This is a genomic window from Streptomyces asoensis (assembly GCF_016860545.1).
Taxonomy (GTDB): Bacteria; Actinomycetota; Actinomycetes; order Streptomycetales; family Streptomycetaceae; genus Streptomyces; species Streptomyces asoensis.
In genome coordinates this window covers 1,996,126-2,051,170 of sequence record NZ_BNEB01000003.1, presented here as the reverse complement: position 1 = coordinate 2,051,170, position 55,045 = coordinate 1,996,126, and the positions used below count along the sequence as shown (strand labels likewise).

General features: G+C 70.5%; 58 protein-coding genes, 4 tRNA genes and 1 pseudogene (2 of these 63 running past the window's edge). 29 read left to right on the top strand and 34 right to left on the bottom strand.

The annotated features are described in order from the left end of the window. From rplJ to Saso_RS21855, 8 genes are all read right to left on the bottom strand, one after another. Positions 1 to 471, bottom strand: the 5' portion of a protein-coding gene (gene rplJ, locus Saso_RS21890; protein WP_189925256.1) for a 50S ribosomal protein L10. The gene continues 60 nt to the left of window position 1, outside the view; the window shows 471 of its 531 coding nt (coding positions 1-471); the start codon lies at positions 469 to 471; the stop codon falls past the left edge of the window. Positions 472 to 805: 334 nt separating this feature from the next. Further along, the gene (locus Saso_RS21885; protein ID WP_189925258.1) at positions 806 to 1,618 is read right to left on the bottom strand and encodes an SCO4651 family lipoprotein; all 813 of its coding nucleotides are present in this window, start codon (positions 1,616 to 1,618) and stop codon (positions 806 to 808) included. Between the two features lie 94 nt (positions 1,619 to 1,712). Continuing rightward, positions 1,713 to 2,636: an SCO4651 family lipoprotein gene (locus Saso_RS21880; protein WP_189925260.1), complete on the bottom strand. Its 924-nt coding sequence runs from the start codon at positions 2,634 to 2,636 to the stop codon at positions 1,713 to 1,715. Positions 2,637 to 2,782: 146 nt separating this feature from the next. After that, positions 2,783 to 3,508 carry a 50S ribosomal protein L1 gene (rplA, locus tag Saso_RS21875; RefSeq protein WP_189925263.1) on the bottom strand — a complete coding sequence of 242 codons (726 nt, stop codon included), beginning with the start codon at positions 3,506 to 3,508 and terminating at the stop codon, positions 2,783 to 2,785. 85 nt (positions 3,509 to 3,593) lie between these two features. Then, positions 3,594 to 4,028, bottom strand: a complete 435-nt coding sequence (rplK, locus tag Saso_RS21870) for a 50S ribosomal protein L11 (RefSeq protein ID WP_020132675.1) — start codon at positions 4,026 to 4,028, stop codon at positions 3,594 to 3,596. A 192-nt stretch (positions 4,029 to 4,220) separates the two neighbouring features. Continuing rightward, positions 4,221 to 5,066 carry a transcription termination/antitermination protein NusG gene (gene nusG, locus Saso_RS21865; RefSeq protein ID WP_189925265.1) on the bottom strand — a complete coding sequence of 282 codons (846 nt, stop codon included), beginning with the start codon at positions 5,064 to 5,066 and terminating at the stop codon, positions 4,221 to 4,223. Between the two features lie 80 nt (positions 5,067 to 5,146). Continuing rightward, complete coding sequence (secE, locus tag Saso_RS21860) at positions 5,147 to 5,434, bottom strand: preprotein translocase subunit SecE (RefSeq protein WP_189925267.1); 288 nt, start codon at positions 5,432 to 5,434, stop codon at positions 5,147 to 5,149. Positions 5,435 to 5,547: 113 nt separating this feature from the next. Then, positions 5,548 to 5,620, bottom strand: a tRNA-Trp gene (locus Saso_RS21855). 215 nt (positions 5,621 to 5,835) lie between these two features. On the opposite strand from Saso_RS21855, the gene Saso_RS21850 reads away from it, so the two are divergent. The 3 genes and pseudogenes from Saso_RS21850 to Saso_RS21840 form a co-directional block, all read left to right on the top strand. After that, complete coding sequence (locus Saso_RS21850) at positions 5,836 to 7,062, top strand: pyridoxal phosphate-dependent aminotransferase (protein WP_189925269.1); 1,227 nt, start codon at positions 5,836 to 5,838, stop codon at positions 7,060 to 7,062. Positions 7,063 to 7,232: 170 nt separating this feature from the next. Beyond that, complete coding sequence (locus tag Saso_RS21845; protein ID WP_189925271.1) at positions 7,233 to 8,264, top strand: adenosine deaminase; 1,032 nt, start codon at positions 7,233 to 7,235, stop codon at positions 8,262 to 8,264. Positions 8,265 to 8,277: 13 nt separating this feature from the next. Beyond that, positions 8,278 to 8,623, top strand: a pseudogene (locus Saso_RS21840) (NAD(P)-dependent oxidoreductase); the annotation flags it as partial. A gap of 32 nt (positions 8,624 to 8,655) precedes the next feature. Here the strand turns inward: Saso_RS21840 and Saso_RS21835 are convergent. The 8 genes from Saso_RS21835 to Saso_RS21800 all read right to left on the bottom strand — a co-directional run bounded on the left by Saso_RS21835 (position 8,656) and on the right by Saso_RS21800 (position 13,741). Beyond that, entirely contained in the window at positions 8,656 to 9,711 is a 1,056-nt protein-coding gene (locus Saso_RS21835) for a UDP-N-acetylmuramate dehydrogenase (RefSeq protein WP_189925273.1), read from the bottom strand. 175 nt (positions 9,712 to 9,886) lie between these two features. Then, positions 9,887 to 11,368: a DHA2 family efflux MFS transporter permease subunit gene (locus Saso_RS21830; protein ID WP_189925275.1), complete on the bottom strand. Its 1,482-nt coding sequence runs from the start codon at positions 11,366 to 11,368 to the stop codon at positions 9,887 to 9,889. A gap of 104 nt (positions 11,369 to 11,472) precedes the next feature. Next, positions 11,473 to 12,042 carry a TetR/AcrR family transcriptional regulator gene (locus Saso_RS21825; protein ID WP_189925277.1) on the bottom strand — a complete coding sequence of 190 codons (570 nt, stop codon included), beginning with the start codon at positions 12,040 to 12,042 and terminating at the stop codon, positions 11,473 to 11,475. 114 nt (positions 12,043 to 12,156) lie between these two features. After that, a complete protein-coding gene (locus Saso_RS21820; protein WP_189925278.1) occupies positions 12,157 to 12,585 on the bottom strand; it encodes a MaoC family dehydratase in 429 nt (142 codons plus the stop codon). Between the two features lie 7 nt (positions 12,586 to 12,592). Further along, positions 12,593 to 13,075, bottom strand: a complete 483-nt coding sequence (locus Saso_RS21815) for a MaoC family dehydratase N-terminal domain-containing protein (RefSeq protein ID WP_189925280.1) — start codon at positions 13,073 to 13,075, stop codon at positions 12,593 to 12,595. A 221-nt stretch (positions 13,076 to 13,296) separates the two neighbouring features. After that, the gene (rpmG, locus tag Saso_RS21810) at positions 13,297 to 13,461 is read right to left on the bottom strand and encodes a 50S ribosomal protein L33 (RefSeq protein WP_003948671.1); all 165 of its coding nucleotides are present in this window, start codon (positions 13,459 to 13,461) and stop codon (positions 13,297 to 13,299) included. A gap of 88 nt (positions 13,462 to 13,549) precedes the next feature. Next, a tRNA-Met gene (locus Saso_RS21805) sits at positions 13,550 to 13,622 on the bottom strand. A 46-nt stretch (positions 13,623 to 13,668) separates the two neighbouring features. Beyond that, positions 13,669 to 13,741 (bottom strand) — tRNA-Thr (locus Saso_RS21800). Between the two features lie 308 nt (positions 13,742 to 14,049). Between Saso_RS21800 and Saso_RS21795 the strand changes: the two genes are divergently transcribed. Further along, positions 14,050 to 15,321 carry an amidohydrolase family protein gene (locus Saso_RS21795; protein ID WP_189925282.1) on the top strand — a complete coding sequence of 424 codons (1,272 nt, stop codon included), beginning with the start codon at positions 14,050 to 14,052 and terminating at the stop codon, positions 15,319 to 15,321. A gap of 174 nt (positions 15,322 to 15,495) precedes the next feature. Then, complete coding sequence (locus Saso_RS21790; RefSeq protein WP_189925284.1) at positions 15,496 to 16,152, top strand: SDR family oxidoreductase; 657 nt, start codon at positions 15,496 to 15,498, stop codon at positions 16,150 to 16,152. A gap of 17 nt (positions 16,153 to 16,169) precedes the next feature. On the opposite strand, the gene Saso_RS21785 is transcribed toward Saso_RS21790, so the two are convergent. Continuing rightward, complete coding sequence (locus tag Saso_RS21785; RefSeq protein WP_189925286.1) at positions 16,170 to 16,391, bottom strand: hypothetical protein; 222 nt, start codon at positions 16,389 to 16,391, stop codon at positions 16,170 to 16,172. A 98-nt stretch (positions 16,392 to 16,489) separates the two neighbouring features. Between Saso_RS21785 and Saso_RS21780 the strand changes: the two genes are divergently transcribed. Continuing rightward, positions 16,490 to 16,804: a hypothetical protein gene (locus Saso_RS21780; RefSeq protein WP_189925288.1), complete on the top strand. Its 315-nt coding sequence runs from the start codon at positions 16,490 to 16,492 to the stop codon at positions 16,802 to 16,804. 1,384 nt (positions 16,805 to 18,188) lie between these two features. Here Saso_RS21780 and Saso_RS21775 read toward each other — a convergent pair. Then, positions 18,189 to 18,857: a P-loop nucleotide/nucleoside kinase family protein gene (locus tag Saso_RS21775; RefSeq protein WP_372442462.1), complete on the bottom strand. Its 669-nt coding sequence runs from the start codon at positions 18,855 to 18,857 to the stop codon at positions 18,189 to 18,191. A gap of 5 nt (positions 18,858 to 18,862) precedes the next feature. After that, a complete protein-coding gene (locus Saso_RS21770) occupies positions 18,863 to 19,621 on the bottom strand; it encodes a GntR family transcriptional regulator (protein ID WP_189925292.1) in 759 nt (252 codons plus the stop codon). A 357-nt stretch (positions 19,622 to 19,978) separates the two neighbouring features. On the opposite strand from Saso_RS21770, the gene Saso_RS21765 reads away from it, so the two are divergent. The 14 genes from Saso_RS21765 to Saso_RS21700 all read left to right on the top strand — a co-directional run bounded on the left by Saso_RS21765 (position 19,979) and on the right by Saso_RS21700 (position 30,420). Next, positions 19,979 to 20,161, top strand: a complete 183-nt coding sequence (locus Saso_RS21765; RefSeq protein WP_189925294.1) for a hypothetical protein — start codon at positions 19,979 to 19,981, stop codon at positions 20,159 to 20,161. Between the two features lie 90 nt (positions 20,162 to 20,251). Next, positions 20,252 to 20,632, top strand: a complete 381-nt coding sequence (locus Saso_RS21760) for a RapZ C-terminal domain-containing protein (protein WP_189925296.1) — start codon at positions 20,252 to 20,254, stop codon at positions 20,630 to 20,632. 200 nt (positions 20,633 to 20,832) lie between these two features. After that, positions 20,833 to 21,096 carry a DUF6284 family protein gene (locus tag Saso_RS21755; RefSeq protein ID WP_189925298.1) on the top strand — a complete coding sequence of 88 codons (264 nt, stop codon included), beginning with the start codon at positions 20,833 to 20,835 and terminating at the stop codon, positions 21,094 to 21,096. Further along, positions 21,093 to 21,983, top strand: coding sequence for a DUF2637 domain-containing protein (locus Saso_RS21750; RefSeq protein ID WP_189925300.1), 891 nt, complete (start codon positions 21,093 to 21,095; stop codon positions 21,981 to 21,983). Before Saso_RS21755 ends, Saso_RS21750 begins: the two co-directional genes overlap by 4 nt. Beyond that, entirely contained in the window at positions 21,983 to 22,354 is a 372-nt protein-coding gene (locus Saso_RS21745) for an RRQRL motif-containing zinc-binding protein (RefSeq protein ID WP_189925302.1), read from the top strand. The genes Saso_RS21750 and Saso_RS21745 overlap by 1 nt, the downstream gene beginning before the upstream one ends. Next, entirely contained in the window at positions 22,324 to 22,689 is a 366-nt protein-coding gene (locus tag Saso_RS21740) for a DUF6251 family protein (protein WP_189925303.1), read from the top strand. Before Saso_RS21745 ends, Saso_RS21740 begins: the two co-directional genes overlap by 31 nt. Positions 22,690 to 22,954: 265 nt before the next feature. Then, positions 22,955 to 24,742 carry a MarR family transcriptional regulator gene (locus Saso_RS21735; RefSeq protein ID WP_229901426.1) on the top strand — a complete coding sequence of 596 codons (1,788 nt, stop codon included), beginning with the start codon at positions 22,955 to 22,957 and terminating at the stop codon, positions 24,740 to 24,742. Between the two features lie 95 nt (positions 24,743 to 24,837). Then, positions 24,838 to 25,533: a class I SAM-dependent methyltransferase gene (locus Saso_RS21730; protein WP_189925305.1), complete on the top strand. Its 696-nt coding sequence runs from the start codon at positions 24,838 to 24,840 to the stop codon at positions 25,531 to 25,533. Then, a complete protein-coding gene (locus tag Saso_RS21725) occupies positions 25,530 to 26,180 on the top strand; it encodes a DNA cytosine methyltransferase (protein WP_189925307.1) in 651 nt (216 codons plus the stop codon). Before Saso_RS21730 ends, Saso_RS21725 begins: the two co-directional genes overlap by 4 nt. Then, complete coding sequence (locus Saso_RS21720; protein ID WP_189925309.1) at positions 26,177 to 27,073, top strand: bifunctional DNA primase/polymerase; 897 nt, start codon at positions 26,177 to 26,179, stop codon at positions 27,071 to 27,073. Before Saso_RS21725 ends, Saso_RS21720 begins: the two co-directional genes overlap by 4 nt. Then, positions 27,070 to 27,462 (top strand): hypothetical protein, encoded by a 393-nt coding sequence (locus tag Saso_RS21715; protein WP_229901427.1) that lies wholly within the window; start codon positions 27,070 to 27,072, stop codon positions 27,460 to 27,462. Before Saso_RS21720 ends, Saso_RS21715 begins: the two co-directional genes overlap by 4 nt. Beyond that, complete coding sequence (locus Saso_RS21710) at positions 27,459 to 28,607, top strand: DUF3631 domain-containing protein (RefSeq protein WP_189925311.1); 1,149 nt, start codon at positions 27,459 to 27,461, stop codon at positions 28,605 to 28,607. The genes Saso_RS21715 and Saso_RS21710 overlap by 4 nt, the downstream gene beginning before the upstream one ends. A 183-nt stretch (positions 28,608 to 28,790) precedes the next feature. Continuing rightward, positions 28,791 to 28,979 carry a helix-turn-helix transcriptional regulator gene (locus Saso_RS21705; protein WP_189925313.1) on the top strand — a complete coding sequence of 63 codons (189 nt, stop codon included), beginning with the start codon at positions 28,791 to 28,793 and terminating at the stop codon, positions 28,977 to 28,979. Between the two features lie 61 nt (positions 28,980 to 29,040). Further along, positions 29,041 to 30,420, top strand: a complete 1,380-nt coding sequence (locus Saso_RS21700; protein ID WP_189925315.1) for a tyrosine-type recombinase/integrase — start codon at positions 29,041 to 29,043, stop codon at positions 30,418 to 30,420. A 174-nt stretch (positions 30,421 to 30,594) separates the two neighbouring features. Here Saso_RS21700 and Saso_RS21695 read toward each other — a convergent pair. After that, a tRNA-Tyr gene (locus tag Saso_RS21695) sits at positions 30,595 to 30,676 on the bottom strand. A 225-nt stretch (positions 30,677 to 30,901) separates the two neighbouring features. Between Saso_RS21695 and Saso_RS21690 the strand changes: the two genes are divergently transcribed. Continuing rightward, a complete protein-coding gene (locus Saso_RS21690) occupies positions 30,902 to 31,390 on the top strand; it encodes a YajQ family cyclic di-GMP-binding protein (protein ID WP_189925317.1) in 489 nt (162 codons plus the stop codon). 142 nt (positions 31,391 to 31,532) lie between these two features. Here Saso_RS21690 and Saso_RS21685 read toward each other — a convergent pair whose 3' ends face one another. Then, entirely contained in the window at positions 31,533 to 31,799 is a 267-nt protein-coding gene (locus Saso_RS21685) for a GlsB/YeaQ/YmgE family stress response membrane protein (RefSeq protein WP_189925319.1), read from the bottom strand. Between the two features lie 186 nt (positions 31,800 to 31,985). On the opposite strand from Saso_RS21685, the gene Saso_RS21680 reads away from it, so the two are divergent. Continuing rightward, the gene (locus Saso_RS21680) at positions 31,986 to 33,236 is read left to right on the top strand and encodes an APC family permease (RefSeq protein ID WP_189925320.1); all 1,251 of its coding nucleotides are present in this window, start codon (positions 31,986 to 31,988) and stop codon (positions 33,234 to 33,236) included. 261 nt (positions 33,237 to 33,497) lie between these two features. Here Saso_RS21680 and Saso_RS21675 read toward each other — a convergent pair whose 3' ends face one another. From Saso_RS21675 to Saso_RS21620, 12 genes are all read right to left on the bottom strand, one after another. Beyond that, positions 33,498 to 33,890: a YccF domain-containing protein gene (locus Saso_RS21675; protein WP_189925322.1), complete on the bottom strand. Its 393-nt coding sequence runs from the start codon at positions 33,888 to 33,890 to the stop codon at positions 33,498 to 33,500. Further along, positions 33,887 to 34,750, bottom strand: coding sequence for a zinc metalloprotease HtpX (gene htpX / locus Saso_RS21670; RefSeq protein ID WP_189925324.1), 864 nt, complete (start codon positions 34,748 to 34,750; stop codon positions 33,887 to 33,889). The genes Saso_RS21675 and htpX overlap by 4 nt, the downstream gene beginning before the upstream one ends. Before the next feature lie 207 nt (positions 34,751 to 34,957). Beyond that, positions 34,958 to 36,493 carry an NADH-quinone oxidoreductase subunit N gene (locus Saso_RS21665; RefSeq protein ID WP_189925326.1) on the bottom strand — a complete coding sequence of 512 codons (1,536 nt, stop codon included), beginning with the start codon at positions 36,491 to 36,493 and terminating at the stop codon, positions 34,958 to 34,960. Continuing rightward, positions 36,490 to 38,088, bottom strand: a complete 1,599-nt coding sequence (locus tag Saso_RS21660; protein WP_189925328.1) for a complex I subunit 4 family protein — start codon at positions 38,086 to 38,088, stop codon at positions 36,490 to 36,492. Before Saso_RS21660 ends, Saso_RS21665 begins: the two co-directional genes overlap by 4 nt. A 6-nt stretch (positions 38,089 to 38,094) precedes the next feature. Then, positions 38,095 to 40,089, bottom strand: coding sequence for an NADH-quinone oxidoreductase subunit 5 family protein (locus tag Saso_RS21655; protein ID WP_189925330.1), 1,995 nt, complete (start codon positions 40,087 to 40,089; stop codon positions 38,095 to 38,097). Next, positions 40,086 to 40,484: an NADH-quinone oxidoreductase subunit NuoK gene (nuoK, locus tag Saso_RS21650; RefSeq protein ID WP_189925332.1), complete on the bottom strand. Its 399-nt coding sequence runs from the start codon at positions 40,482 to 40,484 to the stop codon at positions 40,086 to 40,088. Before nuoK ends, Saso_RS21655 begins: the two co-directional genes overlap by 4 nt. After that, entirely contained in the window at positions 40,484 to 41,146 is a 663-nt protein-coding gene (locus Saso_RS21645) for an NADH-quinone oxidoreductase subunit J family protein (RefSeq protein ID WP_189925334.1), read from the bottom strand. Before Saso_RS21645 ends, nuoK begins: the two co-directional genes overlap by 1 nt. Beyond that, on the bottom strand, positions 41,143 to 41,646 hold the full coding sequence (locus Saso_RS21640) for a 4Fe-4S binding protein (protein ID WP_189925561.1): 504 nt from the start codon (positions 41,644 to 41,646) through the stop codon (positions 41,143 to 41,145). Before Saso_RS21640 ends, Saso_RS21645 begins: the two co-directional genes overlap by 4 nt. Positions 41,647 to 41,759: 113 nt before the next feature. After that, positions 41,760 to 42,728: a complex I subunit 1/NuoH family protein gene (locus tag Saso_RS21635; protein WP_189925335.1), complete on the bottom strand. Its 969-nt coding sequence runs from the start codon at positions 42,726 to 42,728 to the stop codon at positions 41,760 to 41,762. Beyond that, a complete protein-coding gene (locus Saso_RS21630) occupies positions 42,725 to 44,128 on the bottom strand; it encodes an NADH-quinone oxidoreductase subunit C (protein WP_189925337.1) in 1,404 nt (467 codons plus the stop codon). Before Saso_RS21630 ends, Saso_RS21635 begins: the two co-directional genes overlap by 4 nt. Further along, positions 44,125 to 44,787 (bottom strand): NADH-quinone oxidoreductase subunit B, encoded by a 663-nt coding sequence (locus tag Saso_RS21625; protein ID WP_189925339.1) that lies wholly within the window; start codon positions 44,785 to 44,787, stop codon positions 44,125 to 44,127. The genes Saso_RS21630 and Saso_RS21625 overlap by 4 nt, the downstream gene beginning before the upstream one ends. Continuing rightward, positions 44,778 to 45,185, bottom strand: coding sequence for an NADH-quinone oxidoreductase subunit A (locus tag Saso_RS21620; protein ID WP_189925341.1), 408 nt, complete (start codon positions 45,183 to 45,185; stop codon positions 44,778 to 44,780). The genes Saso_RS21625 and Saso_RS21620 overlap by 10 nt, the downstream gene beginning before the upstream one ends. Positions 45,186 to 45,494: 309 nt before the next feature. Here Saso_RS21620 and Saso_RS21615 point away from each other — a divergent pair, with 309 nt between their 5' ends. The 5 genes from Saso_RS21615 to Saso_RS21595 all read left to right on the top strand — a co-directional run bounded on the left by Saso_RS21615 (position 45,495) and on the right by Saso_RS21595 (position 52,556). Beyond that, on the top strand, positions 45,495 to 46,685 hold the full coding sequence (locus tag Saso_RS21615) for a sensor histidine kinase (RefSeq protein WP_189925353.1): 1,191 nt from the start codon (positions 45,495 to 45,497) through the stop codon (positions 46,683 to 46,685). A gap of 159 nt (positions 46,686 to 46,844) precedes the next feature. Continuing rightward, entirely contained in the window at positions 46,845 to 48,257 is a 1,413-nt protein-coding gene (locus Saso_RS21610; protein WP_189925355.1) for a sensor histidine kinase, read from the top strand. Between the two features lie 340 nt (positions 48,258 to 48,597). Then, positions 48,598 to 49,269, top strand: a complete 672-nt coding sequence (locus Saso_RS21605; protein ID WP_189925357.1) for a response regulator transcription factor — start codon at positions 48,598 to 48,600, stop codon at positions 49,267 to 49,269. Positions 49,270 to 49,537: 268 nt separating this feature from the next. Further along, positions 49,538 to 51,484 (top strand): 2-oxoacid:acceptor oxidoreductase subunit alpha, encoded by a 1,947-nt coding sequence (locus Saso_RS21600; protein WP_189925359.1) that lies wholly within the window; start codon positions 49,538 to 49,540, stop codon positions 51,482 to 51,484. Then, positions 51,477 to 52,556, top strand: a complete 1,080-nt coding sequence (locus Saso_RS21595) for a 2-oxoacid:ferredoxin oxidoreductase subunit beta (RefSeq protein ID WP_189925361.1) — start codon at positions 51,477 to 51,479, stop codon at positions 52,554 to 52,556. The genes Saso_RS21600 and Saso_RS21595 overlap by 8 nt, the downstream gene beginning before the upstream one ends. Positions 52,557 to 52,740: 184 nt before the next feature. Here the strand turns inward: Saso_RS21595 and Saso_RS21590 are convergent, their stop codons facing one another. Beyond that, complete coding sequence (locus tag Saso_RS21590) at positions 52,741 to 53,175, bottom strand: winged helix-turn-helix transcriptional regulator (protein ID WP_189925363.1); 435 nt, start codon at positions 53,173 to 53,175, stop codon at positions 52,741 to 52,743. A 97-nt stretch (positions 53,176 to 53,272) separates the two neighbouring features. Here Saso_RS21590 and Saso_RS21585 point away from each other — a divergent pair, with 97 nt between their 5' ends. Both Saso_RS21585 and rarD read left to right on the top strand, forming a co-directional pair. Then, a complete protein-coding gene (locus Saso_RS21585; protein WP_189925365.1) occupies positions 53,273 to 54,127 on the top strand; it encodes an SDR family oxidoreductase in 855 nt (284 codons plus the stop codon). Positions 54,128 to 54,303: 176 nt separating this feature from the next. Next, positions 54,304 to 55,045, top strand: partial view of an EamA family transporter RarD gene (gene rarD, locus Saso_RS21580; protein WP_189925367.1) — the 5' portion only. It continues 350 nt past the right edge of the window; only the first 742 of its 1,092 coding nucleotides appear in the window; it begins with the start codon at positions 54,304 to 54,306; its stop codon lies beyond the right edge, outside the window.

The following is a 55,045-nucleotide window of genomic DNA, read 5'->3' as shown; positions in this document are numbered from 1 at the left end:
CTTCGAGGGAAGCGCCTGGAAGAGCTGCGCAGCCTGGGACTGCTTGCCCTTGAAGGCACCCGCCAGCTTGGAGAGCAGAACCTCGCGGGACTCGAGGTCCGCGAGCTTCTTGATCTCGTCGGCGGACAGTGCCTTGCCGTCAAGGACACCGCCCTTGATGACGAGGTTCGGGTTGTCCTTGGCGAAGTCACGAAGACCCTTCGCCGACTCCACCGGGTCACCGGTGATGAAGGCGACCGCCGTCGGACCGTTGAAAAGGTCGTCGAGCGTGTTGATCCCGGCCTCGTTGGCCGCAATCTTGGTCAGCGTGTTCTTCACCACGGCGTACTGGGCGTTCTCACCGAGCGAACGACGCAGCGTCTTGAGCTGCGCCACGGTGAGACCCCGGTACTCGGTCAGCACGGCGGCGTTCGAGCTGCGGAACGCGTCCGTCAGCTCGGCCACCGCGGCAGCCTTGTCGGGCCTTGCCATAGAGCGTCGGCCTCCTTCCGGGTGATGAGGACCGCTCAGAAGGGGCTGGGACAACGAAACGCCCCGGCGCAGGCGCACGGGGCGTTGCTCGACCGAACGGACTCCGTGGGAGGAGACCGGTCCGGGAGCGTATCCACTGACACCTGCGCGGGTCGTCCGCATTGCAGCGGATCCTTCGGCCACCGCCCCCTCGAACGAGAGCACGGCAACGACCAGCGGTCTTTGGCTTCTCGAGGAGAGTACGTGAACGGGTCACCGTCAAGCAAATCCGCCCGTACGGGGCCCCGCGCCCGGCCCGCTCCCGCCGGCCCGGGCCCCACGGGTGCCCCCCTCGTCACCGGTTCTTCTTCAGCTCCCCGGCCAGGTCGAGGGTGTCCGAGGCGGGCGGCGCCTGGACGGTCACGGGCTTGCCGAAGTCGAGGAAGGTGATGGTGAGGTCGAGCTCGCCGTGGCGCCCGGTGCCCCGCGTGCGCAGCTGGCGCGTGCGGTCCCCGGCGTCGGTCCACAGGTCCATCGTGAGTTCGTCCACACCCAGCTTCTCGTACTGGGCGAGGCTCTTCTCCGTCCGCTGCCGGACGGCCGTGCCGTCGTCCTCGTAGGAGGCGCGGATGGCGTCGAGGGTCGCGGTGCCCGTGTAGTGGGTGGTGCGGACCCCGCCGACCGTTTCGGTCCCGGCCTGCTTCAGGTCGTCGGCCGCGCCGAGGAAGCCGCTCTCGTGCGAGGGGTTGGCCCGGACCTTGTCGGCCGCCGTGCCGGTGTCGACCTTGAGGCCCTTCGGCGAGGAGCCCGGTGCGCCGAACCTGACCCAGTGCTTGCCGCCCTCACCCGCCTCGTCGCTGCCCACGTACAGCACACCGCCGACCAGCCGGTACTCTCCCGTGCCCCGGTCGGGCCCGCCGAGCACCGTGGACTTGAGGCTCATGGCCGGCGGCTCGGTGCCGATCGCCGCCTCGGCGGTGACCCGGCCCTCCTCCGGCGTCCTGCCGGTCATGCGGTAGCGCAGGGACACGGCCTGCTCCGCCTTCGCGGCGGCCCGGGCGACGGCCGCCGCGGCGCCCTTGTCACCGCCGCCCTGCGTGCCGTCCGTCGCCGCACATCCGGCGACGAGCAGCACGGACAGCCCCAGGGCACCCACAGCAGACCTCATCCGACTTCCCCCCACAACCCCGTACAGAGAACACACGGTCGATACACAGCAAGACCGTGAAGCTATCCCGGAGGGCCGGGGCGGTTCCTCTGAATTACGAGCCGGCACCCGTTCCCTGCTGTTCGAGCAGCGCCGAGAAGTCCGCGGTGTCGCTCGCGGGAGGCACCTCGGCGGACACCTTCGTGCCGTAGTCGCTGTAGTACGCGGTCTGGGTGTAGGCGCCGGCCGTGGTCTCGCCCTTCTCCACCTTCTTGACCAGCAGGTCCCGGTCGTCGACCCAGATGTCGACCGTCTCCGTGGTGACTCCGGCCTGTTCCAGCGTCTTCCTCAGGTCGTCGAGCCGGCCGCGGTCGAGGCCCGAGTTCTTCTCCGCGAGGTCGGCCACGTCGACCGTGCCCGAGTAGTGCGTCGTCCGCTGCCCCCGCACCCGCTCGGTGCCGACCTTGCGCACGTCCCCCGAGGCCAGCAGGAGCTTCACCGACTGGTTGGGGGTGGTGTTCTGCATCTGGTCCTTCAGATACGCGCCGGAGCTGCCGCCGAGGCTCTCCAGATCGTCGTACGCGTACTTGATCCAGTGCTTGCCGCCGGCCTGCCGCGCGAAGGTGTCGCCCATCCTGGCGTAGTAGGCGTCGGGCAGGTAGCGGGCCTCCATGGACGTGGTGCCCATCCGGCGCATGGTGTCGGCCATGGTGCCGCCCGTGTACGTGATGGTCAGGGTGCCGGTGAGACCGTCGCCCCAGCCGAGCGCGCCGTCCGCCGTCATCGACATCATCGAGCCCATGGTCGTGGAGGACTCCACCTTCGCGGAGTCGGCGCCCTCGGTGGACCTCTCGGCGGTGCGCAGCGCCGCGAGGGGGCTGAGCCGGGGGTCGCCGTCCCCGCCCTTGCCGAAGGCGCCGGAGCCGCCGCTGCCGGAGCCGCCCTCGGAGCCGCCGGACGGCGAGCAGGCCGTCATCGACGTCAGCAGGGTCACCGCGGCGATCGAGAGGCCCGCACGGCACAGGGTCGCGTGCTTCATTCGTCCCACCCCCATGGATTCCTGTCACTGAACGTTAACGCACGGCACTGACAGTCGTACGGAAAAAAGACGTACGGCAAAAGGGACGAGCCCCGCACCTCGAAAGGTTGCGGGGCTCGTCACCGACTGAGGGTGAGCTGTGGGGCTCAGACCGCGGCCGGGTCCTCCTCGACGAGGAGGTTGCGGGTGCGGTTCGGGTCGACCTGGATGCCGGGGCCGATCGTGGTGCTGATCGCGGCCTTCTTGATGTAGCGACCCTTGGCGGCGGACGGCTTCAGACGGAGGATCTCCTCCAGGGCCGCGCCGTAGTTCTCCACCAGCTTCTCGTCGTCGAAGGACGACTTGCCGATGATGAAGTGCAGGTTCGAGTGCTTGTCGACGCGGAACTCGATCTTGCCGCCCTTGATCTCCGTGACGGCCTTGGCCACGTCGGGGGTGACGGTGCCGGTCTTCGGGTTCGGCATCAGACCACGCGGACCGAGCACGCGGCCGAGACGGCCGACCTTGCCCATGAGGTCCGGGGTGGCGACGACGGCGTCGAAGTCCAGACGGCCCTTCGCGACCTCGTCGATCAGTTCGTCGGAGCCGACGATGTCGGCGCCCGCGGCCTCCGCGGCCGCAGCACGGTCACCGGTCGCGAAGACCAGGACCCGGGCGGTCTTGCCGGTGCCGTGCGGCAGGTTCACGGTGCCACGGACCATCTGGTCGGCCTTGCGCGGGTCGACGCCCAGGCGGAAGGCGACCTCGACGGTGCCGTCGAACTTGCTCGTGGAGGTCTCCTTGGCGAGACGGACGGCCTCGAGCGGGGCGTAGAGCTTCTCCCGGTCGATCTTGGCGTCCGCAGCGCGGAGGGACTTGCTGCGCTTGCTCACTACTGCTCCTGTGTGTCTTGAGGAGTCGTGGTTGGGGCCGAGCAGGCCCTGCCACGGTGCTACGAAGGTGCTACGGGGCTGGGGATCAGCCTTCGACCGTGATGCCCATGGAGCGGGCGGTGCCAGCGATGATCTTGGACGCGGCGTCCAGGTCGTTGGCGTTCAGGTCGGGAAGCTTGGTCGTGGCGATCTCACGGACCTGCGCCTCGGTGATCTTGGCGACCTTGGTCTTGTGCGGCTCGCCCGAGCCCTTCTCGACACCAGCGGCCTTGAGGATCATCTTCGCGGCCGGCGGCGTCTTGGTGATGAAGGTGAAGGAACGGTCCTCGTAGACCGTGATCTCCACCGGGATCACCCAGCCACGCTGCGACTCGGTCGCGGCGTTGTAGGCCTTGCAGAACTCCATGATGTTGACGCCGTGCTGGCCGAGCGCGGGGCCGACCGGCGGCGCGGGGTTGGCCGCACCGGCGTTGATCTGGAGCTTGATGAGCCCCGTGACCTTCTTCTTCTTGGGAGGCATTGCTCTCTCCGGGTCCTAGTGAGAGTTTTCAGCCGTCCGGTCCGGATGATCCGGATGGAGGCATACCGCACAACGATAACGGGTATCCATGCGCGGTCAAAAACCGAGCAGGTCAGACAGTCCCTCGCCGGGCGGGAGGTACCCGCGGCGACAGCCCGTCTGACCTGTTCGGAAGGCGTACGTCCAGAAGGTCTAGTTCTTCTGGATCTGGTCGAAGGACAGCTCGACCGGGGTCTCGCGGCCGAAGATCTCGACGAGGCCCTTGACCTTCTTCGAGTCGGCGTTGATCTCGTTGATCGTGGCCTGGAGCGTGGCGAACGGGCCGTCGGTGACGGTGACCGAGTCGCCCACCTCGAAGTCCAGCACCTGGACCTCGACCTTGCGGGCCGGAGCCGGCTTGCCCTCGGCCTCGGCGGCCTCACGGGCGGCCTTCTCCTCGGCCTCCGGGGCGAGCATCTTGACGATCTCGTCCAGCGTCAGCGGGTACGGGTCGTACGCGTTGCCCACGAAGCCGGTGACACCGGGGGTGTTGCGCACGACGCCCCAGGACTCGTTCGTCAGGTCCATGCGCACCAGCACGTAGCCGGGGAGCTTGTTCTGACGGATGGTCTTGCGGTCGCCGTTCTTGATCTGGACGACCTCTTCCTGCGGCACCTCGGCCTGGAAGATGTAGTCCTCGACGTTCAGCGAGACGGCGCGCTGCTCCAGGTTGGTCTTCACGCGGTTCTCGTAGCCGGCGTACGTGTGGATGACGTACCACTCGCCGGGGAGGGTGCGCAGCTCCTCGCGCAGGGCGACGACGGGGTCGACGGGCTCGGCCGGCTCTTCTTCCTCGGCCTCTTCGACGACGTCCTCGGTCTCGACGTCCTCGTCGGCTTCCTCGTCCTCGACGTGGAGTGCGGCTTCCTCCGCGGGTTCACCCGCTTCGGTCTCGGCAGCCTCGAACTCGTCCACCTCGTCCGCGCCCTCGACGATGTCGAGCTCGTCGTCCACGGACTCGTCCGGCTCGATGGCGTCGTTCAGGTTCTGGTCAGACACGGTGGCTGCTTCTTCCTGGATACATAGGGGTGGAACATGCGAAAGGGGCGCCGGATACCTCGGCGCCCTTCGCTCTAGGCTCAGCCAAAGACGTACTTGGCGGCGTGGCTGAGTCCATAGTCAATCACGGTCACCAGGCCGATCATGATGACGACGAAGACGATCACCACGGTCGTGTACGTCGTCAGCTGGCTGCGCGTCGGCCAGACGACCTTGCGGAGCTCCGCGACGATCTGGCGGTAGAAGAGCGCGAGACGCTTCAGCGGGCCCTTCTTGGCGCGCTTGCCGCCCTTGCGGGTCTTCTTCTGCGCCTCAGGCAACTCGTCCTGGGCATCAGGCGTGTCGATGGAGCCCACGGCATCCGCCATTCGTCCTCACCTGTTCCCGGGTCGTGGCCGTGCCGCGCCCGGTCTGAGCCGCACGGCGGTGCATTGCTGTACGTACATGCGCTGCGCACACATCCTGGTGACGGAGTGTGTAGCAGGGCCGGAGGGACTTGAACCCCCAACCGCTGGTTTTGGAGACCAGTGCTCTACCAATTGAGCTACGACCCTTTGTGTGTCCCCAACGTACCGCATCCGACCGGGTGCTCGGTGTGCACCTGATGTGGCACGGCTGTTGGAGGCCAACGACGTGTGAGTGTACGTGGTCTTCAGCGCCTCGTCGAACGGAAAGCGGCCTTGATCGGAATCACTCTGGTGTTCAGTCGGCTGACCAGTCCGTGAAACCCGTGTGCCGGGGCGGTTTCCGGTCTGAAACCATGGGACCCATGAGCGCTGCAACCCCTCCCACCGAGCGCCGGGTCTCCGCCCGCGTCGGCGCGATCTCCGAGTCCGCCACCCTCGCCGTGGACGCCAAGGCCAAGGCCCTGAAGGCCGCCGGACGTCCGGTGATCGGCTTCGGCGCGGGCGAGCCCGACTTCCCGACCCCGGACTACGTCGTCGAGGCGGCCGTCGAGGCCTGCAAGAACCCGAAGTACCACCGGTACACGCCGGCCGGTGGTCTTCCCGAGCTGAAGGCCGCGATCGCCGCGAAGACGCTGCGTGACTCGGGGTACGAGGTGGACGCCTCGCAGATCCTGATCACCAACGGCGGCAAGCAGGCGATCTACAACGCCTTCGCCGCGATCCTCGACCCGGGCGACGAGGTCATCGTCCCGGCGCCGTACTGGACGACGTACCCGGAGTCGATCCGGCTGGCCGGCGGTGTGCCGGTGGAGGTCGTGGCCGACGAGACGACCGGGTACCGCGTCTCGGTCGAGCAGCTGGAGGCGGCCCGCACGGAGAACACGAAGGTCGTGCTCTTCGTCTCCCCGTCGAACCCGACCGGCGCGGTCTACAGCGCCGCGGAGGCCGAGGCGATCGGCCGCTGGGCCGTCGAGCACGGCCTGTGGGTCATGACGGACGAGATCTACGAGCACCTCGTCTACGGCGACGCCGAGTTCACCTCCCTGCCGGGGATCCTGCCCGAGCTGCGCGACAAGTGCGTGGTCGTCAACGGCGTCGCCAAGACGTACGCGATGACCGGCTGGCGGGTGGGCTGGATCATCGGCCCGAAGGACGTCGTCAAGGCCGCGACGAACCTCCAGTCGCACGCCACCTCGAACGTGTCCAACGTGGCGCAGGTCGCGGCGCTGGCCGCCGTCTCCGGCGACCTGGCGGCCGTCGAGAAGATGCGCGAGGCGTTCGACCGGCGCCGCAGGACGATCGTGCGGATGCTCAACGAGATCGACGGCGTCCTGTGCCCGGAGCCCGAGGGTGCGTTCTACGCCTACCCGTCCGTCAAGGGACTGCTCGGCAAGGAGATCCGGGGCAAGCGCCCGCAGGACTCGGTCGAGCTGGCCGCGCTCATCCTGGAGGAGGCCGAGGTCGCGGTCGTCCCGGGTGAGGCCTTCGGCACCCCCGGCTACCTGCGGCTGTCGTACGCGCTGGGCGACGAGGACCTCGTCGAGGGCGTGAGCCGCATCCAGAAGCTGCTGGCGGAGGCCAGGGACTGACGTCCGCCTCCTCACGCGCGCGTGCGGGCCGTCTCCCCCGGGGAGGCGGCCCGCTTCCTTCTTCTCCGCCCGCCTGCGGTGTCCGCTCCCCGTTCGTGCCTGAGTGCGAGCAAGACCACGATCGGGGAAAGCGGTACCGGGACGGCGCGAACGTGCGGCAGGATCTGGGAATGGAGCGTGTACGTGATGTCTCTGAGCTGCCGAAAGCCCATCTGCACCTGCACTTCACCGGGTCGATGCGGGCCACCACCGTGCTGGAACTGGCCGACAAGTACGGCGTGCGCCTGCCGGACACCCTGGTCGAGGCGCTGACCAGCGGGGAGCCACCGAGGCTGCGGGCCACGGACGAACGGGGCTGGTTCCGCTTCCAGCGCCTGTACGACGCGGCACGGTCGTGCGTACGGGAGGCGGAGGACATCCAGCGGCTGGTGCGGGAGGCCGCCGAGGAGGATCTGCGGGACGGTTCGGGCTGGCTGGAGATCCAGGTCGACCCCACGTCGTACGCACCCCGGCTGGGCGGGCTGATCCCGGCGCTGGAGATCATCCTCGACGCGGTCGAGACGGCCTCGCGCGACACCGGGCTCGGCATCCGGGTCCTGGTCGCGGCGAACCGGATGAAACACCCGCTGGACGCCCGCACCCTGGCCCGGCTGGCCGTGCGGTACGCGGACCGCGGGGTCGTCGGTTTCGGGTTGTCGAACGACGAACGCCGGGGCATGGCACGGGACTTCGACCGGGCCTTCGCGATCGCGCGGGAGGGCGGCCTGCTCTCCGCCCCGCACGGCGGCGAACTGACCGGCCCCTCGTCCGTGCGCGACTGCCTGGACGACCTGGACGCGACCCGGCTGGGCCACGGCGTACGGGCGGCCGAGGACCCGCGGCTCCTGAAGAGGCTCGCCGACCGGGGCGTGACCTGCGAGGTCTGCCCGGCGTCCAACGTGGCCCTCGGGGTGTACGAGAAGCCGGAGGACGTGCCGCTGCGCACGCTCTTCGAGGCGGGCGTGCCGATGGCGCTGGGCGCCGACGACCCGCTGCTGTTCGGCGCGCGTCTGGCGGCCCAGTACGACATCGCCCGCCGCCACCACGCCTTCACCGACGACGAGTTGGCGGAGCTGGCCCGTCAGTCGATTCGCGGGTCGGCGGCCCCCGAGGACGTCAGGGTGAAACTGCTGGCGGGTGTGGACGACTGGCTGGCGTCCTGAGCTCCTCACCGGCGACCCCGGCCAGGAGCGTGCGCGCGAGGCGCGCGGCGAAGACGTCCGCCCGCGGCCGCTCCCCCGCCGCGTCGTAGGCGAACGCCCGCTGGACGCGGTCCTGTCCGGGCTCGGCGCGCCGCCGCAAGCACGCCGGGGTCGCCGCCCGGCTCACGCGCACGGTCCTGTCGGCCCTGGAGGCCGCCGACCTGCGCGCGATGGAGGCGGAGCTGGCGCGCAGCGCCACCGACTGGACGGTGGTGCGGCCGCCGCGGCTCCAGGACAAGCCGGTGACGGGCTCGGCCCACGCGATGCTGGCGATGGTGGCGGACACGGCGACGGTGAAGCAGGGCGTGGGCGTGGCCTACCAGGGCTACAGAGCTACAGAGCTACAGAGCTACTACAGCTCTACGCCCACCATCACCGGTTCGTTGACCAGAGTGACCCCGAAGGCCTCGCGCACCCCGGCCACGACCTCGCGGGCCAGGGCCAGCAGGTCCTCCGTGGTGGCCGCGCCGCGGTTGGTGAGGGCGAGGGTGTGCTTGGTGGAGATCCGGGCGGGCCCGTCGCCGTACCCCTTGGTGAAGCCCGCCTTGTCGATCAGCCAGGCCGCGGAGGTCTTGGTGTGCCCTTCGCCGGCCGGGTAGGCGGGCGGCTCCACGTCCTGCCCCAGCCGTTCCGCCACGCGCGCGTGGAACACCGCGAAGTCGGCGTCGGTGAGGATCGGGTTGGTGAAGAAGGAACCGGCCGACCAGGTGTCGTGGTCCTCGGGGTCGAGCACCATGCCCTTGCCGGAACGCAGCTTCAGCACGGTGGCGCGGGCCTCGGCGAGCGGCACCCGGTCGCCGGGGCCGACGCCCAGCGCGCGGGCCGTCTCGGCGTACTTCAGGGGCGCCGACAGTCCGCCCGCGTCCTCCAGTGCGAACCGGACGCGCAGGACGACGTACCGCTCGGGATCGGCCTTGAAGCGGCTGTGGCGGTAGGAGAAGGCGCACTCCTCGTTGGTGAGCGCGACGGCCTCACCGGCCCGGCGGTCGTAGGCGATCACCTCGGTGATCGTGGAGGAGACCTCCTGGCCGTACGCTCCGACGTTCTGGATCGGGGTCGCGCCCGCCGAGCCGGGGATTCCGGCCAGGCACTCGATCCCGGCGAGTCCCGCCTCCACGGTGCGGGTCACGGCGTCGCTCCAGACCTCGCCCGCGGCCAGCTCCAGGCCCGTCCCGGCGAGTTCGCAGCCGCGTGTGGCGATACGCAGGGCGGTGCCCTCGAAGCCCTTGTCGCCGATGACGAGGTTCGAGCCCCCGCCGACGACGAGGAGCGGCGTACCGGCGGCGTCGGCCTCGCGCACGGCGGCGATCACCTCGGCATCGGTCGTGGCGGTCACCAGCCTGGTGGCGGGACCGCCCAGCCGGAAGGTGGTCAGCGGGGCGAGCGGGGCGTCCTGGAGTTCCTGCACGCGCCAAGCCTACGAGACACCTCCGGCAGCCCCGCTCCCCCGGGCCGGGCCCGCGGCACACATCCGGCCGCACACGAACACGCGAGCGTACGGCCCCGCCCGGATGGCGGAGCCGTACGCGCGCGTGCCAGGTGCCTCGAAGAGCCGGCGACCGGCGCCTCGGCGCCCGGTGGGCTCAGTGGGCGACGTCCTCCAGGGCCGGCTCCGGCCGGGACTGCGTCCCTGTCTTCGCGCTCGCCGCCGCGGCGGTCTCGTCGGTCTCGGCCCCGGTCCGCGCCGCTCGCCGTGCGGCCGGTATGACCAGCGCGGCGACTCCGGCGAGGGCCACCACGGCCGAGCCGGTGACCAGCGCGGGCCGCAGTCCGTCGACGAAGGACTGACCGGACTCGTAACCGCCCTGCGCGGAGAAGATCGACGCCATGATCGCGATGCCGAGGGCGCCGCCGACCTCCCGCAGGGCGTTGTTGGCGCCGGAGGCGATGCCCTGCTCCTGCGGCCGGACGCTGGACATCACGAGGCTGGAGGCCGGGGCGAAGAACAGCGCCATGCCGATGCCGCTGACGATCAGACCGGGCAGCTGGACGGCGTAGGAGGCGTCGACGGTCACCACGGAGGCCATCCAGCCGAGACCGACGGCCTGGAAGAAGAGCCCGGCGGCGACGACCGGCCGACCGCCGATCCGGTCGGAGAGGATGCCGGCGATCGGCGCGACGAGCATCGGCATACCGGTCCACGGCAGCATCCTGAGGCCGGCCTCGGTGGGCGAGTAGCCGAGGACGCCCTGCATGTACTGGCTGAGCAGGAAGATCGAGCCGAACATCCCGAGGAACATCAGCAGGCTCGCCGCGTTGATCCCGGCGAAGGCGCGGGAGCGGAAGAGACGCATCGGCAGCATGGGGTTCTCGGCCCGCAGACCGTGCAGGACGAACCCGACGAGCAGCGCGCCGCCCGCGACCAGGCCGGTCAGCACCAGCGAGCTGGTCCAGCCGTCGGCCGGCCCGCGCACCAGGCCGTAGACCACGCCGAAGAGGCCGCCGCTGGCGAGCAGGGTGCCGGGGATGTCGAGCGGGGCACCGGTGCCGTACGACTCGGCGAGGCGCAGCCGGGCGAGCGGGAGCAGGGCGACGCCCAGCGGAACGTTCAGCCAGAAGATCCAGTGCCAGGACACGTGTTCGGTGAGACTGCCGCCGATGAGCGGCCCGGAGGCGACGGCGAGTCCGTTGACGGCGCCCCAGATGCCGTACGCCATCCCGCGCTTGGCGGCGGGCACGGCGGCCGTGAGCAGGGTCAGCGTCAGCGGCATCATGACGGCCGCGCCGACGCCCTGGACCGCGCGGGCGGCGATGAGGGAGTCGATGCCGGGCGCCATCGCCGCGGCGGCGGAGGCGACGGTGAAGACGGTCAGTCCGGCGAGGAACATCCGGCGGCGGCCGAACCGGTCGCCGAGCGCGGCGCCGAACATGAGCAGTACGGCGAAGGTGAGCGTGTAGGCGCTCACGGTCCATTCGAGGTCGCCCAGCCCGCCGCCGAGGTCCTCCCTGATGGAGGGCAGGGCGGTGGTGACGACGAGGTTGTCGAGCGCCGCCATGAACCCGGCGACGCTGGTGATGACGAGGGCCCACACGGTTCCCCCGCGCTGTGCGGTCTGCTGTGACATCGCTCCCCCAGCGGGTGATCGAATTCCGGTTAGTAATTGATGACTAACTTTTGCGCGCACACAGACGCGCCCCTCGGAGACGGCGGCGGACCGCCGCTCCCGCGCTACTTCTCCAGTCGCCCCTTGGTCCGGGCGGACGGGTAGAGCCCTTCCCACACCCGGTGCCCAGGCGGAAAGCCCATGGCCACCAGGCAGTTGATGAGCATGCCGTACGCCATGAACGTCGTCGTCTCGTTCACGTCGGCGCCCAGGGGCAGGTGGACGGTGTCCCACAGCCGCATCCAGCCGGCCCGGACGGCCTCACCGAACTCCCGGTCGCCCTCCGCCTCGGCGGCGGCAGCCGCGACGTACATCTGCATCTGCAACAGCAGCCGCTCGGGCCGCTCCGTGATGACCTTGGTGTAGGCGTTGGCCATGGCGTGCAGGGCCTCTTCGCCCTCCAGCCCCTCGGACGCCTCCGCGAAGGTGCGGATGGTGTCCTCCATGCAGCGCTCGGACGCGGCGAGGAAGATCGCCTTCTTACCGGGGAAGAGCCGGAACAGATACGGCTGCGAGACGCCCACCCGCTTGGCGATCGCCTCGGTGGACGTGCCGTGGTATCCCCCCCGGGCGAACTCGCTCGTCGCCGCGCGGATGACGCTCTCGCGCCGCTCCTCTGCGCTCATCCTGACCATGCGACTAAGTTAGTACTCAATCACTAACCAGGTCAAGGGGTGGGGACGCGGAAGACGCGGTAAGGGGCGCTCCCCCATGGAGAACGCCCCTTACCGCGTGTCCTGCGCGTTGGATCAGGCAAGCCGTACGACCGCCCGGGACATCCCGAGCACCTTCAGACCGCCGCTGGTCACCGTCAGGTCGACCCGCACGGTGTTGTCGTCGAGCTTGGCGCCGACCTTGCCGGTGACCTCGATCACCGCGCCCCGGTCGTCGTTCGGGACGACGACGGGCTTGGTGAAGCGCACGCCGTAGTCCACGAGCGCACCCGGGTCGCCGGTCCAGTCGGTGACGACACGGACCGCCTCCGCCATGGTGAACATGCCGTGCGCGATGACGTCCGGCAGGCCCACCTCCTTGGCGAACCTCTCGTTCCAGTGGATGGGATTGAAGTCCCCGGAGGCCCCCGCGTACTGCACGAGCGTGGCGCGGTTCACCGGGAAGGAGCGGGCCGGCAGCTCGGTGCCGACCTCGACCTCGTCGTAAGCGATCTTCGACGTCATCGGTTCCTCACGCCTCCCCGCCCGTGGCGGCCACGGGCTCCGTCGGTTCCGCCGCCCGGGCGACGAGCTTGGTCCAGGCGGTCACGACGTGCTCGCCGGCCTCGTCGTGGACCTCACCGCGGATGTCCAGGATGTCGTTGCCGGCCATGGACTTGACCGCCTCGATGGTGGAGGTGACCGTCAGCCGGTCCCCGGCGCGCACCGGACGCCGGTAGGCGAACTTCTGGTCGCCGTGCACCACGCGGCTGTAGTCGAGACCCAGCTGCGGGTCCTGGACGACCTGACCCGCGGCCTTGAAGGTGATCGAGAACACGAAGGTCGGCGGCGCGATCACATCGGCGTAGCCGAGCGCCTTGGCCGCCTCGGGGTCGGTGTACGCCGGGTTGGCGTCGCCCACGGCCTCGGCGAACTCGCGGATCTTCTCCCGACCGACCTCGTAGGGGTCGGTGGGCGGGTAGGTCCGCCCGACGAAGGACTGGTCGAGCGCCATGGCCTCGGCACCTCCTGGTTGCTCTGTCACTCTGCGTCGCTCTGCTGCTGCGCCGTCGCCGCGCCGTACCGGTCGTCACGGCCCGCCGCAGCGGGTTCCCCGCCGGCCGTCTCGTCGCCGCGCCGTGCTTTCGCCGCGCGGCTCTACCGGCCGGTACAGGTCGTTCAACGACACGAGGCCGCCCCCGATCACTCGGGGACGGCCTCGTGTACGAGCCTGGTTTATCGCGTTTCGCGGTGCGCGGTGTGCGCGTTGCAACGCGGGCAGTGCTTCTTCATCTCCAGTCGGTCCGGGTTGTTACGCCGGTTCTTCTTGGTGATGTAGTTCCGCTCCTTGCACTCCACGCAGGCCAGCGTGATCTTCGGGCGGACGTCGGTGGCAGCCACAGGAGTGCTCCTTGACGAACGGATGGGACGATTTACGCATAGAAGAGTAGCCGATCGAAGGACCGACCCCACAATCGGCTACTGTCAGTAGCGGTGACCGGACTTGAACCGGTGACACAGCGATTATGAGCCGCTTGCTCTACCGACTGAGCTACACCGCTTTGATGGGATCAGGCCCCGCCTCACGACGGGAACCTCACCCACCAGAGCCCCAATACGGAATCGAACCGTAGACCTTCTCCTTACCATGGAGACGCTCTACCGACTGAGCTATTGGGGCGAGCGATGAAGACATTACACGGTCCGCAGCCGTTCACCCAAATCCGTTTCGCGAGGCCCCGCGGAAGCGGCCGGAAGGCGGTTTGCCCGAGGTCCCGGCGGTCTCCTGAGCCCCTCCCGTCCACCGGACCACAGCGGTACGACTATTGCGCTCCTCCCGGCTCACGCCGGAACGCCGTCCTAGGCTCGACTCACTCTGCGTGATCTTGCGCCCCCCGCGACCCTGCGTGACCCGACCCGCCCATGACGCCCCACCACGTCCCGCTCGCCCGTTTCCCGCGCGGTCCCGAGCCGAGCCCCTGGAGCGCGATGCCCGACAGTCAGCCGCAACCGCCGCCCCCCTCGTCGTCCTCGTCCGGCTCCCCGGGGGGCTCACCGGACCCGGCCGCCCTCCTGCTCTGCGGGGCGCGCCTGACGGACGGCCGGACCGTGGACGTACGGCTCGGCCGCGGACGCATCGAGGCGGTCGGCACGGCCGGCAGCCTGACGGCCGCGCCCACCCGGGGCGGCACGCGCGTGGACCTCGGCGGCTACCTCCTGCTGCCCGCTCCCGCGGAGCCGCACGCGCACGTGGACACCGCGCTCACGGCCGACACCGACGGCCCCGTCTCGTACGCCCCGGAGGACGTCCAGCGCCGCGCCACCGAGGCCGCGCTGCTGCACCTGGGGCACGGCGCGACGGCGCTGCGCACGCACGTGCGCGTGGGCGACGTCCAGGGCCTCGGCGCGCTGGACGCCGTCCTCCAGGCCCGGCGTTCGCTGCGCGGGCTCGCCGAGCTGACGACCGTGGCGATGCCCCGGGTGCTGACCGGGGCGGCCGGCGCCGACGGGCTCGCGATGCTGCGGGACGCGGTGAAGATGGGCGCCTCCGTGGTGGGTGGCTGCCCCGACCTGGACCCCGACCCCACGGGTTACGTGGAGACGGTGCTGGAGGTCGCCTCCGAGCACGGCTGCCCCGTCGACCTGCACACCGACGCCGACGACCCGGCCCGCCTCGCCCGCCTCGCGGCGATGGCGGGCGGCCTGCGCCCCGGCGTCTCCCTCAGCCCCTGCGGCGGTCTCGGCCGTCTCCCCGCCGAGACCGCCGCCCGCACGGCCGACCAACTCGCCGCCGCCGGCGTGACGGTGATCTGCCTCCCCCAGGGCGCCTGCGGCTCCGTCGAGCACCGGGACGCGGCGCCCGTACGGCTGCTGCGCGCGGCCGGCGTGCGCGTGGCGGCGGGCAGCGGGGCGCTGCGGGACGTCGCCAACCCGGTGGGCCGCGGCGACCCCCTGGAGGCGGCCTACCTGCTCGCCTCCCACCACGGTCTGCGGCCCGAGGACGCCTACGACGCCGTGAGCGCCTGCGCGCGGGCGGCGCTGGGCCTCCCCGAGGTCCGCGTGGAGGCGGGTTTCCCGGCCGACCTGCTCGCCGTCCGCGGCGACCGGCTGGCGGGCGCCCTGTCCCTGGCGTACAGCCGGATCGTGATCCACCAGGGCCGCGTGGTGGCCCGCACCAGCGCGGTCCGCGAATACCGCGGCTCGGCGGCGGGCGCCCCGGACCGGGGCCTGCCGAGACAGGGCCGGGGCGAACTGTCGTAGGACGGCGGGACGGCGAGCGGCGGGACGGCGAGCGGCGGGCAGTGGGACGGGCTCGGTCTGTGACTCGAGGGAAGACGCGGGGGAAGGAGCCACCGGGGCGAAGCGGAGGCAACCGGTCGGATCTTGACCGAAGTCGTACGGCGGACGGGCGGGTCCGGGCGTACGGTCGAAGGCATGCGCATTGTCATCGCTGGTGGTCATGGTCAGATCGCGCTGCGGCTGGAGCGTCTGCTCGCCGCGCGCGGGGACGAGGTCGCGGGGATCATCCGCAAACCCGAGCAGGGCGACGACCTGCGGGCGGCGGGCGCCGAACCGGTCGTCCTGGACCTGGAGTCGGCGTCCGTCGAGGAGGTCGCGGACCAACTGCGCGGCGCGGACGCGGCGGTGTTCGCGGCGGGCGCGGGACCGAACAGCGGGACGGCCCGCAAGGACACCGTGGACCGGGGCGCGGCCGTGCTGTTCGCGGACGCAGCGGTCCGCGCGGGCGTACGGCGCTTCGTGGTCGTCTCCTCCATGGGCGCGGACCCGCACCACGAGGGCGACGACGTCTTCGACGTCTACCAGCGCGCCAAGGGCGAGGCGGACGCGTACGTACAGGGCCTGGAATCCCTCGACTGGACGATCCTGCGCCCCGGCGCGCTCACCGACGACGCCGGCACCGGACTGGTCCGTCTGGAGGCCCGCACGGGCCGCGGCCCCGTCCCGCGCGACGACGTGGCCGCGGTCCTGGCGGAGCTGCTGGACAGCCCGGCGACGTCCGGCCTCACCCTGGAGCTCATCAGCGGCTCGGCGCCGGTGGCGGTGGCGGTCAAGGCCGTCGCGGGGAACTGACCCGGCGGCGGAGCACGTCAGAAGAGGGGCAGCTGACCGGGGAACTCCGGGACCACGTAGCCGTCCAACGACGGTTGCGCGGCACCCAGTTGCGCGGAGCTGCGCGAGCCGGGGCAGGACACGAGTTCCCCGGCCTCCCGCGCTCCCGGCGGGTCGTGCCGCGCGAACCGTCCGGCGACGACGGCGATCTCGCGACGGCATGCGGGGCAGGTTCTGCGACGGCTGGACGCGCTGGGCATACGGCCAGTCTGCCCCAGTGGGCCACGCGGGTACCCCGCGACGGGACGCGCCCCGCTCGCCGCGCGGAAGTGCGGTGACCTCCCTAGCATCCGTACACGTGGCACATACCTTCGAGGAACTCGTGGAGAAGCAACGCGCGGCCGACGAGGCACACGCGAGGGTCGAAGCGCTGCGCGACGCGTACGGCGCGCCCACGGCCGCCCCCTGGTCGGACATCCAGACCGACACCTACGAAACCGCCTGGCGCGCCTGGCGGGACCTCGCCCGTGACGTGCAGGCGACGGTGACCGAGTACGCCAGGGACGAGGGCCGCCCGCGCAACGACGTCGAGGCGGAGGTGAAAACGGCGGCGAAGACGCCCCCGGCGCGGACGGCGGAGCCCCCGGAGGACTCCCCCGGGAAGGACGGATGACCCGTCGTCGTGCTCCTGCCCGCGCACACGAAGAAACCCCTCCGCTCTGCGTTGTCGCAGTTCGGAGGGGTTTCCTCTCTCAGCGTGGCGGCGCCAGGATTCGAACCTGGGAAGGCTGAGCCGGCAGATTTACAGCGGGCCGCGGTTGTACCGCGCGGCCTGGGGTTTCCCCCTGCCAGTTCAAGACTGGGGAACACCTGGGGGAAACGGTCAGGTCCGCTCATCGCTGGTCAGCCATACCCTGACCCACTGTCGCAGCCGTAGCAGCTTCACATCGATCCGCAGGTCGTCTTCGATCACGACGGCATCGAGCATCACACGGCAGGGGACGTCATCCCTAATTCACAAGGCGAGTTATTGCGAATTTGCCGGACACTCGGAACGTCAGTGGCCGGGACCGGGCCAATTCAAACTCGATGCATAGCGAGCAGTTTCAGCAGCAGTCCAAGCCTGCTGGGTCTGCTTCGTTAGGACGTCTACCTGCATTTTAAAGAGCGCGTCATCGCACGCCGCCTTATACATCTGCTCCACAGGCGTTCGGGTAGGCAGATTGCCACAGTAAAGTTTGGATTTATTGACGTGCCACGACAAAGGGTTGATGGCGGCCGACGCGGAAGTCGCAGCCAGAACAGCTATCGCAAAGGCGGACACTCCGATCGAAAATCCGGCAGATAGAGCTTTCGCCCGCTTCTTCATCGAACTCCTCCAAGCCTGTAAAACGCATAGTGATACCTATTGCCTGACCTATGCATCATTACACACCTAAGCCGCTCCGTTCGTGCCGAATATCAGCCAATCAGCCATGTTCAATCCAGCCACAACCGAAGATTTTTGGGCTTTTTGCCCGATTTGCAATAATCGGGGTCTGGCGCTTTTCACGCCCAGGAGGGAGGTTGAGACCTCCAGGACACCCGAATAGATCCTAGCCTCGACTCTTAAAAAATCGCATCAAGCCAACCCTCCCAGCGTTCTTCCCTTTCGGGGGACCGGGGCAATCGCTCGAATAATGCATAGCTTGAACCGGTTCAAGGCGATGATATGGACACGTTGGAGTGATCTCGTCGTCATAAATCGATCCACCGCAGGGCGCTTTAGGGCAGGTGCACCCTGGGCCGGCCGCATGATCCACTCCGGGAACGGTATTGTGCACAATTTCATTCTTCACGTTTCTCCATCCTGTATAGGCTCGCGGAACGGGTACCTGCAAGTGAGGCACATTTTGACTGACTAGGACTGAATTGCATCAATCAGTATGGTGGCCTTGGGGTATTGCGGCGCCCTAACGTTGTGCACGAGGTTCGTCGGCATGATGATTGCTATCCCTGCCCATTGCGTACGTGCGCCGCGCTCCACCACGTCACCCGGCCAGCGTAGAGGCTGCGCTCTAGGATCGGGCGGCTTTCAAGGCGGTGATCACGACCGCCGTATCGCCTTCGTACAGGGTGTGCGGCTCGTCTGCCTCAGGAGGGACGAATCGGGTGCGGTATCGCTGAAGGTCACTCTCCGAGAAGTAGATCGAGTTGGGGTCATTCGCGTGGTCGGCGTTGCGCTTGCTGATCCTGGCCCACAACTGATCGTGGCTGGCTGCGAGGTAGACGAGTATCGGCATGGCACCGGCATCAATCGCAATGTCGCGCCACCTCGCCCGGTCCTCGGGCGTCCAAAATCCATGGTCAACAACAACGTCGCGGCCTGCCTTGAGCTGCTGCTCTAGGTCGACCGCCACGTCTTCCAGGACCGGCTTCTCAAGCGTAGGGAAGACGCCTCGGGGGAAGTCCACTCCGTAGACGCCGTGCCGACGGAACATTTCCTCATCCGGGCACAACCGCTTAAACCCGCGGTCCGTGAGAGCACGGGACAAAGTTGTCTTGCCGGACCCGGGGAGTCCAGCCATAAGGACACAAAAAGGCGGGCGAGGGTGCATCGGTCTCGTCATGGTTCGGGAGATGGCGGCCAGCTCTGCTTCGGCTTCGGGCGTGATTGTGCCAGCCCTGCGAGCCCCAAGCAGTGCAGCTAGTCGATCCTCAAGCACACTCATGAGCGTGTCATCCATGCCCGTCACGGGGAGACCTCCGATTCCGTGCGCCATGTCCGGCCGGGCCCTCCAAGATCTACTCCGTATTCCACGATGTTGCCCTCACTGTCGACGAACTTCGCCGTCATCACAACTACCGGTTCTGACGGCAGGTTGTCGGGATCCAACTCCAAGAGCCGTGCGTACTCCTGCGTAAGCAGGCGGGCCGAAGCAGAGTCGATGCGGTGACTGATGGGGTGGCCAGTCGCTTCGGCAATAAGCTGGAGTGAGGTTCCGCCCGTCAGGCGCTCGCTCGCTGCCAGTTGAGGGATCAGCTTCGCGTAACGAGCGGGGATCCATGACGTGCTGTGGGCCACGATGCCGTGCCGGTCTCGGTACACCCGGCTCCGCCGGATCACATCGGAGCCAGGCGGGATGTCCAGCGCTTGCGACACTTCAGCGGGCGCAGCAACCACGCCGGCCTGATGCGAGTCGGACCGTTCGCCAGCTCCCCAGCTAGACCCGGTTCGGCGTCCCCGATCCTGGCGCTGAGACCCTGAAGACATCGGCGCCGGGTGATCCAGGACTTCCGTCCCAATCCCGTGGATCCCTCGCACAAGACCGTCGTTGCGCAGCTTGCGCAGGGCTTTCTCTGCTGTCGCGGTGCTTACTTTCCACTCTTCGGCGAGGTTCTTGATGCTCGGCAAGAGCGAGCCCGGCTGTAGCTGACCAGACGTGATCAGCCCCGTGTAGTGGGCGGCAATCCTCGCGTACGGCGCCCGATTGTCGGCCTGGCCTGCCATGTCGCCCGCTCCCTGTCGTTACTTCCCTGAGGTTCCCTACCTTACCGCTTGACACCGCAGGGAACCCTAGGGAACCCTAGGGATGTGCCTGGAGGAAAGTCCCCGCTCGCGGGGGTGAGTACGAAGTGAGCGCGCATTGATTGAGAACTCAACAGGGTGCCGACCCAGCCGCATGCACAGGTGCGGTCGATGGGTGCAGCTCACCACCCCGACCTCCCATGTCGGGCCGGGTGACCTGCCCGGATCCGCCTTTGTGGCGGTGATGGCACTGCACGTTCGCCCTGATGGTCGTAGGCCGGGTTCGACTCCCGGTCGGGGCGCGCACGACCCATCTCACCCACTCCACAGGAGATCGATATGCGTTTCCGTAACAGCGCCTCCGCCGCAGCCTCCGCCGACCTGAACAAGGGCCGGACCAGCGACGACCTGCGGCGGGAGTACGACTTGATCACCCGTGAGCGCGACGGGGGTCACAACGCGCTCAGCGCGATCAACGCGCAGAACGACATTGCTCGTGAGCTGGAGCGCCGGGGCCGCTGACCCGCCCCGACAGCCCTGATGGTCGTAGGCCGGGTTCGACTCCCGGCCGGGGCACGCCTCACCGGCCACCCTCTTTCCCCTGGAGTCTGCATGAGCACTGTCGAGATCGTCTCGTTCGGCTACCTGCACGACGCCCCGCCGGCCGCGCACCTCACCATCGACCTGCGCCACCACTTCCGCGACCCGCACGTCTCACCGGAACTGCGGTACATGACCGCCGATGACGCCCCGGTGCGCGCCGCTGTGCTGGGCACGGCCGGTATCGCTGCGCTGGTGGAGGCGACCGCTACGGCCGTGGACGCGTTCGCTTCCGGTCCCAGTGCCGGGACGGTCACGGTCGCCGACGGCTGCGCCGGTGGACGTCACCGCGCCCCCAGCTTCGCCCGCGCCCTGGCCGCCCGGCTGACGGCCGCCGGGCACACGGTGAGCGTCCGCCACCGCGACATGGGCAAGGACGTCGTCCAGCGCTGACACCCGCCCCGGACCTGCCGCCTCGGGGCGGGGCCGCGACGGTGCCGGATCGGATCCGGCCCGGGGCACCGGCCGCCACCCGCGCGGCCCGCCGCACGCCCCGCGTGCGGCCCTTCCCCCACAACGGCGCGCGGCCCCGGTGCTGGAACACCGGGGCCGCTGTTCGGGCCGTTGACACCTGCTAGGGAGAACACGACCCAATGAACATCATCGTCACAGTTCAGGACGCTGTTACCGCGTTCGAGCCGTGGATGGAGCCCACGGACGCCGAGCTGAACGCCATCGACGCGGAGATGCCCATCATCCGCGCGGAGATGGAGCTGCTGGACGCGCAGATCATCGTCATCGACCGTACGCCGTGCGAGCTGGACGAGCGGCGCATCCGCCGGGCACGCCGACGTGTGCTCGCCGCGCACCGCGACCACATCAACGGCCTGCCCGGTCAGACGGGCGGCATCGCATGAACCTGCACCGCAAGGGCCGCGCCGCCCTCGTGCTCGCACTGGTCGCTGTGGTCACCATGGCCTTCCGGGTGTCCTGGAACGCCCTGCGGGACATCGCGGGCGCCATCGGCGCCGACCACACGGCCGCGACGCTGTATCCGTTCGTCGTAGATGGTCTGATGGCCCTAGCTCTGATCGCCACGCTCGTGCTCGTCGGTCGGGACCGCATCTTCGCGCTGCGGGTGCTGGCCGCCTACACGATCGCCTCGCTCGTGCTGAACTACGTGCACGGCCTGGTCCCGGAGCTGCACGGCCACTCCGTCGACTGGGGTCGACTGGCCGACTGGGACCCGGCGAACTGGGCGCTCGTGCTGCTCGCCACGTCGCTTCCGGTCGGATCGATCTACTTCGGCTCGGACCTCGTGGCGAAGGTGCTGCACCACCGCCCCACCCCGATCACACTCCCGATCGAAAATGCGGAAGAATCGACCAATACAGAGATGAATCGGTCTAGGTCTGACCTCACAGTATCGACCCCCACGCCGATCACGCCGAACGTGAAGCCGCTGCCCCGCGCGGTGGCCGTCGGCTTCCTGAAGTCGACCATCCCGGCCAAGCCGGTCCGGGCCATCGAGCAGCCGACCGTGACGCCGATCGAGCGGCGCGCGGTGGCCGCCGAGTCGACCCGAGTGCGCCGGGCCACGGGCCGTGTGCCCGAGGTTGCCCGTACCCCTCGGCCGAAGCGCAGGCCGGATGAGCTGCTGGACGAGGCGCGGAAGGTGACGGCCGATTGGCCGGACGCCAGGCTGACCGCCGAGGGCATCCGCCGCGAGGTCCGCACCTCCCCGGCCAACGCCCGCACCTTGCGTGACGCCCTGCGCGCCGAGCGCGGCCTTCAGGTCGCGTGATGGCCGCGCTGCCCGTCTACCGGTGGCGGCTCGCCCCGGACGGCTACGCCACTTACCGCCAACTCCGCGCTCTGGGCCTGCGTCCGGGTGGTCAGGGGGTGGCGGCTCAGGTGGAGCGGCCGCGCCGCCGGCGGGGGCCGTTGGTCGCCTACCTGTACCGCATCGACCTGGCGAAGCCGGTCCGGCCGATGACCTCGGCGAAGTGGGCTGCCCTGGCCAAGGCCAACGCTGCCCGCCGCGTCTGCCCCGAGTGCCGGCGGGACGCGGGATACGTCATCCCGCCGTCCCTCGGCATGTGTCCTGCCTGTGCCTTCCCCGACAACGCCCCGGAGGGTGCGTCATGGAACAGCTCCCCGCACACCGCCCCCTGACTGTCGTTCAGCTCCCCGACGGCCGCCAGGTCTACGCCGACCCGACCGCTCTGCCCGCGCAGCAGCCCGCCGGGCCGCAGGTGGTGCACATCCACCAGGCTCCGCCGGACCGCACGGTGCAGCGCGTCGCGCTCGGCTCCGGTGTCGGGGCCGGTGCGGTCGCGGCCGGTGTCTACTTCGGCCCGCTGCTCGTCGGCGCGCTGACCGCCATCGCCGCGAACCTGGCGATGCTCGCCTTCATCGCGCTTGTGCTCGGTTGGTCCGTCGTCACCGTCGTCCGCGCCGTTGGCGACGGCGGCAAGAGCACCGGCAGGCCCGGCCGCAAGGGCCGCTGAACCACCCCGAAGCCGTAGGCGGCCCCCAGGGCGCCTGAGCCCCCTTCCATGGGGTGTTTGACCCCCGGAAGCCTGTTCGGCCCCCACAGGCCCCGTAGCGACGCAGGGTGACGGAAGTTTCCGTCCTCGCGCGCGCACGCGTAGAGGCCCCCTCGGAAACCAGGAAACCGGAAACACGCTCACTCCGCGTAACACCTGTGTGTGGTGACGGGCCGTCGCAGGACCCGTCACCACCAACCCACTGATCCCGGAAATGAGGACACCCGTGAGTCACGGACAAGTCTGGCGCACCCACCGCCAGTACGCCGCCACCGCCGCCCACTGGAGCGCCGACCACTACCGCAAGGAAACCGAGCGCCGCCGCGCCCTGCGTGCCGAACGCAAGCCGCTGGTGCGCGATGCCCGCCGCGCGCTCGCCACCGCACGCGCCATCGACCCCGAGGGCGTCACCTCCATCCGCCACCGCGCCGAACGGGAGTTGCGTACCGCCAAGCGCCGTGTGCCCGACCCCATGTGGCTGTTCGCCACCAAGACCGCCGCCGCGCTCGGCGTCGCGGGGTACGTGTGGCTGCCGCACGTCTCCACCCGCGCGTGGGTGTGGTCGGCCGTCGCCGTCGTCGCGTCCGTCACCGCCCTGTCCGTGTGGATCGCCGTGCGTGAGCGCGACACCAGCGGACTGAAGCCCACCGCTGAAGAGTCGGCGCTGCTCAAGCGTCTTCAGCCGCAGCACTGGAAGGAGCACGCCGAACAGCGCGGCCTGTCGGGCACGCTGACCGGACGGCCCCGGCTGACCGAAGCCGGGATCGTGTGCGCCGTCCGCCTCGACGGCACGTGGACCGCGACCAAGCTCCGCGCGGCCGAAGACCACATCCGCAACCTGCTCGGGGCCCGCACGAGCCTGCGCATGCAGATCAAGGCGGGCAAGCAAGGCGGCTGGGCCGAACTGACCCTGCGCACCCGCAGCGCGGCCGACGGCGACGACCTGAAGTGGACGCCCGAGCGGCGCTCCCTCGGCATCGACACCGTCACCGGCGAACAGGTCACCGTGCCGCTCGGGGAACGGCTGCTCATCGCCGGACGCTCGGGCGCCGGTAAGTCGGTGGCCTCCCGGCCGCTGCTGTTCGACGCCTCCGAGGGCGCCACGAACGCGCTCGTCATCATCGACCTCAAGCGCGTGGAAGGCCGCCTGTGGGACCACCGCGCCCGCGTCGCCTCCACCCCGCGCGAAGTCGTCGACGTGGTTGACGAGCTGGAGACGGAGATGCTGGAACGGCTCGCCATCCTGCCCAAGGGACAGGACACCTGGACCCCCACCGCCGACCGGCCGCGCATCACGGTCGTCGTGGACGAGGGAGCCGAGGTCATGACGGCCGCCGACAAGGTCCCGTGCGAGAGTGAGACCGCAGACGGCAAGACCCGCACCGTCAACCGCTCCGCCCTGCCGGGCCTGGAGTCCATCGCACGGATGGGCCGCGCGGCGTGCATCGACCTGTGGTGGATGACGCAGAAGCCCACCATCGGTGACGGCATTCCCAAGCAGATCGCCCCGCAGATCGGCGTGTCCATCTGCCTGGCCGTACGCACGCCGGCCGAAGCGCGCGTGGTGCTCGGTGAGGACGCTCAGGCCAAGGGCTGGAACGCCGACGAGCTGCCCGTGCCCGGTGTGGCGCTCATCCGCGACGGCAAGCGCAAGCCCGACCCCGTCAAGGTCCGCTACATGGACAAGTCCGTCGTCATCGCCCTGCCCGACCGCACCCCCTGGTCCCGTTCGGTTGCGCCCACGGTGGAAGCCGCGGGCGCCCCCACGCTCACCCTCGTCAAGGACACCGCACCCGAGGCGGCACCGGCCACCGACAGCGCCGTCGCCCGCGTGCTGAAGGCCATCGAGACCGCCGACGAACCGGTCGCACAGAAGGACCTGGTCACCCTCACGGGCCTGTCCAAGGGCGCCGTGTCCAAGGCCGTCAAAACCCTGACCACCGGCGGCACCGTCGTCCGCGCCCTAGACGGCCGACTGACCGCCACGCGCGGCGACGAGCCCGCCGCCGCCTGAACCACCACCCAAGACGACGGCGGCCCCCTTCCGCCAAGAACCGGGGCCGCCGCCAATCCACCAGCCCAGCAACAGACCTGTGGAGGACTTCCAGCATGACCCAACCAACCGACTTCCGGCGAGTGCGCGCCCGGCGCCCGCGTTTACTGGACCTGTACTGCTGCCAGGGCGGCGCCAGCAAGGGCTACCACGATGCCGGGTTTGACGTGACCGGCATCGACAAGGACCCCCAGCCTCGCTATCCGTTCCGTTTCGTCCAGGCCGACGCGGTCGCGTTCGTCCTGGACCACGGCGCGGAGTTCGACTTCATCCACGCCTCCCCGCCGTGCCAGCACGACAGCGAGTGCCAGCGCATCCAGGCCAACGACCATCCCGACCTGATCGAGCCCACCCGCACGGCGCTGGAGACGACGGGGCGCCCGTGGGTGATGGAGAACGTGCGCGGGGCGGTGCACAAACTGCACGCTCCGGTGATGCTGTGCGGGCAGATGTTCCGGCTCGCCAATTACCGGCACCGGTTCTTCGAGACCGGCGGAGGCTTCCACCTCGCCCAGCCGGACCACCCCGCGCATTTGGTCCCGCAAGCCAAGATGGGCCGCCCCGTCCCACCCGGCCGCTACGGGCAGTTCGTCGGCAACTTCTCCGGCGTCGACCTGGCCCGCCGCGTGCTCGGTGTGCCGTGGATGAACCGCGACGGCATCCGCGAGTGCATCCCGCCCGCCTACACCGAACACATCGGCCGCGCCGCCCTGGCCCTGCTCGCCACGGACCGTGTGGGGGTGGCCGCGTGAACGCGCGGGTGCTGCCGCTGCGGCGGCCGAACGGCCTGCGGGTGCTGGACGTGTGCTGCGGCGCCGGCGGACTGTCCATGGGCTACTACCTCGCCGGGTTCGACGTCGTCGGCGTCGACAACCGCCCGCAGCCCAACTACCCCTTCCCGTTCGTCCAGGCCGACGGCATCGACTACACCGCCGAACACGGCCACACCTTCGACCTGGTCCACGGCTCCTGGCCCTGCGAGCGGTACGCCACCGTCACCAGGTGGCGCGGCAACCCCGACGACCACCCCGACCTAATCGGCCCCGGCCGGGAGGTCATGCAGGCCACCGGACGGCCGTGGGTCATCGAGAACGTCCCCGAGACCGCCACCGCCGGAATCCTGCGCCCCGACTACCTGCTGTGCGGGACGCAGTTCGGCCTCAGAGTGCGCCGTCACCGCGTGTTCGAGACGTCCTGGGGCGGGGGCGGCGACCTGGTCGCGCCCTGCTGGCACCGCAAGGGCTTGCTCGTCTTCGAGCACAAGGGCGAGCGCGCCTACGCGGACGCCATGGGCTGCACCTGGATGACCAACCTCGAAGCCCGCAAAGCCGTACCCCCCGCCTACACCCACTGGATTGCCGCCCAGTACCTCACCCTGGAAGGGAGCGCGGCAGCATGAACCACGGTCTCCTGAACGCGGCCCTGGACGCGTCCGCGCACGGCTGGCACGTCTTCCCCCTGCGCCCCGGCACCAAGCGGCCCGCCCTGCACGGCGAGCAGGCATGCCCCCGCACCGGCCCGTGCGCCGGCGGGCACCGCAAGTGGGAGGAGCGGGCTACCACCGACCCAGACCGAATCCGCGCCACCTGGTCCCACGGCCCGTTCAACGTCGGGATCGCCACCGGCCCCTCCGGGTTGCTAGTCGTCGACCTGGACATGCCCAAGGACAAACACAGTTCGGACGCGCCTGACGGCGCGGCAACCTTCGGAGCGCTCTGCGAGCGCGCCGGGCACACCGTCCCCGCCACCTACCGGACCCGGACCGCGAGCGGCGGAACCCACTTGTACTTCACCGTCCCGGACGGTATCCGGCTGACCAACACGGCTGGAACCGTCGGCGAGTTGGTCGACACCCGGGCATGGGGCGGATACGTCGTCGCCGCCGGCTCCACCACCCCCGCCGGACCCTACGAAGCGCTGTGCGGCCCTGAGACGGTTCCACTGCCCGGTTGGCTCCAAAGCATCCTGCAACCGGCTCCCAGGGCGCCTCAGGCCCCCTCAGGGGCCTTACCGGGGCAAGCTAGCCGATATGCGGATGTAGCGCTCACCGCTGAGGCACGGAATGTCGCCACGGCCCAACCCGGGGCGCGGGAAGCGACGTTGTTCCGTGCCGCCCGCGCCGTGGGGCGGTTCGTCGCGTGGGGCGACCTCCCCCGGCACACGGTTGAGCAGGCTCTTCAGGAGGCAGGGGAGGCGGCCGGCCTCACCGTCGCCGAGTGCCGCTCGACCCTGCGCAGCGCCCTCAACTGGTCCATCACCCACAACCAGCAGCGCAGGGGGAACGCGGCATGAGCACCCCCACCCGCCCCCTTCTGAAGAGCATCACCCCAACCCCGGCCGGACCGGATGCCGCTCCACAGCCTGTGGAGACGGCGGCCGTGGGCGTGCCGAAGGTCGCCGCCCGCAAGGGCGTCCCCATTGCTGTTGGCGTTGACCCGACGCCCGAAAGCCCTGGGATCCGCATCTACGCCCCGCCGGTCTACCGCCACCACTACGACGGCGCCCGCTGGTCCAAGCGCTACAGCGACACCCCCACCGCCGCCTACGCCTGCCCCTGCGGCCACACCACCACGGCCACCGGCCAACAGGCCGTGGCCGACCTGGTCGCCGACTACGCCGCCCACAAGCACTTCTGCACCGGCACCCCCGCCGCGCTCACCGAACGGAGGACCGCCGCATGACCGAGCCCCCCATCGACGGCGCCGCCCTGCTCGCCGAGGTCGAAGCCTTCCACCGCCGCTTCAACGTCTTCCCCACCGAAGCCGCGTTCGTCGCCGTCACCCTGTGGGACGCGCACGCCCACCTGCTCGACTGCTTCGACTCCACCCCCCGCATCGCCTTCCTGTCCCCCGAACCGGGGTCAGGCAAGACCAGGGCACTGGAGATCGTGGAAACCCTCGTGCCACAGCCCATGACAGCCGTCAACGCGTCCGCCGCCGCCCTGTTCCGGTCCGTCTCCGGGCCCGGCGGCAAGCCCACGATCCTGTTCGACGAGATCGACACCGTCTTCGGCCCCAAAGCAGGCGACAACGAGGAGTTGCGCGGGTTCCTCAACGCCGGCCACCGCCGCACCGGCGTCACCTACCGGTGCATCGGCGACGGCGGTAACCAGACCGTTCAGGCGTTCCCCTCGTACTGTGCGGTCGCGGTCGCGGGTCTCGGTTCGCTGCCCGACACGATCCTGACCCGCTCCGTCATCATCCGCATGCGCCGCCGTGCCAGGAACGAGAAGGTGGAGCCCTTCCGGGCCCGCATTCACGAGGCGGAGGGGCACAAGCTCCGTGACCGGCTCGCCACGTGGGCGGAACAGGCCCGGGGGTTCGTCATGGGCGCGTGGCCCGACATGCCGGACGGAGTCGCCGACCGGCCGGCGGACGTGTGGGAGCCACTGTTGGCCATCGCCGACGCGGCCGACGGTGACTGGCCCGACCGGGCCCGGGAAGCCTGTCTGACCCTCGTCAAAGCCTCCCGGGCCAACGACAAAGGCAGCATGGGCGTACGGCTGCTGACCGACCTGCGCGACCACGTCATGCTCGGCATCGACCGCCTGCCCACCGTCGCCATCCTGGACAGGCTCAACGCCATGGACGACGCCCCGTGGGCCGACCTCAACGGCAAGCCGCTCGACAACCGGCGCCTGTCCAAGATGCTCGCCGAGTACATGACGGCCGACAACGAGCCCATCGCCTCCCGCAACATCAAGGCCGCCGGCAGCGTCCTCAAGGGCTACTACGCCGCCGATCTCTGGGACGCGTGGGCGCGCTACTGCCCCCCTCCCCCGGAAAGTCCGCTACCTCCGCTACCGGGCATGGAAAACGCTGCCTGACCAGCAGCTATGAGGTAGCGGCAAGCGTCGGAACTTGCCGCTACCCGGCCGCTACCTATCCGCTACCGCTACCCCTTCCCGCTACCTCGAACAGGCCCCTGACCTGTGCGGTAGCGGCGGTAGCGGAAGTAGCGGCCCTCAGAGGTACCCCCCTCCCGCAGAATCCAAGAAGGAGTCTTCGCCTTGGCACGCCCCAAGATGCTCAAGCTCCCCGAAGTCCTCGAAGAGATCGAGATGAGCCGCGCCGCCTTTTACCGCATGCGCGCCCGGGGCAAGGCCCCGAAGCTCATCAAGCTCCCCAACGGTCAGCTTCGCTGCCGCCGCACCGACCTCGACGCGTGGTGGTCGTCCATGGAAGACGCTGCCGCCTGACCACCTCCCGCACACACGAGACACGAGGGGCCCGCTTCCGGCGGGCCCCTCTGGAGTTCATATGGCACTGACCTACGACGTTCGCCTCTACTCCATCGAGGTTCGCAAGGATCGCCCGAAGCCCTACCGCCTGCGTTGGCTGGTCGGGGAGCGGAAGCACTCCAAGAGCTACACACTCAAGGTCCAGGCCGAGGGGCGCCGCTCGGAACTCATGTCCGCCGTGCGGCGCGGTGACCAGTTCGACGAGGAAACGGGCCTGCCCGTATCCGAGCTGCGTGCCAAGCAAGGCTCCATCACCTGGTACGAGCACAGCCGCGCGTACGTCGACCGCAAGTGGGCGCTGGCCCCGGCGAAGTCGCGGAAGAACTACGCCGATGCGCTGGCGACCATCACCCCCGCACTGGTGAAGACGAAGACGGGGATGCCCGACACCGCGCTTATGCGGCGTGCGCTGTACGGATGGGCGTACAACCGGAACCGCTGGAACGAGACCCCGCCGGACGATGTGGCCCGCGCCCTCACCTGGCTCTCCAAGCACTCCATGCCGGTCTCAGCGCTGGAGGACCCGGCGACCGTTCGTCTGGCCCTGGACGCACTGTCCTTACGGCTGGACGGAAAGGAGGCAGCACCGCGCACCGCGAAGCGCAAGCGGGCCTGCCTGAGTGACGTACTCGGACTCGCCGTGGAAGAGCAGTACTTCACCATGCCGGTCAACCCGATCACGGCCGTGAAGTGGACCGCCCCGAAGTCGGTGGAAGCGGTGGACCCCGAGAGCGTTGCCAACCCCCGCCAGGTTCGCGCGCTGCTGGCAGGGGTGCGTGAGCAGGGCCCCCGCGGGCGGCATCTGGAAGCATTCTTCGGGTGCCTGTACTACGCGGCCATGCGTCCCGCTGAGGCCGCCGGACTGCGCGTGAGTCAGTGCCACCTCCCGGAAACGGGGTGGGGGATGCTCACCCTGCGGCAAGGCGTTGTCCGGGCCGGACGGAGCTGGACCAACGACGGAACGGCGCATGAGACGCGCCATCTCAAGGCCCGTGCCAAGAAGGACTCCCGCCCGGTGCCGATCCCGCCGCACTTCGTTCGTCTGCTGCGGCAGCACATCGCCACGCACGGCGCAGCGCCCGACGGCCGACTCTTCCGGACGAACCGTGACGGCCTACTCCAAGAGACCGGCTATGGGGAGGTGTGGGCCAAGGCCCGGAAAGACGTGCTCAGCGAGGCGGAAACGGCCTCGCTCCTGGCGCGTCGTCCCTACGACCTGCGGCACGCCGGCGTCTCGTTCTGGCTCAGTTCCGGGGTGGACGCGATGGAGTGCGCCCGCCGCGCAGGACACAGCATCGCGGTACTGCACAAGGTGTACGCCAAGGTGCTCGACCAGACACGGGAGCACGCGAACAGCCGAATCGATGCGGCCCTTCGGGAGTGGAACGAGCCGGAGTGATCAAGCTCTCCCCCGGGGGACACCTGGGGGACACAGGCTGGTCGAGAGTGGGAAACGGGCGGTACAAGGTGAGACACGTCCACACGTCGTCCACGGTCAATCGAACAGCGCCCGGAACGAAGAAACCCCCTCCGACCTGCCGTTAAGGCTGGTCGGAGGGGGTTTCCCTCAGCGTGGCGGCGCCAGGATTCGAACCTGGGAAGGCTGAGCCGGCAGATTTACAGTCTGCTCCCTTTGGCCGCTCGGGCACACCGCCGGGTTTGCCGCCTGTTCGAACCGCTTTTCGGCGGTGCTCCCTGGCAACGACGTAAACGATACCCGATGCCCAGGGGTGCTTCGCCACCTGATTCCTCGACGCCGGGAGGGGGCGGGGTGACTAGGCTTGTGCGGATGCGGCCCGGGATCACGCCGGGCTCGGCGGTCACCCCCACGTGCGCCGATACGCACCCGACACGGACCCCGATACAAGGAGCCACAGGACATGGCCGACTCCAGTTTCGACATCGTCTCGAAGGTCGAGCGGCAGGAGGTCGACAACGCCCTCAACCAGGCCGCCAAGGAGATCTCGCAGCGCTACGACTTCAAGGGCGTCGGCGCCTCGATCTCGTGGTCCGGAGAGAAGATCCTGATGGAGGCGAACTCCGAGGACCGGGTGAACGCCGTCCTCGACGTCTTCCAGTCCAAGCTGATCAAGCGCGGGATCTCGCTGAAGGCGCTGGAGGCGGGCGAGCCCCAGCTCTCCGGCAAGGAGTACAAGCTCTTCGCCGAGATCAAGGAGGGCATCTCCCAGGAGAACGCCAAGAAGGTCGCGAAGCTCATCCGCGACGAGGGCCCCAAGGGTGTGAAGGCCCAGGTGCAGGGCGAGGAACTGCGCGTCAGTTCCAAGAGCCGTGACGACCTCCAGACCGTCATCACCCTGCTCAAGGGCCAGGACTTCGACTTCGCCCTGCAGTTCGTGAACTACCGGTGATCCGGAACCACTCGTAGCCCGGCGGGCGATGGCCGGATCGACGGCCCGGTCGGCGGCCGGGGGACGCTGGAGCGTCGCCCGGCCGCCGCCGTCCGCCACGGGAGGGTGCTCCCGGCGGCATGCCGTGGGCCGGCCTCGGCGCTCAGTCGCGTGAGTTGCCGAACAGCAGACGGTAGACGATCAGCAGCACCAGGGAACCGCCGATCGCCGCGGCCCAGGTCGCCCCGTCGTAGAAGTCCTTGGTGATGGGGTGGTCCAGCCAGCGGGCCGATATCCAGCCGCCGATGAAGGCGCCCGCGACGCCGATGAGGGTCGTGCCGACGAAGCCGCCCGGGTCGCGCCCCGGCAGCAGCACCTTGGCGATGACTCCGGCCAACAGTCCCAGGATGATCCAGCTGATGATGCTCATGCCCTGAACCTGCCCTTCCGCGCTGTGCCCGCGCTGTCGGGGCACTGTGATGTAGCTCGCTCCGGACGGGCCGTGCTCGGTTCCGTCGCGCCCCGCGTCCTGCGCCGCACGCGGGTTCGTGTCATGTTGATGAGGACGACGCCCCGACGGCACCCGACGGTTCCGTCGCTCACTAGGGTGCCGTTCATGGAACAGTCCGGGTCGGGTACGGAACTGCGGCGGACGCTGGGCGTCGGGGACGCCGTGGTCATCGGGCTCGGCTCGATGATCGGTGCCGGCGTGTTCGCCGCACTGGCTCCCGCCGCGCACGCCGCGGGTTCCGGGCTGCTGCTCGCCCTCGCCCTCGCCGCGGTGGTCGCCTACTGCAACGCGATGTCCTCGGCGCGGCTGGCCGCGCTCTATCCGGCGTCGGGCGGCACGTACGTGTACGGCCGTGAGCGCCTCGGTCCCTTCTGGGGATATCTGGCGGGCTGGTCCTTCGTGGTCGGTAAGACGGCCTCCTGTGCGGCGATGGCTCTCACGGTCGGGGCGTACGTCTGGCCGGGTCAGGCGCACGCGGTGGCGGTGGCGGCCGTGGTGGCGCTGACCGCGGTGAACTACGGAGGCGTGCAGAAGTCGGCGTGGCTGACGCGGGTGATCGTGGCGGTGGTCCTGGCGGTGCTCGCTTGCGTGGTGGTCGTGTGCCTGGGGTCGGGCCGGTCCGACGGCGGGCGGCTGGACGTCGGGATCTCCGGGGGTGTCGGTGGCGTGCTGACGGCGGCCGGCCTGCTGTTCTTCGCCTTCGCGGGGTACGCCCGCATCGCGACCCTGGGCGAGGAGGTGCGCGACCCGGCGCGGACCATCCCGCGTGCGGTTCCGTTGGCCCTGGGCATCACGCTGGTCGTGTACGCGTGTGTGGCGGTCGCCGTCCTCTCCGTGCTGGGTCCGGTCGTTCTCGGGCAGGCGGAAGCTCCGTTGGCCGACGCGGTCCGGGCGGCGGGGGTGCCCGGGCTGACGCCGGTGGTACGCGCCGGGGCCGCCGTCGCCGCGCTGGGCTCGTTGCTCGCCCTCATCCTGGGCGTCTCGCGCACGACGCTGGCGATGGCTCGTGACGGGCATCTGCCCGGCGTCCTGTCGGCCGTCCATCCCCGCTTCCGGGTGCCGCACCGGGCGGAGCTCGCCGTGGGCGCGGTCGTCGCGGTCCTGGCCGCCGCGGTGGACGTCCGGGGTGCGATCGGGTTCTCCTCCTTCGGTGTGCTGACGTACTACGCGGTGGCCAACGCGTCGGCCTGGACGCTCGATCCGGCGCCGTCCAAGCGGCTGCTGCCCGCGCTGGGGTTCCTGGGGTGCGTGGTCCTCGCGTTCGCGCTGCCGGGGACCTCCGTCGCCGTGGGCGCGGGAGTACTGCTGGCGGGCGTGCTCGCCTACGCGGTACGCCGCCGGTCGGCCGCCCGCTAGGCGTACGGGCGTACGAGGCGGCGGGCCGCTACGAGGTGCCGCTCGCCCGGGTCGTCGCCACCGTGCGTATGCGGAACCCCGACCCCGTCCACGGGGTCGGGCCGACCGCCCTCCCCCACAACTGCTCGATCTCGGTCATGCGTTCATGATGCAAGCCGCCACCGACAAGCGGGTGGGCCTGTGGACAACCTGCCGTCTGTGGAAAACCGCCGGGCGCAGGCCGTCGGACCGGGGCCGGCGGACGCGGACGGTTCCGCCTCGTCAGCGCCCCGCGAACGGCTCGTCGGTGCGCACGATCTCCCGGCCGAGCGGGAACAGCGAGACGGGGATCAGCTTGAAGTTCGCCACGCCGAACGGGATGCCGATGATCGTCAGGCAGAGCAGCAGCCCGGTGACGATGTGCCCGATGGCCAGCCACCAGCCCGCGAGGACCAGCCAGAGCACATTGCCGACACAGGAGGGCGCCCCCGCGTCCCGGCGCTCGATCGTCGTGTAGCCGAAGGGCCAGAGCGCGTAGACCCCGATACGGAACGCGGCAATGCCGAAAGGAATGCCGATGATCGTGATGCAGAGCAGCACTCCGGCGGCCAAGTAGGCCAGGAACAGCCAGAAGCCGCTCAGGACCAGCCAGATGACGTTCAGAATGGTCTTCACTGGTGACGACCTGCCATTTTCTCGAGGCGGGCGATGCGGTCCGCCATCGGCGGGTGTGTCGAGAACATCTTGGAGAGCCCCTGGCCCGGGCGGAAGGGATTCGCGATCATCATGTGGCTCGCGGTCTCGATGCGGGGCTCCGGGGGCAGCGGGAGCTGCTTGGTCCCTGTCTCCAGTTTGCGCAGCGCGCTCGCGAGGGCAAGCGGGTCGCCGGTGAGCCGGGCGCCGGAGGTGTCCGCCTCGTACTCCCGGGAGCGGCTGATGGCGAGCTGGATGAGGCTGGCGGCGAGCGGCCCGAGGATCATGATCAGGAGCATGCCGAGGATGCCGGGGCCGTCGTCGTCGTCCGAGCGGCCGATCGGGATCAGCCAGGCGAAGTTGACCAGGAACATGATCACGGAGGCGAGGGCGCCCGCCACCGAGGAGATCAGGATGTCGCGGTTGTAGACGTGGCTGAGTTCGTGACCGATGACGCCGCGCAGTTCTCGCTCGTCGAGCAGGCGCAGGATCCCTTCCGTGCAGCACACGGCGGCGTTGCGCGGGTTGCGGCCGGTGGCGAAGGCGTTGGGCGCCTCGGTCGGGGAGATGTACAGGCGGGGCATGGGTTGGCGGGCCTGTGTGGAGAGCTCACGGACCATCCGGTACAGGGCGGGGGCCTCGAACTCGCTCACGGGGCGGGCGCGCATCGCGCGCAGCGCCAGTTTGTCGCTGTTCCAGTAGGCGTACGCGTTGGTGCCGAGCGCGATCAGGACCGCGACGATCAGCCCCGTGCGGCCGAAGAAGCTGCCGATGAGGATGATGAGGGCGGACAGCCCCCCGAGGAGTACTGCGGTCCTGAGCCCGTTGTGCCGGCGGTGCACGGTACGCCCTCCAGATCGTGCGGCAGGGGAACCCTTTGCCTGCGAGTCCTGTCGTTGTCGTTGTCCAAGGGCACTGTGTCGTGGTGTCACACCCAGTGCACCCTCCCGTACTGGTCAACGCCAGGCGGGAGACACGAGTTCCCTGGTGCCTGCGGGCGGGCGGTGGGCCGTTCGGGTGAGCGCGGGCCCCTGCGCGCGCGTGACGGTTCAGAAGAGGCCGGTGTCGGTGAACCGCAGGATGAGTTGCGGCGCCCCGGAGAGGGCGATCCCGAGGGCGGCGGTGAGACTGATCGCGATCGTGAGCGGGGCGGGTACGCGGTGCTTCTCCGGCTCGCCCTCGGGGGCGCGGAACAGCAGGGCCGTCCACTGGAGGTAGTAGTACAGGGCGATCACCACGTTGACGGCCATGACGACCGCCAGCCAGCCCAGGCCGGCGTCCACGGCGGCCGAGAAGACGGTCACCTTGGCGAAGAGGCCGATGATGCCCGGCGGCAGACCCGCGAGGCAGAGCAGGAAGAAGGCGAGCAGGAGGGCCGCCAGTGGGTTCCTCGCGTAGAGGCCCCGGTAGTCCGTGATCCGGTTCGTGGCGCCGGTGCGGCCCACCAGGGCGGCCACCGCGAACGCGCCCAGGTTCACGGCGGCGTACATGAGGGCGTAGGCGACGGTGGAGCCGACGGCGTGCTCCGCGTCGTCGGAGTACGCGGCGGCGGCGATCGGGACGAGGAGGTAGCCGGCCTGGCCCACGGACGACCAGGCGAGCAGGCGCACGGCGCTGTACGCGCGCGTGGCCTGCTGGCGGAGGGCGCCGACGTTGCCGACGGTCATGGTGAGGGCGGCCAGCGCGGCGAGCGCGGGGCCCCAGACGTCGGCGTACGAGGGGAAGGCGACGACGGTGACGAGGATGAGGCCGGAGAATCCGACGGCCTTGCCGACGACGGACAGGTAGGCGGCGATGGGCAGGGGGGCGCCGACGTAGGTGTCGGGGACCCAGAAGTGGAAGGGCACCGCGGCCGTCTTGAACGCGAAGCCGATGAGGGTGAGGACCACACCCGTCTGGGCCAGGGTGCTCAGCCGGCCGTCGACGTGCTGGATCCGGTCGGCGACCTGGGTCAGGTAGAGGGTGCCCGTCGTGGCGTACACGAAGCTGATGCCCAGGAGGCTGACGGTGGTGGCGGTGACGGACGACAGGAAGAACTTGAGGGCCGCCTCGGAGGACCGGCGGTCGCCGTGCCGGATGCCGACGAGGGCGAAGGCCGGCAGGGAGGCGACCTCCAGCGCGACGACGAGGGTGGCGAGGTCGCGGGAGGCGGGCAGCAGGGCCGCGCCGGCGGCCGACGACAGCAGCAGGAACCAGAACTCGCCTTCGGGGAGCCGTCCGCGCGCGTCCTTGAGGGCGGTGACCGACAGCAGGGCCGCCAGCAGCGCTCCCGCGAGCACCAGGAACTGGATGACGAGGGTGAAGCGGTCCGCCGTGTAGCTGCACACGCGTGTGTCGCCGGTGAGGCAGAACGTGGAGCGGTCGCCGTCCAGGAGGGGCAGCAGGAGGGCCGTGGCGGCCACGAGGCCCGCGACCGACAGCCAGCCGAGGAGCGGCTTGCGGGCGTCGCCGAGGAACAGGTCGGCGACGAGGACCACGATCGCGACGACGGCCGCGAGGGTGGGCGGTGCGATGGTGAGCCAGTCGACGGACTGGACCGACGATCCGGCCAGAGGCTGGAACACGGGTTGGGCCAGGGAGCTCATCGGGTGCCTCCTGCGAGGAGCTGCTGTACGGCCGGGTCGGTCAGACCGAGGAGGACCTTGGGCCACAGGCCGGCGATGACGGTGAGGGCGACGAGCGGGGCCCAGGCCGCGATCTCGTAGGTCTGCACGTCGGCGAGGCGCGGGGCGTCCTGGGGGACGGCCCCCATGCAGACGCGGCGCACGACGGTGAGCAGGTACGCGGCCGTGAGCAGGGTGCCGAACGCGGCGATCGCCGTGAAGGTGAGGAAGGCGGGGCGGCTGAGGTCGTGGGCGGGGTCGAAGGCTCCGAACAGGGCCAGCATCTCGCCCCAGAAGCCGGCCAGGCCGGGCAGGCCGAGCGAGGCGACGGCGGCGAAGGCGAGGAGTCCGCCCAGGCGGGGCGTCCGGCCGTACAGGGCGGCGCCGGTCCGCTCGGCGAGGGTGTCCAGGTCGGTGGTGCCGGTGCGGTCCTTCAGGGCGCCGACCAGGAAGAAGAGGAGGCCGGTGATCAGTCCGTGGGCGATGTTGGCGAACAGGGCGCCGTTCACGCCGGTCGGGGTCATGGTGGCGATGCCGAGCAGGACGAAGCCCATGTGGCCGACGGAGGAGTAGGCGATGAGGCGTTTGAGGTCGCCCTTCGCGCCCTGCTTGGCCAGGGCCAGGCAGGCCAGCGATCCGTAGATGATGCCGACGACGGCGAAGGCGGCGAGGTAGGGCGCGAAGGTGCGGAAGCCGTCGGGTGCGACCGGCAGCAGGATCCGGACGAACCCGTAGGTCCCCATCTTCAGCAGCACTCCGGCCAGCAGGACCGAGCCGACGGTCGGGGCGGCGGTGTGGGCGTCGGGCAGCCATCTGTGCAGGGGCCACATCGGGGTCTTCACGGCAAGCCCGATCCCGATCGCGAGAACCGCGACGACCTGCACGGATGTGGTCAGCGACCGGCCGTTGTCAGTGGCGAGTGCCACCATGTCGAACGTGCCCGCCTTGATTCCGATCAGGAGCAGGCCGAGCAGCATGACCACGGACCCGAGCAGGGTGAAGAGGATGAACTTCCAGGCGGCCCGGGTCCGGCCCGCGCCGCCCCAGCGGGCGATGAGGAAGTACATCGGGATCAGGACGGTCTCGAAGGCGAGGAAGAACAGCAGCAGGTCGAGGACGGCGAACGTGGCGAGCGTGCCCGACTCGAGGAGCAGGACGAGTGCGACGAAGGCCTTCGGGGAGGGCTCGGGGGCCCCGGTCGTCGGCTGCTGTCGCTGCTGCCTGAAGTAGGAGTAGACCGCGCAGAGGAAGGTGAGCAGCGCGGTGAGGACGAGGAGGGGGAGGGAGATGCCGTCGACGCCGAGGTGGACGCGCACGTCGAGCGCGGGGATCCAGCTGATGTCCGTGACGGCCTGCATCGTCGAGGGGTGGTCGTGGTCGAAGCCGAGCGCGAGGACGACGGCGGCGACGAGGATCACGCCGGTCACGGTCACGCCGTGCCGCAGCACGGCCTGCTCGGGTGACTTCCCCTTCAGCCCGGGCGGGGCCGGGAGGAGGGCGGCCACGGCGCCGAGGAGCGGGCCGACCACGATGAACGCCAGAAGGAACTGCATCACGGACTCGTTGATATCGATCACGCGCGCTCACGCTCCCGAGGCGACGAGAAGGGCGGCGACCGCCAGGACGACGGTGCCGGCGAGCAGCGCGCTCACATAGGTCTGGACGTTGCCGGTCTGGGCGCGCCGTACGGCGGCTCCCAGCCAGCGGGGCAGGGCGCCCGCGCCGCGTACGTAGGTGTCGACGACCTCGCGGTCGAGGAACCGGACGAGGCTCGCGCCGGCCTGGACGGGGCGGACGAACAGCACGTCGTAGACGGCGTCGAGGTGGAAGCCGGCGGCCGCGTGGCGGTGCAGGGGGCCGAGCAGGAGCCGGCCCGGGTCGGCGGGGTCCGGGGCGGAGGCCACGTCTCCGTAGGCCGGTGTGTGGGTCGCGATGGCTTCCGCTTCGACGAGGCCCGCGTCGCCCTCGGGATGAGCGGCGACCGCGCCGAGGGGGACGCGCGCGGCGAGTCCGGCGACATGGCGCCAGGCCGCGTACATGACGAGCCCGCCGGCCAGGGCCACGCCCGTGCCGAGGACGGAGGTGGTGAGGGTGGGTGCGAGGTCGTTGCCGTCGAACCAGTCGGGGAGGGTGCGGTAGGCGAACCCGCCGAGGGCGAGGGACGGAACGGCCAGGACCCAGAGCACGACGGTCATGGTCAGGGGCTGGCGGCCGTGGTCGGGGGCCTCGGTGCCGCGGCCGTGGAAGGTGAGCAGCCAGAGGCGGGCCGCGTAGGCGGCGGTGAGGAGGGCGGTGATCAGACCGGCGACGAGGACGAGCCAACCGGCCGCGCCGGGCGCGTTCTCGGTGTGACCGGTGGTGACGTGCTCGGCGGCGCCGAGGACCGACTCCTTGGAGAAGAAACCGCTGAACGGCGGGATCGCGGCGAGCGCGAGCAGCGCCACGGTCATCGTCCAGTAGGCGTCGGGGATGCGGTCGCGCAGGTGGCTCATGCGGGACATGGCGGCCAGGGAGTTGGTGCCGGCGGCGTGGATGATCACGCCGGCCGCCAGGAACAGCAGGGCCTTGAAGGCTCCGTGCGAGAGGAGGTGGAAGACGGCGGCACCGCGATCGCCGACGGCCAGGGCGCCGGTCATGTAGCCGAGCTGACCGATCGTCGAGTAGGCGAGGACCCGCTTGATGTCGTCCTGGGCGAGGGCGGCCAGGCCCGAGCCGACCATGGTGACGGCGGCCATCACGGCGAGGACGACCATCGCGGCCCGGGACGCCTCGAAGACGGGGAGGAGACGGGCCACGAAGTAGACACCGGCGGCGACCATCGTCGCGGCGTGGATCAGCGCGGAGACGGGGGTCGGGCCCGCCATGGCGTCCGGGAGCCAGGTGTGCAGCGGGAACTGCGCGGACTTGCCCGCCACGCCCGCGAGGAGCAGCAGGGCGATGACGGTGGGGTGGTCGAGTCCGCCGTGGGCGACGGCGTCGAGGACCTTCGTGATCTCGAAGGAGCCGGCGTCGGTGGCGAGGGCGAACAGACCGATGAGGAAGGGGACGTCGCCGAGCTTGGTGACCAGGAAGGCCTTGAGGGAGGCGGCGCGGGCCTCCGGGGTCTCCCAGTAGTGGCCGACCAGGAAGTAGGAGCAGATGCCCATGACCTCCCAGCCGACCAGCAGCACCATCAGGTCGCCGGTGTAGACGACCAGGAACATCGCGGAGGTGAAGAGGGAGACGAGCGCGGCGTACGAGGGGTAGCGCGGGTCCTCGCGCAGATAGCCGGTCGAGTAGATCTGGACGCAGGTGGCGACCAGTGCGACCACGACGGCGACGAGGGCGGCGAAACCGTCGATGTGCAGGGACAGCTCGATCGGGACCGAGCCGGTGGGGGTCAGTTCGGTGGCCGCGTCGACGGACGCTCCCCCGTCCTGGCGTACGGCGACGATCGCGGCCGCCACGAGTGCGGCGAGGGTCGGCAGCACGGCCAGTGGGCGGACGAAACCGGGGGCGTTGCGGCCCAGGAGCAGGCCGGCGGCGGCGCCCAGGAAGGGCAGGAGGGGGACGAGGACGGCGAGGGTGGTCGTGGTCACGCGGTGGCCTCGGCCTTCTGGCCGGCCGCACCGGTCGCGGGGGTGCCGCTCGGGAGGTCGTCCGGGCTGCTCTCGTGGCCCTCGGCGGTGTCGCGGAGCCGGTCGATGTCCGCGGTGCCCTTGTTGCGGTGGACGGCGAGGACGATCGCCAGGCCGATGCCGATCTCGGCGGCGGCGATGGCGATGGTGAACAGCGTCAGGGCCTGGCCGGAGTGCAGGGTGTCCTCGGTGGTCCTGCTGAGCCAGACGTCGAAGGCGACGAGGTCGAGGTTGACGGCGTTGAGCATCAGCTCGACGGACATCAGGACGAGGATCGCGTTGCGGCGGGCGAGGACGCCGTAGAGGCCGGTGCAGAAGAGGAGGGCGGACAGCACGGCGGGATAGGCGAGGTGCATCAGCGGGTGCCGCCTTCCTGCTCGGCCGGGTTCCTGCGGGCGTCCGGAACAGAGGGGGAACTCTCTGTGACGGTTCGGGAACTCTTCGTGGCGGCCCGGGCGTTCATGGGGGGAGAGCTCGATTCGGTCTTCGCCTTGCGGGAGAGCACGATCGCGCCGACCAGCGCCGCGAGGAGAAGGACGGACAGGGCCTCGAAGGGGAGGACCCAGTTCTGGAAGAGGCTCGCTCCGGTGACCTCGGTGGAGCCGGCGGCCGGACCGTCCAGGTCGATCCAGGTCGTCCGGAAGGCGTCGACCACCACCCAGACGAGGGCGGCGGCCGCGGCCACGGCCACCGTCAAGGCGGCCCAGCGGTTGCCGGAGTCCGCGTCCGGGGAGCGGCCGATGGGGGCCTTGGTGAGCATCAGACCGAAGAGGAGGAGCACGACGACGGAACCGACGTAGATGAGGACCTGCACCCAGGCGATGAACTCGGCGGTGAGCAGGAGGTACTCGACGGCGAGCCCGCCGAGGGCGACCACGAGCCACAGGGCCGCGTGGACCAGTTGCCTGGTGGTCACGGTGACGAGGGCGGCGCCGAAGGTGACCAGCCCGACGAGCAGGAAGGCGATCTCGACACCGGTCGGGGAGAGGAAACCGTGGTGCGTCTGAGCGAGAGTCACGATGCCCCTCCCTGGGGCTCGTCCGGCCCGGCCTGGGCCGCCGCGAGCTTCTCGGCCGCCTTGCGGGCCGCCGCGATCTCCTTCGGTTCCTCGGCGGCGGGGTCGAGGGCGGGTGGCGCCGGGACGGTCCACATCCATTCGCGGAGCTTGTCGCGTTCGTGGGTGAGTTCGTGGATGTCTGTCTCGGCGTACTCGAACTCCGGGGACCAGAACAGGGCGTCGAAAGGACAGACCTCGATGCAGATACCGCAGTACATGCACAGGGAGAAGTCGATGGCGAAGCGGTCGAGGACGTTCCGGCTGCGTTCGCGGCCACCCGGGGCGGCGGGCGGGACCGTCTCCTTGTGGGAGTCGATGTAGATGCACCAGTCGGGGCACTCACGGGCGCAGAGCATGCAGACCGTGCAGTTCTCCTCGAACAGGCCGATGACGCCACGGCTGCGCGGCGGGAGTTCGGGCTGGGCGTCCGGGTACTGCTCGGTGACCGTCTTCCGCGTCATCGTGCGCAGGGTGACGGCCAGGCCCTTGGCTAGGCCGCTGCCGGGAAGGGACCGGCGGGGCCGCTCGGAGGGCGCCGTCGAGGGGTGCGGGTCGGGGGACGGGCGGGACATGGCTACTGGATCACCACCTTGACGATGCCGGTGAGGGCGATCTGGGCGAGGGACAGGGGGACGAGGAGGGTCCAGGAGAGCTTCTGCAACTGGTCCTCGCGCAGGCGGGGGTAGGTGACGCGGAGCCAGATCACCACGAAGGCGAGGACGGCCGTCTTGAGGAGGGTCCAGACCCAGCCGAGGCCGTCGGCGCCTCCGGGGCCGTGCCAGCCGCCCAGGAAGAGGACGGTGGTCAGACCGCACAGGACGACGATTCCGGCGTATTCGGCGAGGAGGAAGAGAGCGAAGCGCAGACCCGTGTACTCGGTGTACGCACCGAAGATGATCTCCGAGTCGGCGACGGGCATGTCGAACGGCGGCCGTTGGAGCTCGGCCAGTCCGGCGACGAAGAAGACGATCGCGCCGGTGATCTGCCAGGGCAGCCACCACCACTCGAAGGCGTCGACGATGCCGGGCAGCGAGACCGTGCCGGCCGCCATCGCCACCGAGGCGGCGGTGAGCAGCATCGGAAGTTCGTAGGCGAGGAGCTGAGCGGCGGTGCGCAGGCCGCCGAGAAGGGAGAACTTGTTGGCACTGGCCCAGCCCGCCATGAGCGAGCCGAGCACGCCGACGCCCATCACCGCGAGCACGAAGAAGATCCCGGCGTCCACCGTCTGGCCGACGGCGCCCTCGCCGGGGCCGATGGGAATGGCGAGGAGCACCAGGAGGTACGGCAGGAGGGCCACGGCCGGCGCGAGCTGGAAGATACGGCGGTCCGCGCCCGCGGGGACGATGTCCTCCTTCTGCGCGAACTTGACTCCGTCGGCGACGAGCTGGGCCCAGCCGTGGAAGCCGCCCGCGTACATCGGTCCCAGCCGGCCCTGCATATGGGCCATCACCTTGTGCTCGGTCTGACCGACGATCAGGGGGAAGGTGAGGAAGACGACGAAGACGACCAGGAGTCGCAGGGCGACGTCGAGAACGTCGTTCACGGTCGGCCTCCTGCGGGATCGTCGGGGTCGGTTCGCTCCGGACCACCCGGCTCGGCGGCGGGACGCGGCTCGTTCTCGGTCCGCGGCTCGGTCTGCGGCTCGGGAGTGGGCTCGGGGTCCGGTTCGGGAGTGGGCCCGGGGTCAGGATCGGGATTCGGGCTCGGGGCTGCGTTCTCCGCGGGCGGGTTCTCCGGGGACGCGTTCTCGACCGGTTCGCCCCGCTCTCCCGGTTCGCCCCGCTCCCCCGGCTTGCTCGGCTGCCCCGGCTTGCTCGGCTCGGGCTTCTGCTCGGGCTTCTGCTCGGGCTTCTGCTCGGGTTCGTCGAAGGCCGGGCGGGCGTGGTGCCACGGGGCGTCCGAACTGCGGGGCGCCGTGGAGGGGCGGGCGGGGGTGTCGGAGGGTGCCGCCGACGGCTGGGTGCGCTGGGAGGCCGATCCCTGGGAGGCACTGCGCGCGCGACGCGGTCCCCTCGGGGCGACGGGCGGGCCCGATGCACCGGGAGCGCCGGGGCTGGTGGGCGTGCCCGGGGCGTCCGGCGCCGTCGGCTCCGGTGACGGCGTGGCTGCGGCCGGAGTCGCCGGGCCCACCGGCGCGGCCGAGGCGGCCGGGCCGGACGGGCTTGCCGGTGCGGCCGGGATGGGCGTCTGGCTGGCCGAGCCCTGCGAGGCGGAGCGGGCGCGGCGGGCGGGACGGTCGCCCACCGGGCTTCCCGTCGCCGCTTCTCCCCGCACCGGGCGCTCCCCCGCCGGACGCTCACCGGCCGGACGCTCACCGGCCGGGCGGGCCGCTGCCGGACGGGCTGGGCGGGCTGGGCGGGACGGGGCGGGCGGGAGTTGGCCCTTGAGGGGGCCCCATTCGTTCGGGTCGGGGACGCCCGGGGGGAGCATCTGGCGGCGCTTGGGGCCGCCGTGCTCGGACTCGCCGGGTTCCTTGGCGCCGGGCCAGGCCTTGGCGACGCGGGCGGCGAGGACGAAGTCCTTGCGCAGGGGGTGGCCTTCGAAGGTGTCCGGGAGGAGGAGGTGGTCCAGGGCGGGGTGGCCCTCGAAGGTGACGCCGAACATCTCGTGCGTCTCGCGTTCGTGCCAGGCCGCACCGGCGTAGACGTCGACGGCCGAGGCGAGGACCGGGGCCTCGTGCGGGACCGTCGTGCGCAGCAGCAGGCGGCGCACCGGGGAGAGCGCCACGACGTGGGCCGAGACGCGGAAGCCCGTGCCGGGTTCGTCGACGGCGCTCAGCCAGTCGAAGTAGGTGCAGGACAGACGGTCGCGGGCGACGCGCAGGGCGTCGGTCCAGGAGGAGGGAGGGACGTCGACCGTCAGGACGTCGTAGGACTCCTCGGCCGTCGCCTCGGGGCCGAAGAGCTCTTCGGCGGGGGCGGGGAGCCAGCCGACGTTGCTCATCGGCCCTCCTCCGGAGTCGGCGAGGAGGACGGTGTGGCAGGGGAGGTAGGAGCGGCCGGTGTGGCCGGGGGCCGGACGAGGCCGCTCTGGAGGGCCGCCGCCGAAGGACGTGCCGAGGCGCCGTAGCGCTCGCTCAGCGACTCCTTGGCGATCTTCTCCTGGAGTTTGAGGATGCCCTGGAGGAGGGCCTCGGGGCGCGGGGGGCAGCCCGGCACGTACACGTCGACCGGGATGATCTGGTCGACGCCCTTCGTCACGGAGTAGGAGTCCCAGTAGGGGCCGCCGCAGTTGCTGCACGCGCCGAAGGAGATGACGTACTTCGGCTCGGGCATCTGCTCGTAGAGGCGCTTCACGGCCGGGGCCATCTTGTCCGTGACCGTGCCGGAGACGACCATCAGGTCGGCCTGGCGCGGACCCGGCGCGAAGGGGATGACCCCGAGGCGGATGAAGTCGTGGCGGGCCATCGACGCGGCGATGAACTCGATGGCGCAGCAGGCGAGGCCGAAGTTGAAGACCCAGAGCGAGTAGCGGCGGCCCCAGTTCAGGATCACCTTCATCGGCTCCGGGGCCAGCCGGGCCAGGGTTCCCAGCCGCTTCGGCTCGGGCAGCGGTACCGGTTCCGGCTGCTGCGGGGCGTTCATGTCCGGCGTCACGCCCATGTCAGGACGCCCTTCTTGTAGGCGTACAGCAGGCCCACGGCCAGGAAGCCGAGGAAGATGAACATCTCCACGAGGGTTGCGGCGCCGTAGCCGGGGGCCGCGAAGACCGTCGCCCAGGGGAAGAGGAAGATCGAGTCGACCGCGAAGATGACGTAGAGGAAGGCGTAGACGTAGTAGCGGACCTGGGTGTGGGCCCAGCCCTCGCCCACGGGGTCGACGCCGCACTCGTACGTCAGAAGCTTCTCCGGCGTGGGGACCACGGGGCGCAGCAGGCGTCCCGCGCCGAAGGCCACGGCGACGAACAGCACGCCGACGACGGCGAGCAGTCCGACGACGGAGTAGGACTGGAAGTAGTCCGCCGCGACTTCCGCCGCGACCTCGACGGTCCGTTCCCGCACGTCCGTCCCTCGCTCCCTGACCTCAGTCTCTTCGACGACAGGCCGTTCGACGATCTGTACGCACGGGAGTCTAGGCCCTGATAAAGGGACGGTAAGCAGCCCGTCACGCCTCGGTCCGTGGGGCGGGGGTTTTCCCCCGGCCGGGGAAGGCGGCAGACCTCATGGCGCGGCGCCGTGCGGCGCGGCAGGCTAGCCCGTATGACCGCTGCCGCCGGCCGATCCGCCGCCACGCCAGAGAGCCCCGCCCCCGGTATCCACTCGCCTGGTAGCTCCGCACACGCGAGCTCCGCACCCGCGAGCTTCACGCCGGTGAGCGTCGATCCCAGAGGTTCCGATCGCGGGGGCCCGGAGGAGCGTCTGCCTCCGGTCGGCTTCGCCTTCGCCCCGCAGACGTGGAGGGAGATCGCCCATCTCCTGACGAACCTGCCCATGGCGCTGATCGGGTTCGTCTATGTGATGACGGTGATCGTCACCGGCGCCGCGATGACGGTCACGGTGATCGGTTTCCCGCTGCTGGCGCTCGGGCTGGGCGGGGCGCGGCTGCTGGGCCGGTTCGAGCGGGGGCGGGCGCGGCTGCTGCTCGGGCTGCGCGTGGACGAGCCGAGCCCGTTGCCGCTGCGCCGGGCGGGCGGGGTCCTCCAGCAGATGTGGCTCGTGCTGAAGGACCCGGTGGCCTGGCGGACGGTGCTGTACGACCTCGTGCGGCTGCCCTGGGGGGTCCTGACGTTCGGTGTGGTCCTGCCGGCGCTGTTCGTGCTGTGGCCGGTGCTGCCGTTCCTGGCGCGCGGGCTGACGAACGTGGACCGGGCGCTGGTGCGGGGCCTGCTGTCGCCCTCCGACGAGCTGGAGCGGCGGATCGCCGAGCTGGAGTCGGACCGGGGGGTCGTGGTCGACACGGCGGCCGCCGATCTGCGGCGCATCGAGCGTGATCTGCACGACGGGGCGCAGGCCCGTCTCGTCAACCTGGCCATGGGGCTCGGTCTGGCGAAGGAGAAGCTGCTGGAGGGGCAGGCCGACGACGCCGTGGCGGCCATGGTGGAGGAGGCACACGGCGAGGTGAAGCTCGCGCTCCAGGAGCTGCGGGACCTGGCGCGGGGTATCCATCCGGCCGTCCTGACCGACCGGGGGCTGGACGCGGCGCTGTCGTCGGTGGCCTCGCGCTGCACGGTGCCGGTGAAGGTGACCGCCGACCTGCCGTCGCGGCCGGCGCCGGCCATCGAGGGCATCGCGTACTTCACCGTCTCGGAGCTGCTCCAGAACATCAGCAAGCACAGCGGGGCGCGGTCGGCCTCGGTCGACGTGTGGCGGACCGACGACCGGCTGCTCATCCAGGTGTGGGACGACGGCCGGGGCGGGGCCCGGCTCGACGGCGGGTCGGGGATGCGGGGGCTCGCGGAGCGGCTGGACGCCGTCGACGGGCTGTTCGTCGTGGATTCGCCGGCGGGCGGCCCCACGACGGTGACCGCGGAGCTGCCGTGGCGCGACCGCGGACAGGGCTGAGAGCGGGCGGATCGGACCCGTCGGCGCCTCGGGGGTAGGGAAAACCCCCGTGCCAAGACGCCGACGGACTCCATGGTCCGCGGGCGCGGCGCCGAGGAGGGTGGGAGGTACGGATCGACAACTGCGCCACGACCAGGACGAGTAGAACGGACGACGCCGATGGCCACGCAGTACGGGCAGTACGGGCAGCACGACCAGGTCGGGGACGGCCTCGGTCTGTTCGGGCACCAGGACCGGTCGGGGCCGGAGTACGGGCGCGCGGACGCGGGACGGCGGCGCCGGCTGCTGCCTGCGGGGCTGCGTGAGCCGTTCACGGCACGCCACTGGCGGGAGCTCGTCTACGTCGTGCTCGGTCTGCCGATCGGCGTCCTGCTGTTCACGTTCATGATCACGATGCTGTCGCTGGGCGCGGGCCTGCTGGTGACGTTCCTCGGCGTCCCGGTGCTGGCGGCCGGGCTGGCCGCGGCCCGTGGCTTCGGGGCGCTGGAGCGGGTCCGGGCGCGGGGGCTGCTGGGTCTGGAGGTGGCCGATCCCGAGCCGTTGCGGCCGCGGAGCCGGGGCGCGATGGCGTGGATGGGTGCCGTCCTGAAGAGCGGCACGTCATGGCGGCAGGCGCTGTACGCGGTGCTCCAGTTCCCGTGGGCGGTGTTCTCGTTCTCCGTCGCGGTGACCGTGTGGTCGTTCGGCTGGTCCATGCTGACGTACCCGCTGTGGTTCTGGGTCTTCCCGATGTACGGGGGTCAGGGCGGGCTCCAGCTGTACGGCGACGAGCAGCACAGCGTCTACCTCGACAACCCCTTCGAGATCGCGGTGACGGCGCTGGTGGGCCTGCTGATCACGCTGGCCGCGCCGTGGATCGTGCGGGCGCTGACGACGGTGGACCGGCTGATGGTGCACGGGCTGCTCGGCCCGTCGTCGCTGGGCGCCCGGGTGGTGGAGCTGGAGTCGGACCGGGGAGTCGTCGTGGACACGGCCTCCGCCGATCTGCGGCGCATCGAGCGTGATCTGCACGACGGCGCGCAGGCCCGTCTGGTGGCCCTGGCCATGGATCTGGGGCTGGCGAAGGAGAAGCTGCGGGAGGACCCGCGGGCGGCGGCGCGCATGGTGGACGAGGCGCACGGCGAGGTGAAGACGGCGTTGCAGGAGCTGCGGGACCTGGCGCGGGGTATCCATCCGGCCGTCCTGACCGACCGGGGGCTGGACGCGGCGCTGTCGTCGGTGGCCTCGCGCTGCACGGTGCCGGTGCGGGTGGACGTGGATCTGGTGGAGCGGCCGGCGCCCGCGATCGAGGGGATCGCGTACTTCACCGTCTCGGAGCTGCTCCAGAACATCAGCAAGCACAGCGGGGCCCGGTCGGCCTCGGTCGACGTGTGGCGGGCGCAGGACCGGCTGATGTTGCAGGTGGTGGACGACGGGGTGGGCGGGGCGGACGCGTCCGGCGGGGGGTCGGGGCTGGCCGGCCTGGCCGGACGGCTGGACGCGGTCGACGGGATCCTGGTGGTGGATTCGCCGGTGGGCGGGCCCACCCGGGTGACGGCGGAGCTGCCCTGGCGGGCGGAGGGCGCCGCCTGAGGCGCCCGGCGCCCCCCGGTACCCGAGGCTGCACTGCCGCCGAGGCCCCCTCGGCGGCAGTGCAGCGTCGCCGCTCGTCAAGCCCCGGTGGTCGCGAAGCCTCGGCGCAAGTGAAGCCTCGGCGCAAGTGAAGCCTCGCGGTCGTCAAGCCTCGCCTGTCGTCCTCGTCGTCCAACCCCTCGTCCCCCCACCCCCGCCCCCGTCCCCTTTCGTGTCCGTGTCCCCCGGCGTCCGTCCGTTTTCGAAGTCGGCCGGAAAACGTGCACGAAGGACTCCCCGCCCGTGGTCGGAATGCTTGACTGGTTCGACCAACGGGTGGACGGCTGGGGGGCCGAGGATCGTGGAGGACAGGGTGCGGGTGGTCATCGCCGAGGATTCGGTGCTGTTGCGGGAGGGACTGACCCGGTTGCTGACCGACCGGGGGCACGAGGTGGTGGCCGGGGTCGGGGACGCCGAGGCGTTGGTCAAGACCGTCACGGAGCTCGGCGAGGAGGGCGCGCTGCCCGATGTCGTCGTCGCGGACGTGCGGATGCCGCCCACCCATACGGATGAAGGCGTGCGGGCCGCCGTCCAGCTGCGCAAGACGCATCCCGGTCTCGGGGTGCTGGTGCTGTCGCAGTACGTGGAGGAAAGGTACGCCACCGAACTGCTGGCCGGTTCCAGCCGCGGGGTGGGGTATCTGCTCAAGGACCGCGTGGCGGAGGTGCGGGAGTTCGTGGACGCCGTGGTCCGGGTCGCGCGGGGCGGAACAGCCCTCGATCCGGAGGTCGTGGCGCAGCTGCTCGGGCGGAGCCGGAAGCAGGACGTGCTGACCGGGCTCACCCCGCGGGAGCGGGAGGTCCTCGGGCTGATGGCCGAGGGGCGGACGAACTCGGCGATCGCGCGGCAGCTGGTCGTCAGCGACGGGGCCGTGGAGAAGCACGTCAGCAACATCTTCCTGAAACTCGGCCTGTCGCCGAGCGACGGGGATCACCGCCGCGTGCTCGCGGTGCTCACCTATCTCAATTCGTGACGGAACGGCACTGTGCCTTCGTCCGGTGGGGGAACCCGTAGGGGGCGGCGAACGAGCGAGCGGTGAAACCGTGGCGCGGGTCCGGAGCGTCTGCCGGACCGGCGCCGGGGAGCGGGAAATCATGAAAGCGGGGGTGCCGGGCCGTCTCGGGACACAGACCGTCATTCGAATGGCCGAGGTAAGGCGACCCTTACAGCCGTAGGGTTGATCCGTGGCGGACCTTCGGGAAGGCCCGCCGGGACAGCCACCTCGAGGGAGGTCCAGTTCAGTGACCAGTCAGGTCAGCAGTCCAGCGGAACAGGCCGACGGAGTCGACGGAACCGACGGGTCCGTCGTGGGAGAACAGCGCAAACCGGGCGGGACGAAGGACGTCCGTCGTCTCGACCGGGTGATCATCAGGTTCGCGGGCGACTCCGGTGACGGAATGCAGCTCACCGGCGACCGTTTCACCTCGGAGACCGCGTCGTTCGGCAACGACCTCTCCACCCTGCCGAACTTCCCCGCCGAGATCCGCGCCCCCGCCGGCACCCTGCCCGGCGTCTCCTCGTTCCAGCTGCACTTCGCCGACCACGACATCCTCACACCGGGCGACGCGCCCAATGTGCTGGTCGCGATGAATCCGGCGGCACTCGCGGCCAACGTCGCCGACCTGCCACGCGGCGCGGAGATCATCGTCAACACGGACGAGTTCACCAAACGGGCGATGCAGAAGGTGGGGTACGCGGCCTCGCCGCTGGAGGACGGCTCCCTCGACGGCTACCAGCTCCACCCGGTCCCGTTGACCACCCTGACCGTCGAGGCACTCAAGGAATTCGACCTCAGCCGCAAAGAGGCCGAGCGCAGCAAGAACATGTTCGCGCTCGGCCTCTTGTCGTGGATGTACCACCGGCCCACCGAGGGCACGGAGAAGTTCCTGAGGTCGAAGTTCGCGAAGAAGCCCGAGATCGCGGCCGCCAACCTCGCCGCTTTCCGTGCCGGGTGGAACTTCGGGGAGACGACCGAGGACTTCGCCGTCAGCTACGAGGTCGCCCCGGCCGCGAAGGCGTTCCCCGTCGGCACCTACCGGAACATCTCCGGGAACCTGGCGCTGGCGTACGGGCTGATCAGCGCGTCCCGGCAGGCCGATCTGCCGTTGTTCCTGGGGTCGTACCCGATCACGCCGGCCTCCGACATCCTGCACGAGCTGAGCAGACACAAGAACTTCGGCGTGCGGACGTTCCAGGCGGAGGACGAGATCGCCGGGATCGGGGCGGCCCTGGGGGCGGCCTTCGGGGGGTCCCTCGCCGTCACGACCACGTCGGGGCCGGGGGTCGCGCTGAAGAGCGAGACCATCGGGCTCGCGGTCTCGATGGAACTGCCCCTGCTGATCGTGGACATCCAGCGGGGCGGGCCGTCGACCGGTCTGCCGACCAAGACCGAGCAGGCAGATCTGCTCCAGGCGATGTTCGGACGCAACGGCGAGGCGCCGGTGCCGATCGTCGCGCCCCGCACGCCGGCCGACTGCTTCGACGCGGCCCTGGAGGCGGCCCGGATCGCGCTGACGTACCGCACGCCGGTGATGCTGCTGTCCGACGGCTATCTCGCCAACGGTTCGGAGCCGTGGCGGATCCCCGAACTCGACGAGCTGCCGGACCTGACCGTGCAGTTCGCCCAGGGGCCCAACCACACGCTGACCGACGGCACCGAGGTCTTCTGGCCGTACAAGCGTGATCCGCAGACCCTCGCCCGGCCGTGGGCGGTCCCGGGGACGCCGGGGCTGGAGCACCGCATCGGCGGGATCGAGAAGGAGGACGGGACCGGGAACATCTCCTACTCCCCGGCCAACCACGACTTCATGGTCCGCACCCGCCAGGCCAAGGTCGACGGGATCGCCGTCCCCGATCTGGAGGTCGACGATCCGCACGAGGCGGACACCCTGGTGCTCGGCTGGGGTTCCACCTACGGGCCGATCACCGCCGCGGTACGGCGGCTGCGCACCGCGGGAGAGACGATCGCGCAGGCGCACCTGCGGCACCTGAACCCGTTCCCGCGCAATCTGGGCGCGGTGCTGAAGAGCTACGACAAGGTCGTCGTCCCCGAGATGAACCTCGGCCAGCTCGCCCTGCTCGTACGGGCGAAGTACCTGGTCGACGCGCATTCGTACAACCAGGTCAACGGCATGCCGTTCAAGGCGGAGCAGCTCGCCGCGGCGCTCAAGGAGGCCATCGATGGCTGAGACGTCCAGGGAAGGCGCGGGCACGGTCGAGGCGCTCTCGCTCGTCCCCAAGGCCGAGGGCCGGCAGTCCATGAAGGACTTCAAGTCCGACCAGGAAGTGCGCTGGTGCCCCGGCTGCGGTGACTACGCGATCCTCGCCGCCGTCCAGGGCTTCATGCCGGAGCTGGGCCTGGCCAGGGAGAACATCGTCTTCGTGTCGGGCATCGGCTGCTCGTCGCGCTTCCCGTACTACATGAACACGTACGGCATGCACTCCATCCACGGGCGGGCGCCGGCGATCGCGACCGGTCTGGCCGCCTCACGGCGGGACCTGAGCGTGTGGGTGGTCACCGGCGACGGCGACGCGCTGTCCATCGGCGGCAACCATCTGATCCACGCCCTGCGGCGGAACGTGAACCTGAAGATCCTGCTGTTCAACAACCGGATCTACGGGCTGACCAAGGGCCAGTACTCGCCCACCTCCGAGGTCGGGAAGATCACCAAGTCGACGCCGATGGGATCGCTCGACGCGCCGTTCAACCCCGTGTCGCTGGCGATCGGCGCGGAGGCGTCGTTCGTGGCGCGGACCATCGACTCGGACCGCAAGCACCTGACGGAGGTGCTGCGCCAGGCCGCCGCCCACCCCGGCACCGCGCTGGTGGAGATCTACCAGAACTGCAACATCTTCAACGACGGCGCGTTCGAGGTGCTGAAGGACCGGCAGTCGGCCGAGGAGGCGGTGATCCGGCTGGAGCACGGGCAGCAGATCCGCTTCGGCGCGGACCGCGCGCGGGGCGTGGTGCGCGACCCGGCCACGGGTGACCTGCGGGTCGTCACGGTGACCCCGGAGAACGAGGCGGACGTCCTGGTCCACGACGCGCACGCCGCGTCCCCGACCACCGCCTTCGCGCTGTCCCGGCTGGCCGATCCGGACACCCTGCACCACACCCCGATCGGCGTGCTGCGCTCGGTCGAACGGCAGGTGTACGACACCCAGCTGGCGGACCAGCTGGACGCGGCCATCGACCAGCACGGCAAGGGCGATCTGGCGGCGCTGCTGGCGGGCGGCGACACCTGGACGGTCGTCGGCTGACACGAAGGGCGCCCGTGCGAGGACCGCACGGGCGCGTACGCCCCCTCGGCGCCCGTCGCGGGCATCCGCCGGGGGCGCCCACCCGGAGCGCACACCGGGGGCGCGCACGCCGGTGGGCGCGCACCCGTCCGGGCGTCCGCTGCGGGCGACCGTCCGACCGTCACCGCCGGGTCGGCGGGCGAGGTCACGAGGTCCGGGGGTGCGGCTCCCGGGCCTCGTCGTAGGCCCGGCGGGCCCGCTGCACGTCCGGCATCCGGGTGTGCGTCCACAGGGCCAGCGCGCGCACCTGCTCCGCCGCCTCCCGGCCGAGGCCGGTCAGGGAGTAGTCGACGCGCGGAGGGATCACCGGCTTGGCGTCGCGGTGCACCAGGCCGTCGCGTTCGAGGGTCTGGAGGGTCTGCGCGAGCATCTTCTCGCTGACGGGCCGGCCCGGTCCGCTGACCGCGCTGACCGCCCGGCGCAGTTCGCTGAACCGGTACGAGCGGCTCAGCAGCTCGATCAGCACCAGGACACCCCACCGGCTGGTGACGTGCTCGAGGACCAGCCGGTGCGGGCACATGCCCTCGGCCTCGGAGAACGCGAGCGGATCCACCGGGGCGACCTGTTCACTTACCGTCATGCCAGTACCTTACTTCAAAGTGGGTACTTTCTTTCGGTAAGTGCAGCTTCTAGGGTCGGAGACAGACCCGCAGACCCCCACAAGGAGTTGCTGAGCCATGAGCATCGTCGTCACCGGAGCCACCGGACACCTCGGCCGTCACGTCGTCGAGCAGTTGCTGGAGAAAGTTCCGGCGGAGCAGATCACGGCCGTCGTCCGCGACGAGGCCAAGGCCGCCGACTTCGCGGCCCGCGGCGTGCAGCTCGCCGTCGCCGACTACAACGCCCCCGAGACCTTCGGCAGTCTCTTCGCCTCCGGCGACAAGGTGCTGCTGATCTCGGGCAACGAGTTCGACAAGGGCCGCCCGGCCCAGCACCAGGTCGTGATCAACGCCGCGAAGGCGGCCGGCGTCGCGCTGCTCGCGTACACCAGCGCGCCGGGCTCGCTGAGCGCGGCGCTGGCGGACGACCACCGAGCGACCGAGCGGGCGCTGCTCGCCTCCGGCCTGCCCTACACGCTGCTGCGCAACGGCTGGTACCACGAGAACTACACCGAGAACCTCGCGCCGGTGCTGGAGCACGACGCCGTCGTGGCCGCCGCCGGGGAGGGCCGGGTCTCCTCCGCCTCCCGCGCCGACTACGCGGCCGCCGCCGTCGCCGTGCTGACCGGCGAGGGCCACGAGAACAAGACGTACGAGCTGGGCGGCGACGAGGCGTGGAGCTTCGCCGAGTACGCGGCCGAGCTGAGCCGGCAGACCGGCAAGAAGATCGCCTACAACGCCGTCCCGGGCGAGGTGCTCGTCGGCATCCTGACCGGCGCCGGGCTGCCCGAGGCGTTCGCCGCCATCCTGGCCGGCGTCGACGCGTCGATCGAGAAGGGCGAGCTCGTCGTGTCCAGCGGCGACCTGTCCCGGCTGGCGGGCCGTCCGACCACACCGCTCGCCGAGGCGATCACGGCCGCGCTCAAGGGCTGACAAGGGGCGGGCACTCCCCCGCGGCTCTCCCCCGCGGGGCCTCGCACCGCGCGCCCGGCACCCCCGCGCCACACCACCCCCGGCTGTCATGACCGTATGGCGATACGGACATGACAGCCGGGGGTGTCCGGCGTTACCTTCGTCCACGCATGTCTGACGTGAGCAAGGAGGGGCCCGTGGCCGGGACATCCAAGGGTGAGGGCCGCATAGGCCTGCTGAACGGTCTCGCGGCCTACGGGATGTGGGGGCTCGTCCCCCTCTTCTGGCCGCTGCTCAAGCCGGCCGGAGCGACCGAGATCCTGGCCCACCGCATGGTGTGGTCCCTCGTCTTCGTGGCCGCCGCGCTGCTCGTCGTACGACGCTGGGCCTGGGCCGGCGAGCTGCTGCGCCAGCCGCGCCGGCTGGGACTCGTCGTGATCGCCGCCGCCGTCATCACCGTGAACTGGGGCGTCTACATCTGGGCCGTGAACAGCGGCCACGTCGTCGAGGCGTCCCTCGGGTACTTCATCAACCCGCTGGTCACCATCGCGATGGGCGTGCTGATCCTCAAGGAACGGCTGCGGCCGACGCAGTGGGCGGCGGTCGGCGTCGGCGTCGCCGCGGTGCTCGTCCTGGCCATCGGGTACGGCCGTCCGCCGTGGATCTCCCTCGTCCTCGCCTTCTCGTTCGCCACCTACGGGCTGGTGAAGAAGAAGGTCGACCTCGGCGGGGTCGAGTCGCTGGCCGCCGAGACCGCCGTCCAGTTCCTGCCCGCGCTGGCCTACCTGCTGTGGCTGGGCGCGCACGGCGACCTCACCTTCGCGACCGGGGGCCCCGGACACGCGGCGCTGCTCGCCTCCACCGGCATCGTCACCGCGATTCCCCTGGTCTGCTTCGGCGCGGCGGCGATCCGCGTGCCGCTCTCCACGCTGGGGCTGC

Coding starts and splice junctions, on each gene's coding strand:
- secE (WP_189925267.1), bottom strand. CDS start 5,434: ATGGCGGATGCCGTGGGCTCCATCGACACGCCTGATGCCCAGGACGAG.
- rplK (WP_020132675.1), bottom strand. CDS start 4,028: ATGCCTCCCAAGAAGAAGAAGGTCACGGGGCTCATCAAGCTCCAGATC.
- Saso_RS21610 (WP_189925355.1), top strand. CDS start 46,845: ATGGCCACGCAGTACGGGCAGTACGGGCAGCACGACCAGGTCGGGGAC.
- Saso_RS21815 (WP_189925280.1), bottom strand. CDS start 13,075: ATGGCGCTCGACCAGTCCTTCGTCGGGCGGACCTACCCGCCCACCGAC.
- Saso_RS21745 (WP_189925302.1), top strand. CDS start 21,983: ATGGCCGCGCTGCCCGTCTACCGGTGGCGGCTCGCCCCGGACGGCTAC.
- nuoK (WP_189925332.1), bottom strand. CDS start 40,484: ATGCACCTCGCCTATCCCGCCGTGCTGTCCGCCCTCCTCTTCTGCACC.
- Saso_RS21775 (WP_372442462.1), bottom strand. CDS start 18,857: ATGGATGACACGCTCATGAGTGTGCTTGAGGATCGACTAGCTGCACTG.
- Saso_RS21790 (WP_189925284.1), top strand. CDS start 15,496: ATGCGCATTGTCATCGCTGGTGGTCATGGTCAGATCGCGCTGCGGCTG.
- Saso_RS21760 (WP_189925296.1), top strand. CDS start 20,252: ATGAGCACTGTCGAGATCGTCTCGTTCGGCTACCTGCACGACGCCCCG.
- Saso_RS21795 (WP_189925282.1), top strand. CDS start 14,050: ATGCCCGACAGTCAGCCGCAACCGCCGCCCCCCTCGTCGTCCTCGTCC.
- Saso_RS21750 (WP_189925300.1), top strand. CDS start 21,093: ATGAACCTGCACCGCAAGGGCCGCGCCGCCCTCGTGCTCGCACTGGTC.
- Saso_RS21765 (WP_189925294.1), top strand. CDS start 19,979: ATGCGTTTCCGTAACAGCGCCTCCGCCGCAGCCTCCGCCGACCTGAAC.
- Saso_RS21830 (WP_189925275.1), bottom strand. CDS start 11,368: ATGTCACAGCAGACCGCACAGCGCGGGGGAACCGTGTGGGCCCTCGTC.
- Saso_RS21785 (WP_189925286.1), bottom strand. CDS start 16,391: ATGCCCAGCGCGTCCAGCCGTCGCAGAACCTGCCCCGCATGCCGTCGC.
- Saso_RS21690 (WP_189925317.1), top strand. CDS start 30,902: ATGGCCGACTCCAGTTTCGACATCGTCTCGAAGGTCGAGCGGCAGGAG.
- Saso_RS21710 (WP_189925311.1), top strand. CDS start 27,459: ATGACCGAGCCCCCCATCGACGGCGCCGCCCTGCTCGCCGAGGTCGAA.
- Saso_RS21755 (WP_189925298.1), top strand. CDS start 20,833: ATGAACATCATCGTCACAGTTCAGGACGCTGTTACCGCGTTCGAGCCG.
- Saso_RS21640 (WP_189925561.1), bottom strand. CDS start 41,646: ATGACGCGGAAGACGGTCACCGAGCAGTACCCGGACGCCCAGCCCGAA.
- Saso_RS21585 (WP_189925365.1), top strand. CDS start 53,273: ATGAGCATCGTCGTCACCGGAGCCACCGGACACCTCGGCCGTCACGTC.
- Saso_RS21850 (WP_189925269.1), top strand. CDS start 5,836: ATGAGCGCTGCAACCCCTCCCACCGAGCGCCGGGTCTCCGCCCGCGTC.
- Saso_RS21880 (WP_189925260.1), bottom strand. CDS start 2,636: ATGAAGCACGCGACCCTGTGCCGTGCGGGCCTCTCGATCGCCGCGGTG.
- Saso_RS21590 (WP_189925363.1), bottom strand. CDS start 53,175: ATGACGGTAAGTGAACAGGTCGCCCCGGTGGATCCGCTCGCGTTCTCC.
- Saso_RS21665 (WP_189925326.1), bottom strand. CDS start 36,493: ATGAGCTCCCTGGCCCAACCCGTGTTCCAGCCTCTGGCCGGATCGTCG.
- Saso_RS21885 (WP_189925258.1), bottom strand. CDS start 1,618: ATGAGGTCTGCTGTGGGTGCCCTGGGGCTGTCCGTGCTGCTCGTCGCC.
- Saso_RS21715 (WP_229901427.1), top strand. CDS start 27,070: ATGAGCACCCCCACCCGCCCCCTTCTGAAGAGCATCACCCCAACCCCG.
- Saso_RS21730 (WP_189925305.1), top strand. CDS start 24,838: ATGACCCAACCAACCGACTTCCGGCGAGTGCGCGCCCGGCGCCCGCGT.
- Saso_RS21720 (WP_189925309.1), top strand. CDS start 26,177: ATGAACCACGGTCTCCTGAACGCGGCCCTGGACGCGTCCGCGCACGGC.
- Saso_RS21625 (WP_189925339.1), bottom strand. CDS start 44,787: ATGGGCGTGACGCCGGACATGAACGCCCCGCAGCAGCCGGAACCGGTA.
- Saso_RS21630 (WP_189925337.1), bottom strand. CDS start 44,128: ATGAGCAACGTCGGCTGGCTCCCCGCCCCCGCCGAAGAGCTCTTCGGC.
- Saso_RS21685 (WP_189925319.1), bottom strand. CDS start 31,799: ATGAGCATCATCAGCTGGATCATCCTGGGACTGTTGGCCGGAGTCATC.
- Saso_RS21770 (WP_189925292.1), bottom strand. CDS start 19,621: ATGGCAGGCCAGGCCGACAATCGGGCGCCGTACGCGAGGATTGCCGCC.
- Saso_RS21825 (WP_189925277.1), bottom strand. CDS start 12,042: ATGGTCAGGATGAGCGCAGAGGAGCGGCGCGAGAGCGTCATCCGCGCG.
- Saso_RS21700 (WP_189925315.1), top strand. CDS start 29,041: ATGGCACTGACCTACGACGTTCGCCTCTACTCCATCGAGGTTCGCAAG.
- Saso_RS21820 (WP_189925278.1), bottom strand. CDS start 12,585: ATGACGTCGAAGATCGCTTACGACGAGGTCGAGGTCGGCACCGAGCTG.
- Saso_RS21595 (WP_189925361.1), top strand. CDS start 51,477: ATGGCTGAGACGTCCAGGGAAGGCGCGGGCACGGTCGAGGCGCTCTCG.
- Saso_RS21680 (WP_189925320.1), top strand. CDS start 31,986: ATGGAACAGTCCGGGTCGGGTACGGAACTGCGGCGGACGCTGGGCGTC.
- Saso_RS21740 (WP_189925303.1), top strand. CDS start 22,324: ATGGAACAGCTCCCCGCACACCGCCCCCTGACTGTCGTTCAGCTCCCC.
- Saso_RS21845 (WP_189925271.1), top strand. CDS start 7,233: ATGGAGCGTGTACGTGATGTCTCTGAGCTGCCGAAAGCCCATCTGCAC.